General features: G+C 44.5%; 51 protein-coding genes and 1 other annotated feature (1 of these 52 running past the window's edge). Of the genes, 20 read left to right on the top strand and 31 right to left on the bottom strand.

Annotated elements, in window-relative coordinates; translation table 11 throughout:
- Nucleotides 1-549 precede the first annotated feature (549 nt).
- The 3 genes from clpB to rluD form a co-directional block, all read right to left on the bottom strand.
- Nucleotides 550-3,123: an ATP-dependent chaperone ClpB gene (clpB, locus tag R7Q09_RS18610; protein WP_262664953.1), complete on the bottom strand. Its 2,574-nt coding sequence runs from the start codon at nucleotides 3,121-3,123 to the stop codon at nucleotides 550-552.
- Between the two features lie 144 nt (nucleotides 3,124-3,267).
- Nucleotides 3,268-3,996 carry a peptidoglycan editing factor PgeF gene (pgeF, locus tag R7Q09_RS18615; protein ID WP_005381874.1) on the bottom strand — a complete coding sequence of 243 codons (729 nt, stop codon included), beginning with the start codon at nucleotides 3,994-3,996 and terminating at the stop codon, nucleotides 3,268-3,270.
- Between the two features lies 1 nt (nucleotide 3,997).
- Complete coding sequence (gene rluD, locus R7Q09_RS18620) at nucleotides 3,998-4,975, bottom strand: 23S rRNA pseudouridine(1911/1915/1917) synthase RluD (RefSeq protein WP_005381875.1); 978 nt, start codon at nucleotides 4,973-4,975, stop codon at nucleotides 3,998-4,000.
- Nucleotides 4,976-5,111: 136 nt separating this feature from the next.
- Between rluD and bamD the strand changes: the two genes are divergently transcribed.
- The 5 genes from bamD (at nucleotide 5,112) to yjjX (ending at nucleotide 10,101) form a co-directional block, all read left to right on the top strand.
- Nucleotides 5,112-5,840 (top strand): outer membrane protein assembly factor BamD, encoded by a 729-nt coding sequence (bamD, locus tag R7Q09_RS18625; protein ID WP_005381876.1) that lies wholly within the window; start codon nucleotides 5,112-5,114, stop codon nucleotides 5,838-5,840.
- A 148-nt stretch (nucleotides 5,841-5,988) separates the two neighbouring features.
- Nucleotides 5,989-7,470: a lytic transglycosylase F gene (locus R7Q09_RS18630; protein WP_309473959.1), complete on the top strand. Its 1,482-nt coding sequence runs from the start codon at nucleotides 5,989-5,991 to the stop codon at nucleotides 7,468-7,470.
- Nucleotides 7,471-7,795: 325 nt separating this feature from the next.
- Nucleotides 7,796-8,122 carry a ribosome hibernation-promoting factor, HPF/YfiA family gene (gene hpf / locus R7Q09_RS18635; protein ID WP_005381889.1) on the top strand — a complete coding sequence of 109 codons (327 nt, stop codon included), beginning with the start codon at nucleotides 7,796-7,798 and terminating at the stop codon, nucleotides 8,120-8,122.
- A 108-nt stretch (nucleotides 8,123-8,230) separates the two neighbouring features.
- Nucleotides 8,231-8,352: a sequence feature (Phe leader region), on the top strand.
- Between the two features lie 12 nt (nucleotides 8,353-8,364).
- Nucleotides 8,365-9,546 carry a prephenate dehydratase gene (gene pheA / locus R7Q09_RS18640; RefSeq protein WP_318070478.1) on the top strand — a complete coding sequence of 394 codons (1,182 nt, stop codon included), beginning with the start codon at nucleotides 8,365-8,367 and terminating at the stop codon, nucleotides 9,544-9,546.
- A gap of 21 nt (nucleotides 9,547-9,567) precedes the next feature.
- Nucleotides 9,568-10,101, top strand: a complete 534-nt coding sequence (yjjX, locus tag R7Q09_RS18645) for an inosine/xanthosine triphosphatase (RefSeq protein ID WP_213886939.1) — start codon at nucleotides 9,568-9,570, stop codon at nucleotides 10,099-10,101.
- Nucleotides 10,102-10,211: 110 nt separating this feature from the next.
- On the opposite strand, the gene trpR is transcribed toward yjjX, so the two are convergent.
- A complete protein-coding gene (gene trpR / locus R7Q09_RS18650) occupies nucleotides 10,212-10,520 on the bottom strand; it encodes a trp operon repressor (protein ID WP_005381892.1) in 309 nt (102 codons plus the stop codon).
- 13 nt (nucleotides 10,521-10,533) lie between these two features.
- Nucleotides 10,534-12,480: a murein transglycosylase gene (gene sltY, locus R7Q09_RS18655; protein ID WP_411913108.1), complete on the bottom strand. Its 1,947-nt coding sequence runs from the start codon at nucleotides 12,478-12,480 to the stop codon at nucleotides 10,534-10,536.
- Between the two features lie 364 nt (nucleotides 12,481-12,844).
- Here sltY and ettA point away from each other — a divergent pair, with 364 nt between their 5' ends.
- The 3 genes from ettA to R7Q09_RS18670 all read left to right on the top strand — a co-directional run bounded on the left by ettA (nucleotide 12,845) and on the right by R7Q09_RS18670 (nucleotide 16,143).
- Nucleotides 12,845-14,512 (top strand): energy-dependent translational throttle protein EttA, encoded by a 1,668-nt coding sequence (gene ettA, locus R7Q09_RS18660; RefSeq protein WP_005381894.1) that lies wholly within the window; start codon nucleotides 12,845-12,847, stop codon nucleotides 14,510-14,512.
- Between the two features lie 230 nt (nucleotides 14,513-14,742).
- On the top strand, nucleotides 14,743-15,102 hold the full coding sequence (locus tag R7Q09_RS18665; RefSeq protein WP_031781006.1) for a PilZ domain-containing protein: 360 nt from the start codon (nucleotides 14,743-14,745) through the stop codon (nucleotides 15,100-15,102).
- 39 nt (nucleotides 15,103-15,141) lie between these two features.
- Nucleotides 15,142-16,143, top strand: coding sequence for a M23 family metallopeptidase (locus R7Q09_RS18670; RefSeq protein WP_005381900.1), 1,002 nt, complete (start codon nucleotides 15,142-15,144; stop codon nucleotides 16,141-16,143).
- Between the two features lie 77 nt (nucleotides 16,144-16,220).
- On the opposite strand, the gene tyrA is transcribed toward R7Q09_RS18670, so the two are convergent.
- From tyrA to nagZ, 3 genes are all read right to left on the bottom strand, one after another.
- A complete protein-coding gene (gene tyrA, locus R7Q09_RS18675) occupies nucleotides 16,221-17,348 on the bottom strand; it encodes a bifunctional chorismate mutase/prephenate dehydrogenase (RefSeq protein WP_005381901.1) in 1,128 nt (375 codons plus the stop codon).
- 21 nt (nucleotides 17,349-17,369) lie between these two features.
- On the bottom strand, nucleotides 17,370-18,446 hold the full coding sequence (locus tag R7Q09_RS18680) for a 3-deoxy-7-phosphoheptulonate synthase (protein WP_005381904.1): 1,077 nt from the start codon (nucleotides 18,444-18,446) through the stop codon (nucleotides 17,370-17,372).
- A gap of 207 nt (nucleotides 18,447-18,653) precedes the next feature.
- Nucleotides 18,654-19,637 carry a beta-N-acetylhexosaminidase gene (nagZ, locus tag R7Q09_RS18685; protein WP_213901865.1) on the bottom strand — a complete coding sequence of 328 codons (984 nt, stop codon included), beginning with the start codon at nucleotides 19,635-19,637 and terminating at the stop codon, nucleotides 18,654-18,656.
- A 99-nt stretch (nucleotides 19,638-19,736) separates the two neighbouring features.
- Between nagZ and R7Q09_RS18690 the strand changes: the two genes are divergently transcribed.
- Both R7Q09_RS18690 and murQ read left to right on the top strand, forming a co-directional pair.
- Complete coding sequence (locus R7Q09_RS18690; protein ID WP_064377041.1) at nucleotides 19,737-20,849, top strand: anhydro-N-acetylmuramic acid kinase; 1,113 nt, start codon at nucleotides 19,737-19,739, stop codon at nucleotides 20,847-20,849.
- A gap of 36 nt (nucleotides 20,850-20,885) precedes the next feature.
- Nucleotides 20,886-21,815: an N-acetylmuramic acid 6-phosphate etherase gene (murQ, locus tag R7Q09_RS18695; protein WP_213968467.1), complete on the top strand. Its 930-nt coding sequence runs from the start codon at nucleotides 20,886-20,888 to the stop codon at nucleotides 21,813-21,815.
- A 51-nt stretch (nucleotides 21,816-21,866) separates the two neighbouring features.
- Here the strand turns inward: murQ and R7Q09_RS18700 are convergent, their stop codons facing one another.
- Together R7Q09_RS18700 and R7Q09_RS18705 are read right to left on the bottom strand one after the other, a co-directional pair.
- Entirely contained in the window at nucleotides 21,867-22,139 is a 273-nt protein-coding gene (locus R7Q09_RS18700) for a hypothetical protein (RefSeq protein ID WP_005381911.1), read from the bottom strand.
- Between the two features lie 113 nt (nucleotides 22,140-22,252).
- The gene (locus R7Q09_RS18705; RefSeq protein WP_005381912.1) at nucleotides 22,253-22,594 is read right to left on the bottom strand and encodes a DUF2799 domain-containing protein; all 342 of its coding nucleotides are present in this window, start codon (nucleotides 22,592-22,594) and stop codon (nucleotides 22,253-22,255) included.
- Nucleotides 22,595-22,874: 280 nt separating this feature from the next.
- Here R7Q09_RS18705 and R7Q09_RS18710 point away from each other — a divergent pair, with 280 nt between their 5' ends.
- From R7Q09_RS18710 to R7Q09_RS18725, 4 genes are all read left to right on the top strand, one after another.
- The gene (locus R7Q09_RS18710) at nucleotides 22,875-24,359 is read left to right on the top strand and encodes a carbon starvation protein A (RefSeq protein WP_005381914.1); all 1,485 of its coding nucleotides are present in this window, start codon (nucleotides 22,875-22,877) and stop codon (nucleotides 24,357-24,359) included.
- A 193-nt stretch (nucleotides 24,360-24,552) separates the two neighbouring features.
- Nucleotides 24,553-26,223, top strand: a complete 1,671-nt coding sequence (locus R7Q09_RS18715) for a sensor histidine kinase (protein ID WP_005381915.1) — start codon at nucleotides 24,553-24,555, stop codon at nucleotides 26,221-26,223.
- Between the two features lie 31 nt (nucleotides 26,224-26,254).
- Nucleotides 26,255-26,983, top strand: a complete 729-nt coding sequence (btsR, locus tag R7Q09_RS18720) for a two-component system response regulator BtsR (protein WP_005381917.1) — start codon at nucleotides 26,255-26,257, stop codon at nucleotides 26,981-26,983.
- Nucleotides 26,984-27,054: 71 nt separating this feature from the next.
- Entirely contained in the window at nucleotides 27,055-27,528 is a 474-nt protein-coding gene (locus R7Q09_RS18725; protein WP_017636163.1) for a low molecular weight phosphatase family protein, read from the top strand.
- 46 nt (nucleotides 27,529-27,574) lie between these two features.
- Here R7Q09_RS18725 and ispH read toward each other — a convergent pair whose 3' ends face one another.
- The 6 genes from ispH to murJ form a co-directional block, all read right to left on the bottom strand.
- Nucleotides 27,575-28,540, bottom strand: a complete 966-nt coding sequence (ispH, locus tag R7Q09_RS18730; RefSeq protein WP_005381920.1) for a 4-hydroxy-3-methylbut-2-enyl diphosphate reductase — start codon at nucleotides 28,538-28,540, stop codon at nucleotides 27,575-27,577.
- Nucleotides 28,541-28,564: 24 nt separating this feature from the next.
- Entirely contained in the window at nucleotides 28,565-28,996 is a 432-nt protein-coding gene (gene fkpB / locus R7Q09_RS18735; RefSeq protein WP_005381922.1) for an FKBP-type peptidyl-prolyl cis-trans isomerase, read from the bottom strand.
- A 144-nt stretch (nucleotides 28,997-29,140) separates the two neighbouring features.
- Nucleotides 29,141-29,647 carry a signal peptidase II gene (lspA, locus tag R7Q09_RS18740; protein WP_005385948.1) on the bottom strand — a complete coding sequence of 169 codons (507 nt, stop codon included), beginning with the start codon at nucleotides 29,645-29,647 and terminating at the stop codon, nucleotides 29,141-29,143.
- Between the two features lie 73 nt (nucleotides 29,648-29,720).
- Nucleotides 29,721-32,549: an isoleucine--tRNA ligase gene (gene ileS / locus R7Q09_RS18745; protein ID WP_318070476.1), complete on the bottom strand. Its 2,829-nt coding sequence runs from the start codon at nucleotides 32,547-32,549 to the stop codon at nucleotides 29,721-29,723.
- Nucleotides 32,550-32,613: 64 nt separating this feature from the next.
- The gene (ribF, locus tag R7Q09_RS18750) at nucleotides 32,614-33,549 is read right to left on the bottom strand and encodes a bifunctional riboflavin kinase/FAD synthetase (protein ID WP_005381933.1); all 936 of its coding nucleotides are present in this window, start codon (nucleotides 33,547-33,549) and stop codon (nucleotides 32,614-32,616) included.
- A gap of 69 nt (nucleotides 33,550-33,618) precedes the next feature.
- Nucleotides 33,619-35,181 (bottom strand): murein biosynthesis integral membrane protein MurJ, encoded by a 1,563-nt coding sequence (gene murJ / locus R7Q09_RS18755; protein ID WP_213964600.1) that lies wholly within the window; start codon nucleotides 35,179-35,181, stop codon nucleotides 33,619-33,621.
- Nucleotides 35,182-35,486: 305 nt separating this feature from the next.
- Here murJ and rpsT point away from each other — a divergent pair, with 305 nt between their 5' ends.
- Nucleotides 35,487-35,747: a 30S ribosomal protein S20 gene (gene rpsT / locus R7Q09_RS18760; RefSeq protein ID WP_005381938.1), complete on the top strand. Its 261-nt coding sequence runs from the start codon at nucleotides 35,487-35,489 to the stop codon at nucleotides 35,745-35,747.
- Between the two features lie 304 nt (nucleotides 35,748-36,051).
- On the opposite strand, the gene R7Q09_RS18765 is transcribed toward rpsT, so the two are convergent.
- Together R7Q09_RS18765 and nhaR are read right to left on the bottom strand one after the other, a co-directional pair.
- Entirely contained in the window at nucleotides 36,052-36,360 is a 309-nt protein-coding gene (locus R7Q09_RS18765) for an ArsR/SmtB family transcription factor (RefSeq protein WP_005381940.1), read from the bottom strand.
- 288 nt (nucleotides 36,361-36,648) lie between these two features.
- Entirely contained in the window at nucleotides 36,649-37,539 is an 891-nt protein-coding gene (gene nhaR, locus R7Q09_RS18770) for a transcriptional activator NhaR (protein WP_005381942.1), read from the bottom strand.
- A gap of 386 nt (nucleotides 37,540-37,925) precedes the next feature.
- Between nhaR and R7Q09_RS18775 the strand changes: the two genes are divergently transcribed.
- Together R7Q09_RS18775 and R7Q09_RS18780 are read left to right on the top strand one after the other, a co-directional pair.
- Entirely contained in the window at nucleotides 37,926-39,071 is a 1,146-nt protein-coding gene (locus tag R7Q09_RS18775; protein WP_025768431.1) for a Na/Pi symporter, read from the top strand.
- Between the two features lie 147 nt (nucleotides 39,072-39,218).
- A complete protein-coding gene (locus R7Q09_RS18780; protein WP_318070475.1) occupies nucleotides 39,219-40,361 on the top strand; it encodes a flavohemoglobin expression-modulating QEGLA motif protein in 1,143 nt (380 codons plus the stop codon).
- A gap of 70 nt (nucleotides 40,362-40,431) precedes the next feature.
- On the opposite strand, the gene R7Q09_RS18785 is transcribed toward R7Q09_RS18780, so the two are convergent.
- The 5 genes from R7Q09_RS18785 to rppH form a co-directional block, all read right to left on the bottom strand.
- Nucleotides 40,432-41,283, bottom strand: coding sequence for a thymidylate synthase (locus tag R7Q09_RS18785; RefSeq protein ID WP_005381947.1), 852 nt, complete (start codon nucleotides 41,281-41,283; stop codon nucleotides 40,432-40,434).
- A 9-nt stretch (nucleotides 41,284-41,292) separates the two neighbouring features.
- On the bottom strand, nucleotides 41,293-42,114 hold the full coding sequence (gene lgt, locus R7Q09_RS18790) for a prolipoprotein diacylglyceryl transferase (protein ID WP_005381948.1): 822 nt from the start codon (nucleotides 42,112-42,114) through the stop codon (nucleotides 41,293-41,295).
- Between the two features lie 87 nt (nucleotides 42,115-42,201).
- Nucleotides 42,202-42,993 (bottom strand): sulfite exporter TauE/SafE family protein, encoded by a 792-nt coding sequence (locus tag R7Q09_RS18795; protein ID WP_005385965.1) that lies wholly within the window; start codon nucleotides 42,991-42,993, stop codon nucleotides 42,202-42,204.
- Between the two features lie 6 nt (nucleotides 42,994-42,999).
- Nucleotides 43,000-45,246: a phosphoenolpyruvate--protein phosphotransferase gene (gene ptsP / locus R7Q09_RS18800; protein WP_005385966.1), complete on the bottom strand. Its 2,247-nt coding sequence runs from the start codon at nucleotides 45,244-45,246 to the stop codon at nucleotides 43,000-43,002.
- A gap of 2 nt (nucleotides 45,247-45,248) precedes the next feature.
- Entirely contained in the window at nucleotides 45,249-45,770 is a 522-nt protein-coding gene (rppH, locus tag R7Q09_RS18805) for an RNA pyrophosphohydrolase (protein WP_005381953.1), read from the bottom strand.
- A 619-nt stretch (nucleotides 45,771-46,389) separates the two neighbouring features.
- On the opposite strand from rppH, the gene mutH reads away from it, so the two are divergent.
- Nucleotides 46,390-47,070, top strand: coding sequence for a DNA mismatch repair endonuclease MutH (mutH, locus tag R7Q09_RS18810; protein ID WP_017821501.1), 681 nt, complete (start codon nucleotides 46,390-46,392; stop codon nucleotides 47,068-47,070).
- Between the two features lie 15 nt (nucleotides 47,071-47,085).
- On the opposite strand, the gene R7Q09_RS18815 is transcribed toward mutH, so the two are convergent.
- Nucleotides 47,086-47,397 carry a DUF6482 family protein gene (locus R7Q09_RS18815; RefSeq protein ID WP_005381772.1) on the bottom strand — a complete coding sequence of 104 codons (312 nt, stop codon included), beginning with the start codon at nucleotides 47,395-47,397 and terminating at the stop codon, nucleotides 47,086-47,088.
- A 154-nt stretch (nucleotides 47,398-47,551) separates the two neighbouring features.
- Here R7Q09_RS18815 and R7Q09_RS18820 point away from each other — a divergent pair, with 154 nt between their 5' ends.
- Nucleotides 47,552-48,586 carry an NADP(H)-dependent aldo-keto reductase gene (locus R7Q09_RS18820; protein WP_005381774.1) on the top strand — a complete coding sequence of 345 codons (1,035 nt, stop codon included), beginning with the start codon at nucleotides 47,552-47,554 and terminating at the stop codon, nucleotides 48,584-48,586.
- A 152-nt stretch (nucleotides 48,587-48,738) separates the two neighbouring features.
- On the opposite strand, the gene R7Q09_RS18825 is transcribed toward R7Q09_RS18820, so the two are convergent.
- The 7 genes from R7Q09_RS18825 to xerD form a co-directional block, all read right to left on the bottom strand.
- The gene (locus R7Q09_RS18825) at nucleotides 48,739-48,990 is read right to left on the bottom strand and encodes a hypothetical protein (protein ID WP_005381776.1); all 252 of its coding nucleotides are present in this window, start codon (nucleotides 48,988-48,990) and stop codon (nucleotides 48,739-48,741) included.
- A 530-nt stretch (nucleotides 48,991-49,520) separates the two neighbouring features.
- Nucleotides 49,521-50,855, bottom strand: coding sequence for a cyclic-di-GMP-binding transcriptional regulator VpsR (gene vpsR, locus R7Q09_RS18830; RefSeq protein ID WP_017635067.1), 1,335 nt, complete (start codon nucleotides 50,853-50,855; stop codon nucleotides 49,521-49,523).
- A gap of 244 nt (nucleotides 50,856-51,099) precedes the next feature.
- Nucleotides 51,100-52,617 carry a lysine--tRNA ligase gene (lysS, locus tag R7Q09_RS18835; protein ID WP_005382861.1) on the bottom strand — a complete coding sequence of 506 codons (1,518 nt, stop codon included), beginning with the start codon at nucleotides 52,615-52,617 and terminating at the stop codon, nucleotides 51,100-51,102.
- Nucleotides 52,618-52,651: 34 nt separating this feature from the next.
- A protein-coding gene (gene prfB / locus R7Q09_RS18840; protein WP_100068604.1) for a peptide chain release factor 2 occupies nucleotides 52,652-53,750 on the bottom strand; the annotation gives its coding sequence in 2 pieces (ribosomal slippage) (nucleotides 52,652-53,674 and nucleotides 53,676-53,750; 1,098 coding nt in all).
- 173 nt (nucleotides 53,751-53,923) lie between these two features.
- The gene (gene recJ / locus R7Q09_RS18845) at nucleotides 53,924-55,663 is read right to left on the bottom strand and encodes a single-stranded-DNA-specific exonuclease RecJ (protein ID WP_239932249.1); all 1,740 of its coding nucleotides are present in this window, start codon (nucleotides 55,661-55,663) and stop codon (nucleotides 53,924-53,926) included.
- Between the two features lie 43 nt (nucleotides 55,664-55,706).
- Nucleotides 55,707-56,495, bottom strand: coding sequence for a bifunctional protein-disulfide isomerase/oxidoreductase DsbC (gene dsbC / locus R7Q09_RS18850; RefSeq protein WP_005381786.1), 789 nt, complete (start codon nucleotides 56,493-56,495; stop codon nucleotides 55,707-55,709).
- A 59-nt stretch (nucleotides 56,496-56,554) separates the two neighbouring features.
- A complete protein-coding gene (gene xerD, locus R7Q09_RS18855; protein WP_005381788.1) occupies nucleotides 56,555-57,472 on the bottom strand; it encodes a site-specific tyrosine recombinase XerD in 918 nt (305 codons plus the stop codon).
- Between the two features lie 157 nt (nucleotides 57,473-57,629).
- Here xerD and fldB point away from each other — a divergent pair, with 157 nt between their 5' ends.
- Nucleotides 57,630-57,671 carry the 5' portion of a flavodoxin FldB gene (gene fldB / locus R7Q09_RS18860; protein WP_005381790.1) on the top strand. 477 nt of this gene lie beyond the right edge of the window, so the window shows 42 of its 519 coding nt (coding positions 1-42); the start codon lies at nucleotides 57,630-57,632; the stop codon falls past the right edge of the window.

Raw genomic sequence — 57,671 nt, forward strand, 5'->3', positions numbered from 1 at the left:
GCCGCCAGCGTTCAATCTGAGCCATGATCAAACTCTTCAATTTAAGATTTTGTTCGGCTCAATGAATACTGAACATTACATAAAGTAATGTTTGAATTGACTGTGCTGAATCCGAAGATTCAATGGTCACTTCGTATCATTGAAACCTAACTTGAAGCCTAAGCTTCTAATTGGATTATCATCAACGAGTGCCCACACAGATTGATAGGTCTATATTTTTAAAGAGCACACTTCGAAGTTCTCTTCAAAGTGGACGGCTATTTTAGCTAGATAACTTATCGTGTCAAACACTTTTTTAAGTTATTTATCTGCGAGTTAATTTTAACTCACTAACCGTAGTTGTTTAGGTTCCGCTTCACTTGCTTTCCCGTGACAACGGAGGCGCATTATAGGGAGTTCATTAAAGAACACAAGTGCATTTTTTAAAAAAACTCACCTTTTTAGTTTATTCGTATAGAAAACAGACAAAAGACTCTAAAAAACTATAGAAAAGGGGCCAAACGGCCCCTTTAGTGTGATTTTTATCTCAATTTTACTGTATCCATACAATTATTGATGAGCACAAATTTGGTCATTAGTAACAATTAGCTGCACTGTCTTGTCTGGAACGATTTCACCAGAAAGAATTGATTTGGCTAACGGGTTCTCGACATTCTGCTGAATTGCACGTTTTAAAGGACGCGCACCATACACAGGATCGAAACCAACTTGAGCGATCAAATCGAGTGCTTTGTCGGAAACTTCTAGTTGATAGCCTTTTTCCTCTAGTCGTTTCGCCAAACGTTCCAATTGAATAGAAGCAATGGACTTAATGTGCTCTTGACCAAGTGGATGGAACACCACGATTTCGTCAACACGGTTCAAGAACTCTGGGCGGAAGTGTTTGCTGACCACATCCATCACTTCACTCTTGATACCTTGATAGTCTAATGTTGCGAAATTCTCTTGGATACGAGATGAACCCAAGTTCGATGTCATGATCACAACCGTATTACGGAAGTCAACAGTACGACCTTGACCATCCGTTAAACGCCCATCATCGAGAACTTGCAGCAGAATGTTAAATACATCCGGATGCGCTTTCTCTACTTCGTCTAACAAAATTACCGAATACGGCTTGCGACGAACCGCTTCAGTTAAGTAACCACCCTCTTCATATCCGACATAGCCTGGAGGAGCACCAACCAACCTTGCCACTGAGTGTTTCTCCATGAACTCAGACATATCGATACGGACCATCGCATCTTCACTGTCGAACATAAAGCTCGCAAGTGTCTTACAAAGCTCTGTTTTACCCACACCAGTTGGACCTAAGAATAAGAAGGAGCCAATTGGTCGGTTTGGATCAGAAAGCCCAGCTCGACTACGACGAATGGCATTCGATACAACAGAGACCGCTTCGCTTTGCCCTACCACACGATTATGCAGCACGTCTTCCATACGAAGTAGTTTCTCTTTTTCCGCTTCTAGCATCTTGGATACCGGAATGCCGGTTTGCTTAGAAAGTACTTCTGCAATCTCGTTGTCGGTTACTTTATTACGCAATAGCGTCATTTCCTGCATTTCAGCTTGGGTTGCAAGATCTAACTGCTTCTCAAGTTCAGGAATACGACCATATTGAAGCTCCGACATACGGTTTAGATCGCCAGCACGGCGAGCAAACTCCATGTCCATACGAGCTTGTTCAAGCTCAGACTTAATATGTTGAGTGCCAGAAAGAGCTGCTTTTTCTGTATTCCAAACCTCTTCTAGTTCAGCGTACTCACGTTCTTTTTCATTGAGTTCTTCATTAAGCGCTTTCAAACGCTTTTCACTCGCTTCATCGTGCTCGTTACTTAGTGCTTGTTGCTCAATTTTGAGTTGGACAATTTTACGCTCAAGCTTATCCAAGGACTCTGGCTTAGAGTCAATTTGTAAACGAATGCTTGAAGCCGCTTCGTCAATCAAGTCAATCGCTTTATCCGGCAACTGACGGTCGGAGACATAGCGATGTGACAAGCTCGCCGCAGCAACAATCGCTGGGTCAGTAATTTCGACGTGATGATGAAGCTCATAACGCTCCTTCAAGCCACGTAAAATCGCCACGGTATCCTCAACGGTCGGCTCATCCACCAGCACTTTTTGGAAACGACGTTCTAATGCTGCATCTTTTTCGATGTACTGACGATATTCATCCAATGTTGTTGCGCCAACACAGTGCAGCTCACCACGAGCTAATGCCGGTTTTAGCATGTTGCCCGCATCCATTGAGCCTTCACCTTTACCAGCGCCGACCATAGTGTGTAGTTCATCAATGAAGAGGATGACGTTGCCTTCTTCTTTAGCAAGTTCATTCAATACTGATTTTAAACGCTCTTCAAATTCCCCACGGTATTTCGCGCCAGCAACCAGTGCGCCCATATCCAGTGATAGCACACGGCGACCACGCAGACCTTCAGGTACTTCATTGTTAACTATGCGCTGCGCTAAGCCTTCAACAATTGCTGTCTTACCTACGCCTGGTTCACCGATAATCACAGGGTTGTTTTTAGTACGACGCTGCAATACCTGGATAGTACGACGGATTTCATCATCACGGCCGATAACCGGATCCAATTTACCTTGCTCTGCACGTTCGGTAAGGTCTATGGTGAACTTTTCCAATGCTTGGCGAAGCTCTTCTGCGTTCGGATCATTGACCTTTTGACCACCTCTGATCTTTTCGATTGCCTGGCTGACTTTTTGCTCTGTTAAGCCGATCTCTTTGAGTAATTGCCCCAATGGTCCGCGATCTTCTAAAGCGGCAAGCAGGAAGACTTCAGACGAGATATAGGAGTCTTGACGCTTTTGCGCCACTTTGTCACACAGGTTAAACAATGTGCCCATCGAGCTAGAGAGCTGAACATCCCCACCGATGCCACTGACTTTTGGTAATCGATCTAACATTTCACTCAATTTAGAGCGTAAATGCGTTACGTCCACATCCAGCATAGTAAGCAATGGACGAATTGGACTGCCATTTTGATCAAGCAAAGCCACCATGAGGTGAACTGGCTCGATATATTGATGATCGCGCCCTAACGCTAGTGATTGAGCATCAGAGATAGCGATTTGAAACTTACTTGTGAATCGATCAAGACGCATATCTACCTTCCTAACCTCAACTAAAGGAAATTCTTTTGACAGTTAGAAAGATGGATACTCAGGAGGGGAATTTCAAGGGAGTGAATGAATAAAGATAGCTTTGCAAAAATAGTAGTATGCATCTTAGCATTTTGGTGCTTATAGCTAGTCTTCGATCCAAATAAAGGTTGCTTGTCGACCAGTCTTACCATCACGGCGATAAGAGTAAAAAGAGGCTTTATCTTGGTAAGTACAAAGTCCAGAATCAAACACTTGTGTCACACCAGCTCGGTTTAGACGTTGCGTTGCCAGCACCGACATGTCAGCAAACCATTTACCGTCGATATCGCGTGGAGCAAATGCTTGATTCGCCTGTGAATCAAAATCAACAAAAGCTTGCAGAACATCTTCACCCACTTCGAAGGCTTGAGGGCCAATTGCTGGGCCAAGCCACGCTATCACTTCACCAGAAAACAACGCTAACGCATTTTCGACAATGCCATTTGCTAAGCCGCGCCAACCTGCGTGAACAGCGGCTACTTGCGTACCTTGTGTATTAGTCAATAATACAGGTAAACAATCGGCGGTCATCGCTGAACAAACAACATGGCTTGAAGAAGTAAATACACCATCAGCATCAAGCACCTGTGTTGTTGGTTCATTTGCTTGAGCCACAACGGTTGAATGCGTTTGGTTTAACCAGATTGGCGCATTTGGCATGCTTGCCTGTTGCGCCAACCAAGCTCGGTTCTTCTCTACTAAAGACAAATCATCCCCAACGTGAGTACCTAAATTTAGCCCTTGGTAAGGGCCTGTCGAAAATCCGCCTATGCGTGTTGAGGCGAAAGCTTTGACATTTTTAGGCGCTGGCCAATTCGGAATGATCGTCTTCATATTAGAATTCTTCCGGTAAGCCGTGCTCTTCTGTATCTTGACGAAGCGCTTCAGTCATCACAACCATGTCATCAGGCACTGGAGCATGAAACTCAAGAACTTCGCCCGTAATTGGGTGCTCAAAGCGCAGCATTACTGCGTGCAATGCTTGGCGATCGAAGCCCCGGATCATTGCCGTTAGCTCTTCAGACGCACCTGTCGGGATGCGAGCACGTCCACCATATGCAATATCACCGAGCAGCGGATGCTGAAGGTAAGACATGTGCACACGAATCTGGTGCGTACGACCCGTTTCTAGACGCAAGCGAATACGCGTGTGTTCGCGGAAGCGTTCAGCAACACGGTAGTGCGTTACGGCTGGTTTGCCCATTGGTGCCACCGCCATAAGCGTGCGCTTAGTAGAGTGACGACCAATAGGTTGATCCACTTTACCGCCCGCAGTCATACGACCAATAGCGATCGCTTCGTACTCACGAGTAATATTACGTTTTTGCAGTGCGCGAACCAGACGAGTTTGTGCAGGAACGGTTTTCGCCACCACCATCAAACCCGTTGTGTCTTTATCCAAACGGTGCACGATACCTGCACGAGGTACTTCTGCAATATCAGGGTAATGATGCAACAACGCATTAAGTACAGTGCCATCAGGCGTACCAGCGCCCGGATGAACCACAAAGTCACGAGGTTTGTTGATAACGATAATATCTTCATCTTCATAGACGATATCTAGCGGGATATCTTGCGCTTCCCAGCGTTCTTCATCTTCTAACTCGGCTTGCAATGTAATTTCCTCGCCACCCATTACTTTGGTACGAGGTTTAGTGACAACTTCACCATCAACTTGAACTTTCCCATCAAGCAGCCACTCTTTTAGGCGCGAGCGAGAGAAGTCCGCGAATAATTCGGCGATAGCTTGGTCTAAACGTTGACCTAACTGGCTATCTTTTACGGTATTTGTTAATACAATCTGCTGAGCCATATCGAACTTTTTTAAAAACTGTGAGACTAATGCTCACGACTGTGAAAAAATAGACTATTACGTCATTGTATCTGTTACTGGAAAGAAAGTAACGGCAGCTTAAGAAATATTTAGATTCAAGGAACAGACTCCTGATATGAAACGTCAGACTTTAACAGGCCTTTTAGCGGTATCCCTTCTGTTTGGATGTGCAAGCAAAGAAGAAATCGTTCCTGATGTGCCGCCTTCGGAACTGTATGCAGACGCACAGATTTCTCTTCAAAGTGGTAATTGGCTTTCTGCAATTGAGAAACTGGAAGCATTAGACTCACGTTACCCATTCGGTGCCTACTCTGAACAGGTGCAGCTTGACCTAATCTATGCGTACTACAAAAACGACGACCTTGCTTTGGGCTTGGCAACCATTTCTCGCTTTATGCGTTTAAACCCAACCCATGAAAAGATGGATTGGGTGCTGTACATGCGAGGTCTAAGCCACATGGCGCAAGATCGTAACTTTATGCATGATTTATTCAGCGTAGATCGAAGCGATCGCGATCCTGAACCGGTAAAAAAAGCGTTTGATGACTTCAAAAAACTACTTCAACGCTACCCGAATAGCCCATATGCAGAAGATTCACAAAAACGTATGGTTGCGCTGAAAAACCGTCTAGCGAACTATGATTTAGCGACTGCTGACTTCTACCTTCGCCGTGAAGCTTGGGTCGCTGCTATTAATCGCAGCCAAGAGCTACAAAAAGCGTATCCAGACACAGAAGCTGCACGTAAGTCACTGACTATCCAGCTAGAGGCCTATAAGCAACTTGGTTTGGAAGACGCCGTAGCAAGAACTGAAAAGCTTATCGAGCTCAACCCTGTGAAGTAATTGAACTTGCTTTAAACTGAACCGCCACCGTTTTTACCGTGGCGGTTTTTTATTACTCTCAATAGTGTATTCAGCCCTTTCTTGATGATCTTCCTAGCTCCACATATGCTTAAAGTTCTCCTCCCCCCTTTATAAAAAGGATGTGAACGTGACGATATCTAAGCTTTGCGCAGTTATGCTGCTCCTATTGTCTGCTTCCGTTTGCGCACTGCAAATCTCGCCGCTCAAACAGCCTCCTTATACTGGGGACCTCGATGTCATCAAGGAGAAGAATGTACTGCGCGTCTTAGTTTCTGCTGATTTAGGCTTTTACTACATTGAGGGCGGCACACCAAAAGGCATAGGCGCGGAATTGCTGGCGCATTTCGAAAAAGACCTTCGTAAACTCAAACCAAAGCTTAACGTACAAATTATTCCTGTTGCCCGCGACCAGCTACTGCCAGCCTTAGAAAACGGTTCAGGTGACTTAGTTGTCGCCAACCTGACTATTACCGACACGCGCAAACAGAAAGTGGAGTTCAGTTCACCCATTCTCACTGACATTCAAGAGTGGGTAGTGACAAACAAAAGCACACCAACGATGACGAAAATCGAACAACTGAGCGGCAAAGAGATTTGGGTACGCGCCAGCTCTAGCTACTTTGAAAGCATTCAGACACTAAATAAGAAACTAAACAAAAAAGGCTTACCGCCTGTTATCGTGCACTTTATTGAAGAAACACTTCAAGATTATGAGCTGGTCGGAATGCTCAACAATGGTTACGTCAAAGCCATTGTTCTCGATAGCCATAAAGCCAAGCTTTGGCTGAAAGTGATGGATGATATTCGGGTGCACAAAAAAATCCCTATCCGCAAAAATGGCAAAATTGCTTGGGCAATGCGAGAAAATAGTCCCAAATTAAAAGCCGTCGTGAATAAGTTCATCCAGAAGTCTCGCTCTGGGACACTACTCGGTAACGTTATTTACGGTAAATACATCGATAACACGGGATGGTTGAACAGAGCTCTTAACCCTAAGAAAATTGCTCAACTAGAAAAACTCGCAGCGCTATTTTCACGCTATGGTGAGAAATACGATATCGACTATTTACTGATCGCTGCAATCGCTTACAAGGAATCAGGATTTAATAACGACCTAGTTGGAAGCCGAGGTGCCGTTGGCATAATGCAAGTCCTACCCAGCACCGCTCAAGATCCGAATATCAATATCAAAAATGTTCGACAATTAGAAAACAACATTCATGCTGGAGTGAAATACTTAGCTTTTTTGCGTAAGCAGTACTTCAGTGATCCTGATATTACTGCACAAAATAAACTCTACTTTACATTGGCGGCTTACAATGCGGGCCCCGGCAATGTAGAGCGTATTCGTAAGCGTGCAGCCCAACAAGGTTACGATCCTAATGTTTGGTTTAATAACGTGGAAGTCGTTATGCGGAAAAGTTTAAGCTCAACGGTTGGGTACGTCACAAGCATTAATCGCTACTACATAATATACAAACAACTAGAAAGTTTGGACCAAGTCAAAAGTCTAGAAAGGGTTTCACTAGCCCCAAAAGACCCCATTTTCATGATACCGCTACGAAAAGTCAGCCAAATGCCAGACAGTAAAAAGCCGCTTGTACAGTAAGCGGCTTTTTAAATGGATTCATTGGAAAGACTCAGTGATCGTCATCACACCTTACGTGTAGTTAAATTTTAACCACCTCAAATATTAGGCCGTAAAACTTCCCTAAAAACGAGGCCGTTTTCAGCTGAGTACTCTATCCAATCTACGGATTTACTAACCGATAACAAGCAATTTCACGATAAATCTCAGAAGTTCTTGAGTGAGATCACATTCATTTTTCATCATAAAAAACCCGAGCAAAATAATGATCTGAATCACATTTTTTTATGCTTAAAGCGGTAATCTGAACTCAACCCATGAGGGATGCAACAGAGGAAAAACACTTATGACAATGAATATCACTGGCAAAAACATCGAAATCACCTCTGCAATCCGAGCTCATATTGAGAGCAAATTTAAAAAACTGGAGAAATGGCAAGTAGACCTAATTGGTTGCCAAGCAACTTTCAGTGAGGAACCAAACAAACAGAAGAAATTCGAAGCGGTTATCAAAGTTCCTAAAGGCCAGCTCATTGCCTCAGCAACTCACGAAGATCTTTACGCAGCTATCAACGAAGTGGAGCAAAAACTAGAACGACAATTGAACAAGCTGACCCACAAACCTGAAGCTCGACGTGCAAGTAAGCCTGAGCTAGTGGAAGAAGAAGAGTAAACTGAACAGATTGAGGAAATAGCGCCGAAAGGCGCTATTTTTTTGCTTGACGCTCTCCCCAGCCTTGCTTATTGTGTTTAAACACTCATAAATTAAGCACTATTTATGCATTTAACCTCACTGTTTATTTTTGACTTCTTTTTCCTCCCATAGTTGGAGGGGCGAACTCGTTTGTGAAAGAAAAGTCAAAAACAAACAGAAAGCCTCCCAAATCGGGAGGCTTTTTTATAAGGAAAGAATTGATGACTGACCAACCTATTTCCCTCGAAGAAATTCGTTTACGCTTGAATGAGTTGGATGACCAACTTCTCAGCTTATTGTCTGAGCGCCGTAAACTCAGCATTGAAGTAGCCAAAAGCAAAGTACAAACCTCAAAGCCTGTTCGCGACGCCGTCCGTGAACAGCAATTATTGGTCAAGCTGATTTCTAATGGCCAAGATAAATACGAACTTGACGCGCAGTACATCACCAAACTTTTCCATACCATCATTGAAGACTCAGTTCTGCTTCAACAAAGTTATCTGCAAAATCTCGTTAACCCACAGCAAAGCCGTAAGCCACTTGCTCGCGTCGCTTTTTTAGGAACCAAAGGCTCTTATTCGCACTTGGCAAGTCGCGAATACTTCAGTCGTAAAAATACGGAGCTTATCGAGCTCAACTGCGAGCACTTTAAAGAAGTGACTCAAACGGTTGAATCTGGCCATGCTGATTATGGCGTTCTGCCAATCGAAAACACCAGCTCAGGCTCTATTAATGAAGTGTATGACTTACTACAACACACGACGCTTTACATCGTTGGAGAGCTAACTCAACCAATCGAACACTGCTTGGTTGCGAAAAAAGACATTCGTCTGGAAGATATTAAAACGCTGTATTCTCACCCTCAGCCACACCAACAGTGCAGTGAGTTTTTAAGCCGTATGAAAGGAGTAAAGCTGGAGTCCTGCGCGAGCACAGCAGATGCAATGCAGAAAGTCCAAGAGATGGATCGTGATGATGTAGCTGCAATTGGTAATGCATCAAGCGGTAAGCTATATGGCTTGCAAGCAATTCAAGGCAACATCGCAAACCAAACCGAAAACCATACTCGCTTTATCGTGGTTGCTCGTAAACCGGTTGAAGTTTCTACTCAGATTCCAGCAAAAACCACATTGATCATGTCGACCTCCCAAGAGGCAGGTTCATTGGTTGAAACACTATTAGTGCTGCAACGTTACGGCATCAATATGACCAAGCTAGAATCACGCCCAATTATGGGGAACCCGTGGGAAGAGATGTTCTACGTAGACTTGACATCACATCTTGCTTCGACAGAAATGCAACAGGCACTTGAAGAGCTAACAAAAATCACTAAGCACTTGAAAGTATTAGGCTGTTACCCGAGTGAGAACGTAAAGCCTACGCAAGTAAAATTGAGTCAATAGACACCAGTGAGTAAAAAGATCATGGCACCCCAAAAAGTCGTAATCGCATCGCTAAACCCAGCCAAAATTAATGCAGTTCAAAGTGCATTTCGTAATGCATTTCCGTATCAAGAGTTCAACTTCGTTGGCATCAGTGTACCGAGTGAGGTCGCAGATCAGCCCATGACGAATGAAGAAACTCATCGTGGTGCGCTAAACCGCGTTAAAAACGCAAAAGTAGAGATGCCAAACGCGGATTACTATGTCGGTCTCGAAGCGGGAATTGAAGCAAACGTGACGTTTGCTTGGATGGTGGTTGAGTCAGAGACTCACCGCGGTGAATCTCGTTCTGCAAGCTTAATGTTGCCGCCAAAAGTCTTGGAAAAACTCAAGGATGCGAATGAGTTGGGAGATGTAATGGACGAAGTGTTTGGTACTGATAACATCAAACAGAAAGGTGGCGCTATTAGCCTGCTAACCCAAAACCAGCTAACTCGAAGCTCGGTCTATCACCAAGCCTTGATTCTGGCTTTAATTCCATTCACAAACCCTGAGCACTTTCCTTCAAATTTATAACACTCAGCCTATTCTCTAGATACGCAAAAGGGCGGATATTTCCGCCCTTTGTAATACGTTATCTTAGTCAATTGTAACACCAAGGCCTAAAAGCAAATTGGATATACTGTCTACTTAGATACCGCAACTTGTTCTAACAAGACTTTCAACTTGTCTTTTTCTTCATCAGATTTCGACTTTAGTTCGTTAGAGCCACGAGTAATGGTGGCAATGCCCACACCAAGCATCTGACTGATCTGACGTTGAGATAATTCTCCTTTAAGAAGTTCGTTAATTATATTAACGCGTGATATTAATGACTCTCTCTCATCACGTGACATCAGCATAGTTAACAGCATGTCATCTTGCTGGGTGCCCATACTTGTTCGAATTAGCTCAATAATCTGTTGCCAGTCTTTGTACTCGGGTTCGTGCGACATCAAGTTACCTCACTCAATACTTGGTATTGATCTCATGTTGATTCAAGAACGCGCCATCGATACCCAAAAGATCACGATAGTATGTTTCAAACATCAAGATGTTTTGTACATAACCGCGCGTCTCTTTAAATGGAATTGCCTCAATAAAGGCATAAGCATCCACTTTTCCTTGGGTACGCTCTCGCCACGTTTTTACTCTGTTAGGACCTGCATTATAAGCAGCAAGAGCAAAAATACGATTATTATCGTAATCCTCTAATAAACCTTGCAAATAATGGCTACCAATTTCGATATTTTTTCCTACATTGTAGAGATCCTGCGTACCTTGATAACTCAACTTATATTTACGTGCCGTGTACTTCGCCGTCGCAGGCATAATCTGCATAAGACCACGAGCGCCAACTGGAGAGCGGGCTTCAACATCTAACGCACTTTCCTGTCGAGCGAGAGACATCATCGTGACGGGATCAATGTTGTGCTTTTTCGCATAAAAGTTAAACCACCAGCGGTGTGCTATTGGGAACCTAAGTTCGATATTATCCCACATCTGCGCTTGAATACTCGCGGTCACCGTTAGGTTATGCCAACGTTTAAATGATGCATAAGCCGCCAACATCGCCTTTTCATCTTTTCCTACGCGGCGCAGTAAGTGTGCCCATTCACTCTTCGCTGCTGCGATTTTATCCGTCGCGATCAACTCTTCGATACGAGCTAACGAGTCTTGATAGGGTTGAACAACTTTCTTATCCAACTTAACCGTATGCGTTGGGTATTTGATTGATTGTCCGATTGCATTGGCGGCAGCCACACTGTAGAAGTTTCGTTGCCCAAGCAGAGTTGCTAAACGCTGTTTCCCCGCGATGTCATCACCTAACGCAATTTCACTTCTTCCAAGCCAATATTGCCAGCGTAGCGTGGCTTGTTCTTCTTTATTTAGAACAGCAATCCACTCTTGTACGCCTTTCCAATCTGCATTTTGAATCGCTAAGCGGATGCGCGTTTCAATCAACGGTAAGTACTGACTGGTTTTCGTTTTATCATCGCGCCATTTAGCTAATGACTCAGACTCCGTACGAGTCAATCGAAATGCAATATAGTCGGCAAGTTCTTGCGCTTTTTCTGGAGAAAACTTCTGTCCTTTAATGACGGCATCGTACGCACCTTGTGCTTGGCTAGTGTTCATACGAGCCAACTTTTCTAACGCATATTCACTTTGCGCTCGATTAAAATCATTCGCAGGTTTTTTCTTCGCGAATTCCGCAACACTTGCAGGATTATCAAACAACGCTTTCATTCCTTTGGCTTGTTGCTTTGCCTGCGCTGATTTAGGCAGTTTGAGCAAGTAACTCATCAAACCGCCATTACGAGCATCAAACGCCAGTAACATACGCTGTAGAATCAGTTCATCGGTACGCTCACCCGCCTTGTCCCATGCTGCAAATAATGGGTCACACTCATCAGCAATGCTGATGCCACGTAACCACATATGTTCAGCCCCTTTAAACGCCGCGACTTTCTTGCCTTGCTTTAACTGAGCTACGTAGAAAATACATTGGTAACGCTCACCACTAGGAATGACTTTTTGAAACTCAGTAATGGTTCTCCAATCTTTTTGCTTATAAAGATGATTGAGGTATGGAGCGCGAACTCGACGAGAAAATGGAAAAGACTCGTGCTCAGAAATAAACTCGTTTACCTGTTGTGGTGACTTTTCCGGTAACTGTCTAATAAAAGTGCGGTAATCCACATAAGGCGTTAGTGGATAGTTAGAAATTTTAGGACGAATCGAAAGGTATCCATCGATGTCATTTTTATCTAATAAATCTTGAGCTTGCTCATATACTTCGCGCTGCTTTTCCAAACTCAGCGCGGCATTAGCACTCAAACTCATAGCACACAACGCGGCGGCGCAGCATACGTTTTTAGCCAATTCAGATACGTTGAATCTCATTTGTGTCATTTTCCCCAGACATATACTGCCCTAAAGCCTAGTTTTGTTAGAGTTCATGTGATGTTAAGGCAATTTTCACACATGCATCTATTTACACAGAATGCAGATGTCCATGTAAAGCAACTTAGTGTATTAAAAATTGTACTCGTCAAACTTTTAAGACGATGGAGACAAAGCGTTTCTAACTCGCATAGAAAACACTTCGTCATTCTTAACGAATAACAAAAGTGTATACCCTAACCGTGTAAGTTTCCGGTCAGCTCAAAATAAGAAATCCATTCGTTAGGGAAATTCTTGCAATGCGGTAACAAAAACAAAGCACTTGGTATAAAATGATGGGTTTGAATGACAGTTAATTTAGGAACGATCGGCAATGGCTGAATACGTATATACCATGTCGCGGGTGAGCAAAATTGTGCCACCTAAGCGTCAAATTCTTAAAGACATCTCTCTGAGCTTCTTCCCTGGTGCGAAAATCGGTGTTTTAGGTCTGAACGGTGCAGGTAAATCCACACTGCTACGTATCATGGCAGGTATCGACACGGATATCGACGGTGAAGCGCGTCCACAACCTGGTCTAAACGTAGGTTACCTACCTCAGGAACCAGTATTAGACGAATCAAAAACCGTTCGTGAAGTTGTTGAAGAAGCGGTTGCTGACGTTGCTGACGCTCTGAAACGTTTGGACGCAGTCTACGCAGCATACGCTGAACCAGATGCAGACTTCGACGCACTTGCAAAAGAGCAAGGCGAGCTAGAAGCCCTTATCCAAGCGAAAGATGGCCACAACCTAGAAAATGCGCTTGAGCGTGCAGCAAACGCACTACGTTTACCTGAATGGGACCAAAAAATTGCGCACCTATCAGGTGGTGAACGCCGCCGTGTGGCTATTTGTCGCTTGCTACTTTCTAAGCCAGACATGCTACTGCTTGATGAACCTACCAACCACCTAGATGCAGAATCAGTGGCTTGGCTAGAGCGCTTCTTAGTGGATTACACAGGTACCGTAGTAGCCATCACCCACGACCGTTACTTCCTAGATAACGCTGCGGGCTGGATCTTAGAACTGGACCGTGGTGAAGGTATCCCATGGGAAGGCAACTACACCTCATGGCTGGAGCAAAAAGACGCTCGTCTACAACAAGAAGCCTCCCAAGAGAGTGCTCGCCAAAAGACTATCGAGAAAGAGCTTGAGTGGGTACGTAAAAACCCTAAAGGTCGTCAAGCGAAGTCAAAAGCACGTATGGCTCGCTTTGAAGAACTGCAAAGCTCTGATCATCAAAAACGTAATGAAACCAATGAACTATTTATCCCACCAGGTGAGCGTCTAGGTGATAAGGTTATTGAAGTGAAGAACCTGACCAAGTCATTTGACGGTCGAGTTCTAATTGATGACCTGTCATTCAGCATCCCTAAAGGTGCAATTGTTGGTATCATCGGTGCTAACGGCGCAGGTAAATCGACGCTATTCAAGATGTTAAGTGGTACTGAACAACCAGACTCGGGCACAATTGAGATGGGCGATACAGTAAAACTAGCATCTGTCGATCAGTTCCGTGACAGCATGGACGATTCTAAAACCGTATTCCAAGAGATCTCTGAAGGTGCTGATATCATTAAGATCAACAACTTCGAAATCCCAGCTCGTGCATACTGTTCACGCTTTAACTTTAAAGGCAGTGACCAACAAAAGATTATTGGTGAACTATCGGGTGGTGAGCGTAACCGTGTCCACCTTGCGAAGCTTCTTAAAGCGGGCGGCAACGTGTTGCTACTCGACGAACCAACCAACGACCTTGACGTTGAAACACTGCGTGCTCTAGAAGAAGCATTACTAGAGTTCCCTGGTTGTGCAATGGTTATCTCGCACGACCGTTGGTTCCTTGACCGTATCGCGACCCACATCATTGACTACCGTGACGAAGGCCAAGTTAACTTCTACGAAGGTAACTACACAGAGTACATGGATTGGTTGAAGAAAACATTGGGTCCTGAAGCCGCAGAACCACACCGTATCAAATACAAGCGTATTGCGAAGTAATCGCAACCCACAAAGTTTGATTGTAATTTGTACAAAGGCCGCTATCATAGCGGCCTTTGTTTTCTTTGTTATAAAAAGAGCTCATTAGCCCGTCTCGTTCGTTAAGAACATGACATTGCACTTACGTCACTCTGTAGCGACCTCGACACTTTTCAAACAACAATCGAACACTTTTTGTTCGTATTGATATACTATTCAATTCTGTTTGACGACCTGACGAGAATATTCATATGACAGAGAGACGACGCTTTTCACGTATTCTCCATCAAGCTCCAGCTAAGATAGAACAACGTGACTTGGCAATTGAAGCTAGGATTCAAGATCTTTCCTTGCATGGTTTACTCATGAAAGTGGAAGAGACTGAGGCTTTGGATCCAACCCTTCCAGTCCATGTGACTTTTTCATTTGATCAATCCGAACAAGTGATTACGTTAAAAGCGCAAATTGTGAATGTCTCTAAGTGTGAGATTAGGTTGAAGATCGCTAAGGTAGACATCGAAAGCATTAGCCAACTAAAACGATTTATAGAATTGAATGTAGGCAATAACGACCTTCTGAATCGAGAGTTAGAGCACCTCTCTGGTTTTTAGGAGAAAAATAAATGAACGCCTATTTAAGTAACAATAACTATGTCTAAAAAAATCATCATGCAGATCCCGACGAAAGACGGCGATCAGCAGTTCTATTTGGGCCGCAGTTCGGTCCTAGCAGTATTTGCTTCAGTATTGGCATTACCCGCCGTCGTTGGTGGCGCGTGGTACCTTAATCAGCAGCAGATGCACAATAAAGACGAACTAACACAAATCATCGCCAAACTGGAAAGTGAAAAGGCCGAAGTGACGGCTCTTTACGAAGAACAGCTTGATACCAATCATTCGCTTTCCCAGTCTTTGACGGACAAAAACAATCAAATTCAGCTATTGGGCAAACGGGTATTCGACGTTGAATCGGTTTTAGGTCTCGCAGACGAAGAGTTGATGATCGATGAGAACAGCATGGGGTTAGAGGAGCGAATTGACGCAGCCGCTATCGATTCTGCTGTTCGAGCGACGATGTTCCGTTTGATACCAAATGACAGTCCAGTCACATACCAACGTATTTCTTCTTCTTACGGCAGTCGTATTAATCCGATTTCAGGTAAGAGGCATGTTCATACTGGTATCGATCTGACTTGTAAAAGAGGAGAAGAGATCCTGGCACCGGCTGACGGTGTGGTGGAAACCGTTCGCCCGAGCAATCGTGGTTATGGTAACTATGTCACCATTCGTCACTCATTTGGCTTTATGAGCTCCTTTGCTCATCTACAACGCTTCAAAGTGAAAAGCGGTCAGTTTGTTAGTAAAGGCGACATCATTGCTCAATGCGGTAACTCTGGCAACTCCACAGGGCCACACTTGCACTATGAAGTACGCTTCCTCGGACGAGCACTCAACCCTCAATACTTAATGGAGTGGACGCCAGAAAACTTCAATGACGTCTTTGAAAAAGAGAAAAAAGTGAAATGGGGACCTTTGGTTCAATTGATTGATAACGTTGTACGTCTACAAGTCAATTTAACCAATTCACCCTATCGCGATACCAGTATCAACACAGTATCAAGTGAAGATACGAGTAATACTGCGACGAACTGATTTGTCCATCAACACGAAAAAGAGCAGCTTACGCTGCTCTTTTTGTTTCGGACTCTGCACGGCTAAATGACCCGTGATTAGCCGCGATGAATATTATCATTCGCCTGTTTGAGTAAGTTTTGGCTCTCATTCATAAATTGTTGAGAATAAGTACCAAACCAATCACTCACCTGCTTAAAGCTTTCGATGAATCGCGCTTTGTCTCTGCTATCCAGAATCGCTACTGCATCACCTAAACGCTGATGGAATCGCTTGATCATATCGATATTCTCTTGAGAAGAGAAAATGATATCACCGTACAAGTTCGGATCCTGACCAAACAGTCGTCCCACCATCGCCAATTCAAGGCGGTAGATTGGCGAGCTTAACTTCAACAACTGATCGATGTTCGGATTCTCTTTGCTAAGGTGCATACCGTAAGCAAACGACGTGAAGTGGCGCAGCGCCTGAATCAACGTCATGCCATGATCGTGCTCTTGTGCATCGATTTGGCACAAGCTTGCGCCCCAAATCCCAAACTGTTGCAATAGCCATTGGTAATGCTCGTGACCACGGCCATCACAGTACACAATAACCTGCTTGGCAAGGCTCGGAACATCTGGGCCAAACATTGGGTGCAAACCAACCACAGGACCTTGATGCACATTCAACATTGCTTGCAGAGGCTTCGATTTGATAGAAGTCAGGTCACACAGAATACAGTCTTGCGGCAAGTTCCCCAGTTTTTCGATCACCCCTTCCGTTAGATGAATCGGCACCGTGACCACGACTAAACCCGCGTTGTCTAGAATCTCATCCGCATGATCCCAGTCTTTACTACCGAGAACTTTGACCTGGTAGCCCGACAATTTGAACATACGCCCAAACAGGCCACCCAATTGACCATTACCACCAATAATAACAACTGAGCGTAAATCAGGGTTCAAACACTTAAAACCGGAATCTTTCTCGCTGGCATAAGACTCACGCATTGTTCGACGCAGAATATCTTCAATAAGCTGTGGAGGAATTCCCATTTTTTCAGCTTCAGCGCGACGAGAAGCTAACATCGCCGCTTCGCGGTCTGGAGCATAAATTGGCAAACCATGTTCGCTTTTTACTTCCCCAACTTTCTCTACGAGCGCTAAACGCTGAGCCAATAGCTCCAACATTTGCTTGTCGACTGCATCAATCTGATCGCGTAATGCGTTAAGTTCAACTGCCATTGATGTTCCTTAAATCCTGTATTAATTAGCCTTTAGACGATTTTCTAAGAAAGGCACTAGCTCTTCATGTGCATGACGTAATAGTGCCTCAGTTGAATCCCAATTGATACATGCGTCAGTGATAGATACACCGTATTTCATCTCTTCAAGAGCTAAGTCAGAAGATTGATTTCCTTCATTGATATGGCTTTCAATCATAAGACCGATAATAGATTTATTGCCTTCACGGATTTGATGAATCACATCCTCCGCGACTAATGGCTGGCGACGGTAATCTTTACGTGAGTTGGCGTGACTGCAATCCACCATTAATGAAGCATCAAGACCAGATTTCGCCATCTCTTGCTCACACTCAGTGACTGATACCGAATCGTAGTTAGTTTGCTTGCCGCCACGTAAGATCACATGTCCATTAGCATTGCCCTGGGTGGTCAACAGTGCGACTTGTCCCTCACGGTTAATTCCCATAAAACGGTGGCTAGAGGACGCAGCTTGCATCGCGTTAATTGCGGTTGCCAAACTGCCATCGGTGCCATTCTTAAAACCGATTGGCATAGACAGGCCGCTTGCCATTTCACGGTGAGTTTGTGACTCCGTCGTACGAGCACCGATGGCTGCCCAGCTAAAAGTATCCGCCAAGTATTGTGGGCTAATTGGGTCTAGAGCCTCAGTCGCGAGCGGGATTTCCATCTCTGCCAACTCCACCAGAAGTTCGCGTCCAACATGCAGACCGTGTTCAATATCGAAACTGCCGTCTAGGTGTGGGTCATTGATCAGGCCTTTCCAGCCGACCGTGGTGCGCGGCTTCTCAAAGTAAACACGCATAACAATATACAGTTGGTCACTTAGTTGTTCAGAGAGTGCTTTAAGTCGCTTTGCGTAATCCTTCGCCGCTTCTACGTCGTGGATAGAACATGGACCGCATACAACAAGCAGGCGGTGATCCTTCTTGTGAATAATATTAGCGATAGTTTGACGAGACTCTTGAATAAAGCGACGTGCTTTTTCACTCAAAGGAAGCTTGGTTTTTAGTTCCTCCGGAGTAATAAGAACCTGTTCTTCGATAATATTAATATTGCTCAACTCACTTTTCTGCATAACTCTAACCTGTATATTTATTTTTACACCCAACCAAACCTTTGGTGAGACAACTAAGCTTTAACGACAAGATAACAGGCTAAAAAAGAAAAACAAGTGTACAGAATAAAAAACATTTAGTGTAAGCTTTGGTTTACAGTCAAATAAAAAGCCAAAGCATAATTAACTTTGGCTTCTCATCGCTGTTTTGAATCTTTTACAAGAGGTTTAGCTAGTCAAGCGTTTCATCGCTTCACTCGCCGCTTTCCACTCTTGAGATAGCTTAAGTTCGCTTGGAGAAAATGACTGTTTTTTCAGTAATCCATCCGCGAGTGGCACGGTTGAAACCGGTAAGTTGTCTAATACCTCAACGTGCGCTTCTCGTTTATTACACATTAACAACATATCGCAACCAGCTCTCAATGCTTGAGCACCTCGCTCGGCTGGGCTGCCCATAATCGCAGCGCCTTCCATGGTCAAGTCATCCGAAAAAACCAAACCTTTAAAACCCAATTGCTGACGCAGGACCTGTTTTAACCAGTATTCAGAACCGCTGGCTGGTTGAGCATCATAATGTGGGAAAATCACGTGAGCAGGCATCATGGCATCTAAAATACCGGCATCAATTTGCGCTTTGAAGATCGCCATATCTTGTTCAAAAATATCACTGCGCTCATCGTATGGTGTTTCTAGATGTGAGTCTGCAATCACGCCACCATGTCCAGGGAAGTGCTTGCCTGTCGTTGCCATGCCAACACTCTTCATTCCCTGCATATATGCAGTGCTATAGCGAAGAATGGTATCGGCATCTTCACCGAATGCGCGGTTACCGATCGCTTTACATTGATGGCCTTGGTCAAGTACCGGGGCAAAGCTTAAATCAATATCATGGGCAATCAGCTCTGCGGCCATTAACCAACCGCCCATACGAGCAAGCTCTTCACCATTTTGATGTTTAGCGTACTCATCAGCAGCAGGAATTAATGAGAAACCTTCACGAAAGCGCTGCACTCGGCCGCCTTCTTGATCCACACCGATCAAAAACGGGCGCTTAGACGCCTTTCGGATGGATTGAGTAAGTGCTTGAAGCTGTTCGCTATCATGATAGTTGCGAGCAAATAGAATTAAGCCACCAACCGTAGGATGCTCCAAGATTTCTTTGTCTTCAGCGGTCAGTTCATACCCCGCAACGTCAACCCATAACGGTCCCATGTTTTCTCCTCAAAATCGGCTGAATATCTCGTATTCGATGAGGTTATTCGCTTCAGATTTGCTTTACAATAAGTGAATGAAGAATTGACGAGATCGGCTATGAAATTTAACGAACTGTACATTGGTGTGATGTCTGGGACGAGTATGGATGGTGTTGATACCGCTCTAGTTGAAATAAGCGATGAGCATGTTCGCCTGATTGCGCACGACGACTACCCAATGCCCGCAGCACTAAAAGACATGCTGTTATCTGTTTGTACCGGTCAAGCAACAAATTTAAAAGCCATAGGTGAACTTGACCATCAGCTCGGCCACCTATTTGCAGATGCTGTGTTACAGCTGCTCAATAAGTCTGGTTACGTCGCAGAGCAAATTCGTGCGATTGGTAATCACGGTCAAACAGTGTTCCATCAGCCTACCGGAAACTTGCCGTTTACCACTCAATTGGGCGATGCCAACATTATCGCGGTCAAGACAGGCATTGATACGGTAGCGGATTTTCGTCGTAAAGACATGGCGCTAGGTGGACAAGGTGCCCCACTCGTCCCTGCTTTCCATAAAAGCATTTTTGCGATGCAGGATTCCACAACTGTGGTGCTTAACATTGGAGGCATTGCCAATATCTCTGTACTGCATCCAGAACAACCAGTCATTGGCTATGACACAGGCCCGGGCAATATGTTGATGGACGCATGGTGTGCGCTGCATAAAGGGCAAAGCTTCGACGAAGATGCACAATTTGCACTTAAAGGAACGGTAAACGCTACTTTGTTGACTCAATTACTCAAAGAAGCTTACCTCACCATGCCAGCCCCTAAAAGTACCGGACGAGAACTGTTCAATATTGACTGGCTGCATCAACAAATGGTCCATCACAAGTTACCAATCGAAGACGTACAACGTACACTTTGCGAGTATTCTGCAATTACCATTGCCAACGAAGTCGACAAGTTTTCTCATGGCATCACACCTCAACTATTGGTCTGTGGCGGTGGAGCAAGAAACCCGCTTTTGATGCAACGACTGGCCAAGTTATTGCCACAATGGAGCGTTGCGACAACGGCAGAAAAAGGTGTTGATGGCGATTACATGGAAGCAATGGCGTTTGCTTGGCTTGCGCAGCGCCATATTCACGGCCTCCCTAGCAACTTACCGGAAGTTACGGGGGCAAGTCGTCTCGCTTCACTGGGTGTACTCTATTCAAAAAATTAAGGGCAATAGATCCTAAACAAAAAGGCTTAATTCATTATGACGAACGATGCACTTATCGCAGCTTTATCCCATCTGGTATCTGAAGGGCGAAATCCAGACACCATGGACATCGACTTGCTGCCTTCTCTCGATATTGTTCAACGCATCAACCAACAGGACAAACTCGTTCCTCTTGCCGTTGAAAAAGTGTTGCCTGAGATCGCTGAAGCCGTTGATAAGATCACGGAAGCATTTAAGGTCGGAGGTCGGTTGTTTTACATCGGTGCGGGTACCAGTGGTCGACTTGGCGTTTTGGACGCTTCAGAATGCCCACCAACTTTTGGCACAGATCCAGAGATGGTCGTTGGTATTATTGCCGGTGGAAAAGAGGCAATGTTCCGTGCAAAAGAAGGGGCGGAGGACGACCCTACATTAGGCGAGCAAGATCTTAAAGAGAATACGCTAACACAACGCGATGTCGTCGTTGGTATTGCGGCAAGTGGACGAACACCTTACGTGATTGGTGGCTTAGAGTATGCGAACGAGCTTGGTGCCACCACTGTAGCACTATCTTGTAACCCTGACTCTCCGATTGCAGATATTGCCGATATTGCGATTAGCCCCGTTGTTGGACCTGAAGCGTTAACGGGGTCCACTCGCTTAAAATCAGGGACGGCACAAAAACTCGTACTAAACATGCTCACTACCGCAAGCATGATTCGCCTGGGCAAAAGTTATCAGAACTTAATGGTAGATGTGAAAGCGACGAATGCAAAGCTAGTTGCAAGAGCGGCTCGTATTGTTATGCAAGCAACAGATTGTACTAACCAAGAGGCTAAAACGGCGCTCAAAGAAACGGACTACGACGCCAAGTTAGCTATTTTGATGATTTTAACCGGGCTGGATAAAGAAAGCGCGACTGAGCAACTGAACGCCAAGCAAGGATATTTAAGAAAAGTCGTGATCGATCAAGCGAATCAATCTTAATCAATAAAGCGCCTCACTTATTTAAAAGTCAGGCGCCTTTTATGGCTTAATTTAGTAGTTCAATCGTTCAATGTGAGTAATACCGACTTTACCTTCAAGGTCGCTGAACATATGAACCATTGCTGGGTATGGTTGTGCTCCAGGGTAGACAACTTCTGCATTACAGAAAAACGCATAGTTTTGTCCGGCTACGACTTGAGTAGCCACAACCAAAGGGGAGTATTTGACACCGACAAACCCCTCGATACCTTTAGCAAATACTTCTTTATTCTCTGCTGTGAGTTCATGAAATGGACTCCAGCCACCAGCCATTTGCGTTGACATAATGTGATTCCTTTTTTCTGTGCTCACTATCAAGCAATATGAACATAGTTTAACAAGGAAGACTTTGCCACATTTATGTGATGCAGACAGTGTAACAACGGCTTTATTGACTATTAATTTGAGTATTCATTCCAACCACGTTGCCATTCCATGCGGAATTTTTGCGCTTGCTCAGTACCTTCACAAACCCCTTCGTAATACTGACCAGATAACCCCATTTGATACGCAAAAGCAGGATTACAGTACTCACGTAAACCTTCTAAATAACCTTGGTCGTAGTCACTTTGCTTAACACTACCCAATTCACGAAGCTCGCTCATCGTGCGCGATGTGTGTCCGGTTATGCCATCTTGATATCCGATCTGATGCCAATCTCCCGACTTGGCAAGATCTGCTGTCGTTGCTGTGCATCCTGCAAGTAAAGCCAGTGCCAGACCTACCGTTACCTTTTTCATGGTTCTTCCTTAAGTAATTGTTTTCAAAAATAAGCTTACCACTAATTATTGGCGCTTGCCGCTGAGCTTGCAGATTTAACCACTGATGACTCAAATCAGCCGCTCAAGACTGTCATCAACCTTTCGCCATTTTTAAAAACCGCTCAAGCAGCATATCGACCACTCAGTGCTCTATTCGACCACTCATCTACTAACCGAATGCATTTAACACAAGTGACGCATAACATGCATCCTGAGATTAAAAAATTACCCTACCCAACTAAGACCAAGGACAATTGCTATGATGTGGTTTCTAACCTGTGTCGCAGCCCTAATCGGCGGATACTTCATCTACGGCGCTTTCGTCGAGAAGATTTTCGGTATCAATGAAAAACGCCAAACGCCAGCTCACACCAAATCGGACGGTGTTGACTTCGTTCCAATGTCAACAAAGAAAGTTTACCTAGTTCAACTACTTAACATCGCAGGTGTTGGTCCAATTTTTGGCCCGATCATGGGGGCACTATACGGTCCTGCGGCGATGCTTTGGATTGTAGTCGGTTGTATTTTTGCTGGTGCAGTACACGATTACTTCTCAGGCATGCTTTCAGTGCGTAACGGCGGTGCATCTGTACCTACCATTACAGGTCGCTACCTAGGTAATGGCGCAAAACACTTTATGAATATTTTTGCCATTGTCCTATTGCTTCTAGTTGGCGTAGTGTTCGTTTCAGCCCCTGCTGGCATGATTACTAACCTCATCAATGATCAAACAAGCTTGAGCGTAAGCATGACGACGATGGTTATTGCTATCTTTGCTTACTACATCATTGCTACGATTGTTCCTGTCGATAAAATCATTGGTCGTTTCTACCCACTGTTTGGCGCCCTACTTATCTTTATGTCTGTTGGCCTAATGACAGCCGTTGCTTTCTCTAGCGAACACACAGTAATGGGTGACTTCCAAGTTTCGGACATGTTCTCTAACCTCAACCCAAATGACATGCCGTTATGGCCTGCATTGTTCATCACTATCGCATGTGGCGCTATCTCTGGCTTCCACGCAACTCAGTCTCCACTGATGGCGCGTTGTATGGAAAATGAGAAAAACGGTCGCTTCGTATTCTACGGTGCAATGATTGGTGAAGGTGTTATCGCGCTAATTTGGTGTGCTATCGCTCTGTCTTTCTTCGGCTCTCTAGACGCTCTATCAGAAGCTGTGAAAAACGGTGGCCCTGGTAACGTGGTATACAGCGCATCATTTGGTCTGCTAGGTGTGTTCGGTGGTATCCTTGCGTTCCTGGGGGTGGTTATCCTACCAATTACGTCTGGCGATACAGCGTTCCGTTCAAGCCGCTTGATCCTTGCTGAATACTTCAACATGGAACAAAAAACGCTACGTAACCGTCTACTGATGGCACTTCCACTGTTCGTTATCGGCGGTATCTTAACTCAAGTAGACTTCGGCATTATCTGGCGCTACTTCGGTTTTGCAAACCAAACAACAGCGGTAATGATGCTTTGGACTGCGTCCGCTTACCTACTGCGTCACAACAAGCTGCACTGGATTACCACTATCCCAGCTATCTTCATGACCACGGTATGTGTCACGTTCATCTTAAACAACAGCTCGCTAGGTTTTGGTCTGCCAATGCAACTATCAACTATCGTAGGTATTGTGTTTGCCCTAGCTGTGACAGGTTACGTTATCAAAACCTCTAAGGGTAAAGGTGAAACTGAACTGGCTGACGAAGAGAAACCACAAGCCGTATCAGAAACAGCGTAATACTCGTCACATCTGAGTGACTAAGATAGGAGCCTGCCAATTGCAGGCTCTTTTTGTTTTATACCCAAGTCACTTTAAGACTCAGAAAGCACAGCGCAGCATCATTTACTTAGCTGTTCTTATCTATCTGAGTCAAGCATCTTGAGGTTACTTAGGTATACAATAACAACATTGATTCTAGGTTAGGTTCACTATGGAACTGGTCATCTCCCTTTTACAACAGATGTGTGTGTACTTAGTTTTGGCTTACATGCTAAGTAAAACGCCAATCATCTTACCTTTGCTGAGTATTTCTTCGCGCTTAAGCCACCGCCTAATTTGTTACGTACTCTTCTCTGGCTTTTGTATTCTCGGCACCTATTTCGGTCTGCACATCAACGATGCTATTGCCAATACTCGTGCGATCGGCGCAGTTATGGGCGGGCTGTTTGGTGGACCTGTTGTAGGTTTCGCCGTCGGATTTACTGGTGGCATCCATCGATACTCTCTTGGTGGCTTTACTGACCTAGCCTGCGCAATTTCAACCACCGCCGAGGGCGTAATTGGTGGCTTGCTCCACGTTTACCTTATCAAGCGAAATAAAGGCGCATTGCTGTTTAATCCAAGCGTCGTATTCAGCGTCACGTTTGTTGCAGAAGTGGTGCAAATGATTTTGCTGCTCGCCGTCGCGAAACCTTTTGATCAAGCCTATGAACTGGTGTCCGCTATTGCAGCGCCTATGATCATCGCGAACTCATTTGGTGCGGCGTTGTTCATGAGTATCCTGCAAGACAGAAAAGCAATCTTTGAAAAGTTTTCTGCGACGTTTTCGCGTCGAGCGCTCACCATTGCTGATCGCTCAGTGGGAATTCTAAGCAACGGCTTCAACACCGAAAACGCAGAGAAAATCGCGCGTATTATTTACGAAGAAACCAAAGTGGGCGCTGTCGCGATCACTGACCAAGAAAAAATCTTAGCGTTTGTGGGCATTGGCGATGATCACCATAAACCAAACACGCCGATTTCATCGCAAAGCACATTAGACTCCATGGAGAAAAACGACATCATTTATCTTGATGGTGCGGAGCGTCCATACCAATGCTCCATTGCAAAAGATTGCAAGCTCGGATCTGCGCTGATCATCCCACTGCGTGCAGGGAAAGAGGTCATTGGTACCATAAAGCTGTATGAACCGAAGCGTAAATTGTTCTCGACGGCCAACATGTCGATGGCGGAAGGAATAGCCCAGCTTCTATCTAGCCAAATCCTTTATGGCGATTACCAACAACAACAAGCCTTACTCGCCCAAGCAGAAATAAAATTGCTTCACGCTCAGGTGAATCCACACTTTTTGTTTAATGCACTCAATACTATTAGTGCGATTACTCGTCGTGACCCTGACAAAGCGCGCGAGCTAATCCAAAATCTATCGCACTTCTTCCGCAGCAATTTAAAGCAGAACATTAATACCGTGACGTTAAAGGAAGAGCTTGCACATGTGAACTCGTACTTGAGCATCGAAAAAGCGCGTTTTACGGACCGCTTAGAGGTTGAAATCGATATTCAACCTGAATTGCTGGACATCAAATTACCAAGCTTTACACTCCAGCCTTTGGTTGAGAATGCCATTAAGCATGGCATTTCAAACATGCTTGAAGGTGGTAAAGTTCATATATACAGCGAAGCACACCCACAAGGTCACTTGATTACCGTCGAAGACAACGCAGGCAGTTTTGAGCCGCCAAAAGAAAACCACTCAGGGCTAGGTTTAGAAATTGTCGACAAGCGTCTCACTAATCAATTTGGACGTGATGCAGCGCTAAAAATTACGTGCGAGCCACATCAATTTACTAAAATGAGCTTTATCATTCCCCCAAAATCATAAAAGCACGCTGAAGCAATAAAGGTAATGTTGGATGTTAACCGCACTCGTCATTGATGATGAACAGTTTGCTCGTGAAGAGCTAGCAGAGTTACTGGATGAAACAGGCCAAGTTGAGGTCGTGGGCGATGCCTCAAACGCAATCCTCGGCCTAAAAAAAATCAATGAACTCAAGCCTGATGTGGTGTTTCTCGATATCCAAATGCCTCAAGTCACGGGGATTGAATTACTAGGGATGCTTGATCCAGAAACCATGCCTTATGTGGTTTTTGTCACGGCTTATGATCAGTATGCGATTCAAGCATTTGAAGACAATGCCTTTGATTACTTGCTCAAACCTGTCGACCCATGCCGGCTAACTAAAACGGTCAAACGGCTAAATAAAGTCATTAGCCAATCCGCCCTAACGCAACAACTGTCTGCTATTACACCTGACACGTTGGATCAAATACCGTGCATCGGACACAACCGCATCGTTATCATGGCCACCGACACGGTGGAATGTGCTTACAGTGATATCAGCGGCGTGCATGTACGCTCCACCAGCCAAACCGCGAGCACCCAACTGACATTAAAAACGTTGGAAGAGAAAACCCCTCTAGTCCGCTGCCATCGTCAATACTTAGTCAGTATTAAAGCGATTAGCGAAATCAAGTTACTGGAAAATGGGTTAGCGGAAATCATCACCAAAACAGGCTTTGAGATACCAGTAAGCCGCCGCTACTTAAAGGTGCTCAAAGAGATGCTCGGCATTAGCCACTAACACAAAAACTTCACACATCATCGCTGAGTTTCCGCTAGCGTATAAATAGGACGCTCTGAAAAGACGAGGCGATGATGTATAAAGTTTTATTCATATGTAAGCACAACGCTGGACGAAGCGTCCTCGCGGAGTCAATCGCAACCAATATCCTGCCAGCAGATTTTAGTGTCACCAGTGGAGGCTCACATCCCACAGGCAAGGTGCACCCAGTGGTGCAAAAATATTTAGATGACCACCAACTCCCCATTCCGCATATCCACACGCATTCATGGGAGGAGCGAACTCAGTTTCTTCCCGACATCGTTATTATTCTCTGTGATTCTTTACATCAAGAAACTGCTCCTCAGTGGCTTGCAGGTGGTGTTCGAGTAAACTGGCAAGTTGATGCTTTTCCGACCGATGGTTCTGATGAAGACATGTACGCACATTGCGAAAAGGTTGCTCAATCGCTTGAGCGAAGAATCACGAAGATGTCTGATATGATTATCGATGGTTTAGGAAAAGACCAAATTCGTGATTACCTAAATGAGTTAAGAGAGATGTAAAAAAGGCGACCCACAGGTCGCCTTTTGAATATTCGATAAATGGAGATTAATCCACTTGCTTGATTTGCAGTTCTTTAGGTACTTCAAAGAACATATTCTCTTCGCGACCAAGTACTTCATCAACCGCTTCGGCACCAACGAGTTCTTTGATTCGCTCTAGAATCTGATTAACGAGCTCTTCCGGAGCAGATGCTCCCGCAGTCACGCCGACCTTTGTTTTGCCTTCGAACCACTCAGGTTTGATATCTTCCGGACAGTCGGTTAAGTAGCCAGGTGTCCCTAGCTTTTCAGCTAGCTCTTTAAGACGTGTAGAGTTTGATGAGTTTTTAGAACCCACCACAACCATCACATCTACGTCACCAGCTAATTCACGTACGGCATCTTGGCGGTTTTGTGTCGCGTAACAGATATCGTCTTTACGTGGACCTTGGATATCTGGGAACACGCGGCGTAGCTCTTCGATAACATCGGCAGTTTCATCGACAGAAAGCGTCGTTTGGCTTACGTAATGAAGATCGGATGGATCTTTCACAATCGCCTTCAGTTTCTCAACATCGGCTGGAGTTTCAACCAAGTACATACCACCGGTTTCACTGGCGTATTGCCCCATCGTACCTTCGACTTCAGGGTGACCTGCGTGACCAATCAGAACCACTTCCATATTACGACGGCTCGCACGCGCCACTTCCATATGCACTTTGGTTACTAAAGGACACGTTGCGTCAAATACGGTCAAATCACGCTGCTTGGCTTCCTGACGAACTGCCTGCGATACACCATGAGCGGAGAAAATCACAATGTTGTTGTCTGGCACTTCGTGCAGTTCTTCAACGAAGATAGCACCACGCTGTTTTAGACCTTCAACCACAAAACGGTTATGCACCACTTCATGACGCACATAAATCGGTGGCTGATACATCTCTAGCGCACGCTCTACGATGCTAATCGCGCGGTCAACACCAGCACAGAAACCACGTGGGTTAGCTAACAGGATTTTCATTTCATTGCTCATGGAAGTTATCTTTTATTTGGTTCGCTATTCTACTGACAAAATTTCAACTTCGAAAGTCACGTCTTGTCCCGCTAGAGGATGGTTGAAGTCCACAGTGACTGAATCGCCTGCAATCTCTGTAATAATGCCCGGGATTTCCATGCCATCAGGGCCACTGAAGGCCATGATTGTACCAACTTCCACTTCTGCATCACCTACAAATTTAGTGCGATCCATATAGTGAATATGATCAGGGTTTGGCATACCAAACGCGTCTTCTGCCTTTAGCTCAATCGCTTTTTGTGCGCCTGTTTCGAGGCCTATCAAGCACTGCTCAAAGTTTTCACTCAAGCTGCCATCACCCATAACAAATTTCGCAGGTTTACCCATGTTATGAGTACTATCTGCAACCGATCCGTCTTTCATTTTAATCGTAAAGTGAAGGGTTACTACCGATTCATTGGTTATTGTTGTCACGTTAATGCTTCCTTGTTCTTGGGTTATTACGCTGTCAGCTTGGTCTTTTTATACATTGATATGCTGATTGGCGCTCCAACATAATAAAAAGCGTCGCTCGAATCAACGGACGACGCTTAGGGTTATTCGATATACCGCAAAAGATTACTTGTCAGCGTCTTTTTTACGGAAGCCATCCAGAATAATCATTGCCGCACCAATACAGATCGCCATGTCAGCAAGGTTGAATGCTGGCCAGTGGTAGTTACCCCAGAAGAAGTCTAGGTAATCAACAACAAAGCCATGAACGACGCGGTCAAACACGTTGCCCACTGCACCACCAATAATCAGTGCATAAGCAATGTTGTTCCATTTTTCTTTTGCTGGAAGCTTACTCATCCAGTAGGTCAAAAGACCCGTAACAACAAACGCGATACCTGTAAATAACCAGCGCTGCCAACCAGCTTGATCGCTCAAGAAGCTGAAAGCGGCACCGTAGTTATGAACGTAAAGTAGGTTGAAGAATGGCAACACCTCAATTCGGTTTGCCCATCCGTAGCCCATGTTGTCCATCACCACCAATTTGATGCCAATATCTGCAATAAATACCAGAATTGCTAACCACAGCCAGCGAACTCCAGATTGCTTTAACGTCAGTGCTTTTTCACTCATTACTTTACCTACAAACAGCCCCAGTAAATACTGGGGCTGTTAATTTTAAAAAAAGTTCAGTCGTTCTAGGCAATTACGCGAATTTACGTACTTCACCTTCGCCTTCTACGTTAGATACACAACGACCACAAATCTTCTCGTGACCTTCGATTGTGCCTACGTCTGGCGTGTGGTGCCAACAACGATCACACTTCTCGCCTTCAGCTGCTGCTACTTCAACAAACAAGCCTTCGATATCCGTCGCTTGTGCTGCATCAGTCTTCTCACCTAGAGGCTTAACTTTCGCCGCAGAGGTTAGTAGAACAAAGCGCAGTTCATCTTCAAGTTTGTTGATCTTCGCCGCTAGTGCGTCATCAGCAAATAGAGTCACTTCAGCTTGTAGTGCACCACCAATGGTTTTCTCTTTACGCGCATCTTCTAGAAGTTTGTTAACCGCACCACGAACCGCTTGGATCTCAGACCAGAATTCGTTGTTCAGCTCTTCACCTTCAGCAAGACCGAATAGACCGTCGAACCACTCACCAGTGAATACGAACTTGTCGCGCTCTCCTGGCATTTCGTTCCAGATTTCATCTGCAGTGAACGACATGATTGGCGCCATCCAACGAACTAGCGCTTCTACGATGTAGTAAAGTGCAGTCTGACAGCTACGTTGAGCGTTGCCGCCACGTTTTGCTGTGTACTGACGGTCTTTAATTACGTCTAAGTAGAAAGAGCCCATTTCGATTGAACAGAATTGCATTAGACGCTGAGTTACACCGTGTGTGTTGTACTCTTCGTATGCTTTAACAATCTCTTCTTGTGCTGCTAGTGCACGACCAACCGCCCAGCGATCTAGCGCAACCATCTCTTCAACAGGAACGATGTCTGTTTCAGGGTTGAAGCCGCTTAGGTTAGCTAGGAAGAAACGCGCTGTGTTACGGATACGACGGTACGCATCTGCGCTGCGTTTTAGGATTTCATCAGAAACCGCAACTTCACCAGTGTAGTCTGTAGAAGCAACCCATAGACGAAGAATGTCAGCACCTAGCTTGTTGGTTACGTCTTTTGGCGCAACCACGTTACCGATAGATTTAGACATCTTACGACCCTGACCATCAACCACGAAACCGTGTGTCAGTACTTGTTTGTAAGGCGCTTCGTCTTTCATCGCGATAGATGAAATTAGAGAAGACTGGAACCAACCACGGTGTTGGTCAGAACCTTCTAGGTATAGGTCTGCACTATTGCCGTTGTACTCTTCACGAGCATCAACAACAGAGAAGTGAGTAACACCTGAATCGAACCATACGTCTAGCGTATCTAGCACTTTTTCGTATTGGTCAGCGTCAGCACCTAGTAGTTCAGCAGCATCTACATCCCACCATGCTTGAATGCCTTTCTCTTCAACCAGCTTAGCGACTTTCTCGATCAGCTCTAGCGTGTTTGGATGAAGTTCTGCTGTTTCTTTATGAACAAACAGAGCAATTGGCACACCCCAAGTACGTTGACGAGAGATACACCACTCAGGGCGACCTTCGATCATACCTTCGATGCGGCTTTGACCCCACTCAGGCATCCACTCTACATTCTTGATTGACTCTAATGCTTTAGCACGTAGGCCAGCTTGATCCATAGAAACGAACCATTGAGGTGTAGCACGGAAGATGATTGGAGTCTTATGACGCCAACAGTGTGGGTAGCTGTGCTCGTAAGCGTGGTGGTGTAGTAGTGCACCTTTTTCTTTTAGTACTTCTACTACTGCATCGTTCGCTTTAAATACGTGCTGACCAGCAAATAGCTCTGTATCTGGTAGGTAAACACCGTTTGAGCCAACTGGGTTTGCTACTTCTAGGTTGTACTTGTTACCAACCGCGAAGTCTTCTTGACCGTGACCAGGAGCAGTGTGAACAACACCAGTACCTGAATCAGTCGTAACGTGATCGCCAAGGATCGCCGGTACAGTGAAATCGTAGAATGGGTGTTGGAATTGAGAAAGCTCTAGGTCCGCACCTTTAGCAAAGCCAAGGTTGTGGAAGTGCTCGATACCCGCACGGTCCATTACGTCTTTCGCTAGCTCAGCAGCAACGATGATACGCTCAGCGTTGTCGCCTTCTGTTTGGATAAGCACGTACTCTAGATCATCACGTAGACATACTGCGCGGTTTGCAGGCAGTGTCCAAGGTGTTGTTGTCCAGATAACGATAGATACGTCACCGTGACCTTCATGACCTTCTGTCAGTTCAAATTTAGATAGCAGTGCTGTTTCGTCAGCCGCTTTAAAACGAACGTCGATAGATGGTGATACTTTATCTTTGTATTCTACTTCCGCTTCAGCAAGAGCAGAACCACAGTCTGTACACCAGTGAACAGGTTTGAAACCTTTTAGCAGGTGACCATTGCTTGCGATCTTACCAAGAGCACGAATAATGTTCGCTTCAGTTGCGAAATCCATAGTGCGGTATGGCTTGTCCCACTCACCCATGATACCAAGGCGTTTGAAGCTCTCTTTCTGACCTTCAACCTGACCTGCTGCGTATTCACGACATTTCTCGCGGAATTCCGCTGCTGTCACTTTTTGGCCTGGCTTACCTACTTTCTTCTCTACCATTAATTCGATTGGTAGACCGTGGCAGTCCCAGCCTGGGATGTAAGGTGCGTCAAAACCTGAAAGTGTTTTGGATTTAATAATAATGTCTTTAAGAATCTTGTTTAGTGCGTGACCAATATGAATGTCACCATTTGCGTAAGGAGGGCCATCGTGCAATACGAATGACTTTTTGCCTTTCTTAGCTTTACGGATTTCACCGTAAAGATCTTCTTTGTACCAACGCTTAAGCATTTCTGGCTCACGATTGGCCAGGTTGCCGCGCATTGGAAACCCTGTTTCAGGTAAGTTCAGGGTATCTTTATACTCACTCATCGATTCTTAATTCCGTTATATTGGGCGAAAATTAGACATTATGTTGAACGGTGGAATAAACCGCTCAACGCTTAAGCTGACGCAGCCACACCCTTGCTGCTTCAGCATCCAATTCGATTTGTTGTTTAAGTGCTTCAAACGACTCAAACTTTTGCTCATCTCGAAGTTTATGCAAAAGTTCCACTTCTAGTTGCTTGCCATATAAATTGGCATGAAAGTCGAATAAGTGCACTTCTAACTGTTGGCGAACACCATTGACGGTTGGTCTTTGACCAATATTAGCAACACCACCAACTGGCTTATTTCCTAAGCCAAGCGCTTGAACAACATAGACTCCGGAAACCGGAGAAACACAGCGTTTCAAAGGAATATTTGCAGTAGGGAACCCAATGGTTCGACCTAGCTTTCTTCCGTGAGAAACACGACCGCTGATGCTGTAGTTTCTTCCCAGCATCTGTTGCGCGGAATGCAAATCGTCACGCGCCAGCGCTTGACGGATAGCCGTACTGCTGACACGTAATTGTTGTAAACAAAAGCTCTGGGTACTTACGACATCAAAGCCGTATTTTTCCCCTGCTTCCTGCAGCATTGCAAAGTTACCTGTACGGCCTTTGCCAAAGCAGAAATCATCACCAACGACAAGAAACTTAACACCCAAACGCTCGACCAACAAGTCACGGATAAACTCTTCCGCGGTTAAACTTGCAAAATGGCGATTGAAATTGACACACAGTAAGCGGTCAATATCGAGCTTACTCAATTGCACGAACTTATCGCGTAATCGCGTCAACCTTGCAGGTGCCTTGTCTTTGGCAAACAGCTCCATCGGCTGAGGTTCAAAGGTCATCACAACAGAAGGCAAGGATAGCCTGTCCGCTTGCTCAGACACTTGCTGCAATACTTGTTGATGGCCTTTATGGACACCATCGAAATTGCCAATAGTCAGCACACAACCATGATGTCGCGGGTTGATATTGTGAATGCCTCTAATCAGTTCCATTGGATACTGCTTTCTGCCTCTGTTTTACTTTACACTGTGTGAAACTGACGGATTATATACTAATCACCCTCAGTCTGTCCCAGCTTTTAGGTCTTTTAAACGCGCACCAGTTAAAAATAGAACCACTAGGTAAACCACGGCTCCTAAACCGATCAACATCCCTAGCACCGCGCTTCGGTGAGCAAAGCTCCAGCCCAGCCATACTGACATATCTTCCAGTTGCCATAAGATTGCCGCCACCATCGCCGCGCCAGCAATAGATAAACGTATAATAAAGAAGACGGTTCGCTTAGTGATTTGGTATACCTCTGCGATGTGCAGGCCACGATACAGCAGTGCCATATTCACAAATGCCGATAGTGCTGTCGCGATAGCCAAGCCAACGTAGCCATAGAAGTACGCAAAAATTGCATTAAATACCATGTTGGTCACCATCGCAATGATGCCATATTTCACTGGCGTTTTGGTGTCTTGACGCGAGTAATAACCCGGAGCAAGCACTTTAATCAGCATAAAGTTCAACAAGCCTGAAGCGTAAGCAAAGAGTGACAATGATGCTTGATGTACGTCTTGTGGCGAAAACTCACCTCGCATGAATAACACCATCAACATAGGTTTTGCCAGTACCATCAAACCAAGCATTGCAGGAAGGCCAAGTAAGATCACCATGCGCACCCCCCAGTCCATGGTTTGTGCGAATCCTTCATTTTGTGCGTCAACATGTTTGCGTGATAATGCTGGTAAAATCACCGTTGCAATAGCAATACCAAACAGACCTAACGGGAATTCCAACAAGCGATCTGAATAGTACAACCAACTGATCGAACCGGTTTGCAGAAAGCTGGCAATAAAAGTATCAAACAACAAGTTGATTTGGCTTACCGACACACCGAACAAAGCAGGAATCATTAAGGTTCGGATCTTCACCACGCCCGGATCGCGCCAGCCCCATTTCGGCTTAACCATAACCCCCGCTTTAATAAGGAAAGGGATTTGAAATAAGAACTGAACCAAACCACCAAGGAAAACACCGATGGCAAGACCTATCTCTGGCTGTGACATCTGCGGCGAGATAAACCATGCTGCCAAAATGATCATCACATTGAGGAAGACAGGAGTAAACGAAGAAACCGCAAACTTACCTAGTGTATTAAGAATGGCTCCCGATAGGGCAACAAAAGTGATGAACCATAAATAAGGAAAGGTAATCTTGAGCATCACGCTAGCAAGTTCGAACTTCTCAGCCGCGGGACCACCATGCATCCAGTCTAGGAACCAACCAAAACCAAACAGTGCAGTCACCACACCGGAACCTAGAACACCTAAGATGGTAACAATTGAGACTATCACCCCCAACGTGCCCGCTGCACGAGCAATGAGCTCCCGAGTTTTATCCATGTCGCCTTGAGCATGGCTTTCCGTTAAAACGGGTACAAACGCTTGGGAAAAAGCACCTTCAGCAAACAAACGTCGTAAAAAATTAGGAATTTTATTGGCGAAGAAAAAGACGTCTGCGCTTGCTCCTGCCCCCATTAAATTTGCCACTACAACATCACGAACTAGGCCAAGAACGCGGGAAATAAATGTCATAGCACTGACGATCATGCCAGACTTGAGTAGTCGTTTACTCACTGTAACCTCGGAATATCACCATAAGACAGCTAACCCTATACTGTTTCTCTGACAGGTGCTGCAAATAGACGTCAAAAATCTATCCGCGGGCTGTAAGGAATAAGTGTGCCTTTCGCGGATAATTATTAGCATTGGTATAAAAATGCTGTTAGAATCCCCGCCATCTTAACCGCGATAACCTCTCTTACCAAAATTTGTTTTGGCTTAGATCGGTTTTTGCACAAATCATTTGACATTTAAGCGCAAATGAGGGATATTCCTCGCCCTTAAATTGTCACAGAACTAAGTTTTTGGGAGTTAGACCCTTGGCAAATAGTAAATCTGCTAAGAAGCGCGCTATCCAAGCTGAGAAACGTCGTCAGCACAATGCTAGCCGTCGCTCAATGATGCGTACTTACATGAAGAAAACTGTTGCTGCTATCGAAGCAGGCGACAAAGAAGCTGCAACTGCTGCATTCGCTGTAGTTACACCTATCCTAGACCGCATGGCAACTAAAGGCCTTATTCACAAGAATAAAGCAGCTCGCCATAAGTCTCGTTTCGCTGCACAAATCAAAGCTCTTTAATAGAGTCCTGATTTTACAGTGAAGAAAAAACCGACCTTGTGTCGGTTTTTTTATATCTACAAAATTTTCTTAATAAAAAAAGCTGGCAATGCCAGCTTTTCTTTTTCTGAATGTCCCATTTAAAGACATCAGCTTATTCATTACCCATATAACGCTCAAACTAGAAAGCACTAATAAAACACTTGAGAACAAAGCAAATTGGTCGATGAGTAGTACCCTATCATCAAAAGTTTAACGCCACTCTCAAATATTCCAACAAGTTAGATTCACACTCTAAGATGAGCAGTATATTAGGACTATTTAATTAATGTTGAGCACTCTCAGCACAATAAAGACTATGCAGTGTTTTTATTAACGCTTTCACTTCATCACTCTTTAATGTGTAGTACACCGTTTGTGCTTCTTTCCTTGTCGTGACTAACTCATCACGGCGAAGCCAAGCAAGATGCTGAGATAATGCCGACTGGCTTAGCTCTAACTTTGCACACAGCTCTCCCACGGACAGCTCTTGGTTATGCAGCATACAAAGGATTTGTAGGCGTCTCTCGTTTGCCATCGCTTTGAGCAACACGACGGCTTTTGCGGAGTTCTGCTCCATTTCTTGTAGATTCATGTGTTGGACCTCTAGCTACAACTTACTTATTCCAACCCTGGCCAGCTTGTTGTGTTGCACTGATTTATATATCTAAGAAAATCAAGATACACTTCCAGAGTCTTCATTATTAGAACCTCTAATTTAGTTGTTAGTGATACACCAATATTATCCACCAAGGACTTTAATTGGTGCGCCATCAATAATTAATAGTTTTGCTCACTAAAACAAGTATCTTGCTTACTTAGATATTATTTAGAATTATATTTTTATTGATAGTAATCTATTTATTTACGCAACGATACGGGTTTACTCAAACATTTGACTGAAATCAGCATCACAAACATTTTTTACCGCGGGGTGTTGGATCATTCGTTCCGCAAAAATCACGTAGTACTCTTCTTTTAGCCCATCGACATGGCCAATTAGCTGTAAATTTCGGTCGTCTTCAATCTCCGACATGTATACGGTCGGTGCCAAGAAAATCACATCATCGTGGTACCGAGCAAAAGCTTTCATCAACGCAACATCATCAAACTCCCCCAGCACATTGGGTTGAAGGCCTTGACGATCAAACCATTGAATAACTTTACGCCCCATAGCCGTTCGGCTCGCGGGAATCAGAAGTTTTTTTTGTTCCAAGATCTCAGGGAATCGCACATTTTCAATTTCAGAAGAAGCAAAAAAGCTCATGCTACTTTCACCTAACTTTTTGCTATAAAGGCCAGGACTTTGAGTAGAATCAACGGGACAATCTGAAAGGATCATATCTAGCTTGTGCTGAGAAAGGCGTTCAAGTAGCAGTTCGTGGGTTGATTCATAACAGCGTAAATGAATACTGTTATCTTCCGGGACGGTCGTCATCAGTACTTTACTGACCAAGCGTTTAGATAACGCATCGGCTACACCAACTTCAAATAGAATGTTCGAGTGCTGGCTGTAATTGACGATATCTAACATCTCATAACTCAAACCGAACATCCGGTCGGCGTACTTAAACACAAGCTGACCTAACTCAGTGGGCTCAACTGTACGACCATTGCGCTTGGTTAACTTTCCTTTCATGCGCTCTTCAAGCGCTTTAATCTGTCCTGTCACGGTTTGCGGTGTCAGGAAGAGCGCGTCAGCCGCCTTAGTTACAGAGCCCTGTTTGCACACCATCCAGAAATAATAGAGATGGTTGTAGTTTAGATGTGACATGATCGAGTCCCGAAAAGAAAGTGATACTTTTTATACCAAATGTGACAGAGACAAACAATAAACTCGACAAAACCATACAATACCTTACAAAAGCATAAGTTTTACCGAAAGTATAAAGTCAACACTGTCATAAAAGTTGAACTGAGGCGCATTTTCTCTACAAAAAAAACGCAAAAACCAAACAAAACGAAATCAAAATTTAACCATTAAAATCAACAAGTTAAAAATTAATTTTCTTCCTCTTTTACGCCATTATCAAAAAGAACAATAAAAATCTCTCACAGCAAGAAATCTGTAATATTACTGAAATATTTGTTCTCTAACATCGCCCGCAGATTCAACTACAGACCGAAAAATGAACTGAAAGGTCAACGGAGAAAATTATGATGAACCAAGCTACTTCAACAGTGGCACCAATTTCGAGCACAGCTCGTTGGTTACGCTGGGCTAACTTGGCATTCATGTTATATCTGCTTCTTCTAGCAGTATCTATGGTTGGTAGTGGCTTTAAATGGGCAACTGGCGATCAAGCTAAGGTGCTATTTGAATTTGCCGCACACCCAGTTGCAGGTCTAATGATCGGCTTGGTGGCAACAGCCTTAATTCAGTCTTCAAGTACTGTAACGTCTATTATTGTAGGCTTGGTTGCAGGTGGCTTACCTGTAGAAACCGCTATCCCTATGGTGATGGGTGCTAACATTGGTACCACAGTGACCAATACGCTTGTATCTCTTGGCCACGTGCGCTGTAAAGAAGAGTTCAAACGTGCATTTGCAAGTGCAACCATTCACGACTTCTTCAACTTGCTTGCTGTCGCTATTTTCCTTCCGTTGGAAATGATGTTCGGCATTTTAGAGAAAGTTTCTCACTGGCTTGTTTCTCCACTGCTTGCTACTGGTGATATGAGCATTAAAGGCTTCAACTTTATTAAACCAATTACAAAGCCAGTCGTAGGCGCAATTAAAGAGCCACTTTCTACCTTCGGTGATACTGTTGGCGGCGTCATGCTTATTGCTTTGGGTATTGCGACTATCTTCGTTGCAATCACAGTGATGGGTAAATTAATGAAGAGCCTAATGGTTGGTCGCGCACGTGAAATTTTGAAAAACGCCATCGGTCGTGGTCCTATTCACGGCATCGTATCAGGCTCAATCGTGACCGTTCTAGTACAATCTTCCTCAACCACGACAAGTTTAATGGTTCCGTTGGTTGGTACTGGCGTGTTGAAAGTACGAGATATCTACCCTTTCACTCTGGGTGCTAACATTGGTACTTGTATTACGGCACTACTAGCAGCGACAGCGGTATCTGGAGAGTTCGCAGTATTCGCACTTCAAATCGCTCTAGTCCACTTAGTATTTAACATCATGGCGACGCTGTTTATCTTTGGAATTCCATTCCTACGTGAGATTCCGGTTAAAGGCGCTGAGATGATTTCTGAAATGGCTATTAAGAATAAAGCTGTTGTTGGTGGCTACCTAATGTCAGTATTCGTTATTCTACCAGGTGCGATTCTAGCCCTAACAACGTAACAACAACGACATACCATCGCTTATTGTTTAGGCTCCACATCGTGGAGCCTTTTTTATGATAATTAAACTGTTCAAATCGATTGTCCGGTGATAATTTGAGCCACATCAGCATGCTTATGCTGAGCTATCTCATTTGGAGTCGACAACATGACGCAGCTTAATGGCGCTATTTCTGATCAGCTACTCGCAATAGACGAAAACCTAACCCAACTGGTTGCTGATATTGATATCCTCAGTAGCGTGAATCCTCTTAATTATGCTCAAGAAAGAGAACGTTTCATTAAAAACAAATATTCTCAAGAGCCTAATTTTCAATATTCAATTACTAATGTAGATACTCACAGCGCAAAGCGACGTCTATATGAGCTACCTCTAGAAAACATTCAAGACACCCAATTGCAAAGGCTGTACGCGGATGTAATTCAGTCTTATGCAGATAAACTGGATCAAGTGAATACCATCGGCACGCAAGAGTTTCTTTATAACTCCTTACGCTATTATGGGGAACCGAGCGCCAAAGATATTGCCAACGCCCATTTCATATTGCACCTTCCTACAGAAGAAGAAAAAGAACCTCAGCACGATAGCCGTGCAATAGCACGTTTCATGCAAAATTTTGCTCAACGCAATGGGTATGAATGTGAAATACAGGTGTTGGACGGGATGTTAGCAAACGCACTAGTTTCAGGGTCTCGAGTCAAAATTAACCACGCGGCGTACATCACCACTGATGAGCTGGAGGCTCTTGCACATCATGAAATGGGAGTACATCTCCTGACTACGCTTAACGGTCGTCAACAACCGCTAAAAGTCCTGAGCTTAGGTTGTCCTGCCAATACCAACACTCAAGAAGGGCTGGCTATATTATGTGAGTATCTGTCAGGACATTTCAGTATCAAGCGCCTAAGAACCTTATCCTTACGAGTTCTGGCAGTAGAGTCGATGATCAAGGATCGCGATTTCCGCCATACGTTCATGCTATTAAAAGAACAGTATAAAGCTTCTGATCTTCAAGCATTTACAACGACTGCCCGAGTCTATCGAGGTGGAGGTTTAACGAAGGATTACTTGTATCTTAGAGGATTCCGAGAGGTGCTCAATGCCTATGATAAATTGGGCGATGACTTTTCACTATTGTTGTGCGGGAAAACAGAGCTGAAGTACTTTGAGCTTATCCGTTCATTAGTGAGTAAAGAAATATTCACTCAACCTAAGTTTATTAGCCCGGCACTGTCCACACCGATGCAGACCAACCCAATTCACCGTTATATTGTCAGTGCACTAAAATAATACCTTCTAAGTACAAAAAAGAAAAAAGCTCCATTCGGAGCTTTTTCTATATCTTGAAGAACGATACTCGTTACACTGAGAATGGGTAACGAATAGGATCGTGATGCTCGTAGCCTTCAACCCAAAAGTCATCCAGTGTGACCCATGTTTCCAAATCTTCTAGAGATTTAATCTCTGGGTTGATATGGAACGTCGGCGCTTTTAATGGCTCACGCTTCAACTGAACATCGCGCATCAGTTCAAGCTGGTCTTCATAAATGTGAGCATTCACAATCTTATGAAATGCCTGACCAGGTTTCTTGCCCGTAATTTGCGCCATAATCGCCAAGAATACGTAAACTTGAACCATATTGAAGTTTAAGCCAAGCGGTACATCACACGAACGCTGAGTACTATTCAGGTAAAGCGTATCATCCAGCAATGAAAAATGGTGACTGTACATACAAGGACGCAAGCACCCCATGTGGAACTCACCCGGGTTGTAGAAGTTCAAGATTTCACCGCGATCATCAACACCACGCGTTAAGTCATCCACTATCTTACGTAGTTGGTCAACATGACCACCATCAGGTTTCGCCCAGGCGCGCCCTTGAACCCCATAGACACGGCCCATGTCGTCTTCACCTTTACGGTATGGGTTATTCAACCAGGCATCATTTAGGTTGGCATTGGCATCCCAGGTTTTCGTGCCCAGCTTACGAAAATCTTCCGCATTATCGTAACCACGAATATACCCTAATAGCTCTGCAACGGCCGCTTTCCAAAAACTTTTACGTGTGGTGACCAACGGAAATTGATTGTTCGCAACATCGTAGGTTAAATCCGCGTTGATTACGGTCAGGCAGCGCTTGCCTGTACGCTCATTTTCAACCCAAACACCTTGGTCAACGATGCGTTGACACAAATCTAAATACTGTTTCACACCAATACCTTACTTCGTCTTTTGTGGTAATTCGTCTTTGTAATGACCACGTTTGTATGCCCAAACCATCATGAGGACACCGATAACCACCATTGGCAGGGATAAAATCTGTCCCATGGAAATAAAGCCACCGAATAACCCCAAATGAGCGTCTGGTTCGCGCACGTATTCTACTAGGAAACGGAAGGTTCCGTAACCCGCAAGAAAGAGTCCTGAAACAGAACCTAGAGGACGAGGTTTCTTGATGAACCAATTCAAAATGAAGAAAAGGACGATACCTTCAAGCGCCATTTCATAAAGCTGTGATGGATGACGTGGCAGTGGACCGCCATTTGGGAAAACGATCGCCCAAGGCACATCCGTTACTCGGCCCCACAACTCGCTGTTCATGAAGTTACCTAAACGCCCCATACCCAAACCAAATGGCACAAGCGGCGCGATAAAGTCAGCAACACCGAAGAAAGTTCGCCCGTTTTTGTGTGCATACCAGAACATCGCAGTAATCACACCCAGTAAGCCCCCGTGGAAAGACATACCACCGGTCCACACTTTAAATAGATACAAAGGGTCAGCCAGGAAGAGCTCAAAATTGTAGAAAAGCACGTAGCCTACACGGCCACCAATCACCACGCCAAGGAAGCCTGCGAACAACAAATCAGAAACCTGCTCTCGTGTCCAACCACTTCCAGGCTTATCCGCACGTCGGTTCGCTAACCATAGAGCAAACATAAAGCCAACAAGGTACATCAAACCGTACCAACGAACCGAAACAGGACCAATAGAGATTAAAACCGGATCAATATTGGGAAATTCAATATATCCCTGAGACATAAATCATTCTCTTCTTATCACAACAAAATAAATATACCCAAGTAACCTCTAGATGCTTGGTTCAGCGAGAATGACTTGGGTACAAACTTAGAGCAGCATGGTCGCTGCAACAAACATTAAGAACACCGCGAATATCTTTTTTAATACCGCAGTTGGAAGGTTAGTTGCGAGCTTCGCACCCACTTTTGTTGTGAGCATCGAGGCCATAGCAATCGCTAATAAAGCGGGAAGATAAACATAGCCAATACTGTATGAAGGTAAGCCTTCCACTTTATAGCCATGTAAGATGAAGCCGATCATACCAGAAATAGCAATCACGCAACCACAAACGGAGGATGAGCCCACCGCTTTACGCATCTCTATCCCATGTTTATTTAAAAATGGTACCGACAGTGAGCCACCACCAATACCAGCAAGGCTTGATACGACACCAATTCCCGTGCCGTAAACTACAGTCACAGGGCTGCTCGGCATAGGTTTACTGCTCGTAACTTTAATGGAACGAAACATTTGTACTGACAGGCAAAGAACAATGACACCAAACACTTTCGGCAAATAGTGTGTAGGGATCCACTCAGCAATATTGGCACCAACAAAGCCACCAATGACCACACCAGGCATCAACCATTTTACGACAAACATATCGACATTGCCGAGCTTAAGGTGATTCATCGCCGATGAGCCAGACGTGACAATAATACTCGCTAACGAAGTGGCTAAGGCCATGTGCATACTCATTTCTGGAGAGATCCCAGCAAGAGGAAGCAAATACAACAAGGCAGGAACAACAATCAAACCACCACCGATACCGAGTAACCCCGCCATCACACCCACAAAAGCGCCTAGCGCCAACAATAACAAAAATAAAGAGACGGTCACGATTTCCTACTTTTTACCTGCACGGATAAAGCCCGCAAAGCCCTGTTGAATGAAGAAGTCATGCATCATTTGATGAATGTCCTCCCCATAGGATTTTGTCATTGCTTGCTCCGCTAATTTTTCTAATTCTTCTTGTTGACTATGACGAATCAAATATTTCACCTTAGCCACGTTGGAGGTGTTCATACTCAAACTGGTATACCCTAACCCAAGTAAGAGAAGAGCGCCAAATGGATCACCCGCTAGCTCACCACAAATACACACGGGCACCTGATATTTATCACACACCTCATGGATTTGCTTAAGCGCTAACAGTACCGCAGGATGCATAGATTCATAGACATCCGCTACGCGCGAATTGTTCCTATCTACCGCTAATAAATACTGAGTTAAATCGTTTGTCCCGACAGAAACAAAATCAACACGGTGAGCAATCGTTGGCAACAGATACACCATCGATGGTACTTCAATCATGACCCCAATTTGTGGGAATTGAATTCTATCATCAAGCAAAACGGCTTCGCTGTGAGCTTGATTAATCAAGCTAATGGCATCGTCTAGCTCTTTTACCCCTGACACCATTGGCAATAAGATACTTAAGTTTCCGCTTTCTGCACTCGCTCTTAACATTGCACGCAGCTGGATCAAGAAAATGTCTGGATGATCCAATGTAAAACGAATGCCACGCCAGCCTAGAAACGGATTATCTTCTTCGATGGGCAAATACGGCAAAGGTTTGTCACCACCAATATCCAAAGTACGCATCACTACTCGTTGATTCGGATAGCTGTTAAGTATTGCTTGGTATTGATGATACTGCTCATCTTCCGACGGAAAGTGATGCTGAAGTAAAAATGCAATCTCAGTTCGGTACAACCCAACACCATCAACACCTGTGTTGATGGCAATATTACTGTCTGCACTGAGTCCCGCATTCAGCATAATTTCGATATGGTGATTATCTTGCGTAACCGCAGGGAGTGCGAGGTCCTTATTTACCATGGCAAACAATTCAGACTCTTCGCTTACTAAGCTGCGATACTCTCGCAACAACTGACGGTTTGGCTCTAAGAAGATCTCACCCGTATAGCCGTCGACTATCCCGAGTTTGCCATTCACCACATCCGGATTAATGTTGGCGCCCATGACTGCAGGGACCCCAAGAGCTCGAGATAAAATGGCAGCGTGAGAGTTTGCGCCTCCCTCTAATGATACGACGGCTAACAAAAACTCTTTAGGTACAGAAGCGAGCAAGGTGGCAGTGAGTTCGTTCGCCACCAAAATAATGGGACGATCAATTGCAGAATTTTCTTGCTCACTGTTGTGCAGAAAATAGAGCAGCCTTTGCCCTAACTCTCGGATATCTTGCGCTCTTTCACGCATGTATACATCCGACATTCTGGCAAATCGATTCGAGTATGACTCTACAACTTGGCGTAACGCCCAGTCTGCCCTATCTCCTTTTTCAATCTGCTTCTTCAAATCACCGCGAAGCATCGGATCATTCAGTAAGTGAGTAAACAGATCGAAGATCGCCAGCGCATCTTTGTTGATTTCACTGTCCAGTTTTTTCCGCATGCGGCGAAAGTCATTTAACGCTCGCTCTATGGCCACCAGTAGTGTCTCGTGCTCGCGTTCCTTATCTAACGTGGACGAAGGGAAAACATCCGATAAACTCGGCTGGGTATTGTCGAACCAAAACTCTCCAATCGCGACACCAGTAGACGCAGGCAAACCTTTTAATACCGTGGGTTTAGATGCTAACTGCCAATGCCCAAGATTCTGCGCATGTGCAATGAGCACCGCTAACTGAGCGGATAAGGTAACAAGAAACGATTCTTCCATTTCACTAAACAAGCGCGGCGTTTTTTGTTGGATCACCAACACACCTAAAACTTGTTTACGATGAATGATTGGAGTAGCTAAAAAAGAGTGGTAAATCTGTTCGCCGAGTTGAGGAAAGAATTTGAACTCGGGGTGTTTTGAGGCTTCGGCAAGGTTAAGGGGTTCAGCGCTTCGTTTTACCAACCCAACCAAGCCTTCATTGAAGTTGATATGAATACTATCACCTTCAAAAATAAGGCCTTGAGTTGCCATTAACTCAAGGCGCTGCATTTCTTCATTAGCAAGATAGATAGTACAGCACTCAGTACTAAGGGCAGCACAAGTCTCTTTCACCAATATATCGAGTGCCAGATGCACATCATCGACCCTGGAGACTTTCTCAACTATTTCCCTTAGCTGACTGAGCATGATTATCCTCTACGTTGCTTTTTTCTTTTCCCTTTCGCTTTTCTCTCTCGAAAAGGCATGGCTAAGGATGCAAATTCTTTCATCGCTCGTCGATAAACATCTCGCTTGAAAGAAACAACTTGCCTAACTGGATACCAGTAACTTACCCAGCGCCAACCATCAAATTCAGGGGATTTTCCGCGTTGCATATTAATGCGAGACTCATCGCATTCTAATCTCAGCAGAAACCATTTCTGTTTTTGGCCGATACAAACAGGCTTGGAGTCCCAACGCACCAATCGCTTTGGTAGCTTATATCTTAACCAATGACGACTTGTTGCAATGATCTTAACGTCTTTTTTCGTTAAACCGACTTCTTCGTATAACTCCCTGAACATGGCTTGTTCAGGGGTTTCACCTTCGTCAATCCCACCTTGTGGAAATTGCCATGAGTGTTGCCCGTATCGTTTAGCCCAGAAGACCTGACCATGGTTATTACATATCACAATACCAACATTAAGTCGGTAACCATCGCCATCTATCACTGGCTAACCTCTATGAATAAATTTTTTATTACCGTGATTTTTCCACATATCCCCATTACTAGCAAACTTACTGATGTGATATGAGCAAGATTTATTACCTTTTCAGCATTTTTGGATATCTTTTAATCAAACCATACCTTATCAACACAAGAGTGAGACATTGCCCACATTTATTCACCTTTTCTGTGAATAACTTTGTGAAGAATTCAATTCAAATGAGTAATTCAGTTCAATCCCATCAAATGAAAAACAAATGAATAAACAAAAAAACAAACATAAAACATTGATAAAAAAGTATTTATTTTTAAAAATAACGATAATTCGATCTTCAATTTCTTGATGATCTTTTCACCAAACTCAGATCGGTCAAAGATCCACCAACAGGCTATTTATCCACACTTACCTGCTATTCGTTTAGATGATTACAACAAAATCAACCCCAAAAATGCATTTTAACCCCTGTTTATTCATACAGACTCCGTCAGGATCTTATCAATACCTCCTCCACCTGTGGATAAGTTATGAATTGATCGTTCTTACACCGCCTCGATGAAATCTTAAACAGTAGATTTGGTCGGAGTTTGATAAACTATATTTTTTGTAATACCACCTTGTAACTATGAAACCAGAACCACAAACAGAAGCAGAGCTATTGGAACGAGCGCATGATATGGCAGGACTCAGTTTTGCTGAGTTGGCCGCCGAAGCGAATATGATTGTTCCTGAAAACTTAAAACGTGATAAAGGTTGGGTGGGTCAATTACTCGAATGGCACTTGGGCGCTCCAGCTGGCAGTAAACCTCAACAAGATTTCGCAAAACTAGGGATCGAGTTGAAAAGTATTCCGATCAGTTACTCTGGCAAACCTTTAGAAACAACCTTTGTTTCTGTGGCTCCCCTCACTGGTGTTCATGGTCTTACATGGGAAACAAGTCATGTTCGAAACAAGCTATCTCGCGTGCTTTGGGTACCCGTAGAAGGAGAACGAGAAATCCCACTCGCTGAAAGACGTGTGGGCAGTCCACTCATTTGGTCACCAGATGAAGAAGAAGAACGGATTTTGCGAAATGACTGGGAAGAGTTAATGGAGATGATCGTCTTGGGAAGATTTGATCAAATTTCCGCCAGACACGGAGAAGCGCTGCATCTTCGCCCTAAAGCCGCAAATGCAAAAGCGCTCACCGAAGCATACAACTCAAATGGTAAGCCGATGAAAACTCTGCCCCGAGGCTTTTACCTTAGAACACAGTTTACTGAACAGATCTTACTCAAGCACTACATTAACACTCAACCAGAATAAAACCATATCAGCTATTTAGTGCGTCACGAGCGATAACTCAATATCGCAGTATGAGGCTGCCTCTTCAGTGCCACATTCGTCATACGCATTGCGCAGCCTTAAATACGCTTTATCGACCCCTAGCCTCAATAGTTCTTCTTTTACTAAGTCTAGAGAGCCAAAATGTATCGGGTCTTCACCGTCTTTAATCGGCTCAAGTTGATGCTTGTACTCCACAGCTAAAAGATAGTCAGAGACATCAGAACACCCAATCACAAATACTTTGGGAGTTTTATAAGTATCTTTATGTGGACCATGTAGCCACATGTCCAATTGATGCTTCTGCATAACATACCTCCTTCACACGATCATTTAAGTGTAGTTAGGCTAACTGTAGCTTTCGAGTTTGCTCTTCCTTTATACGTAAATCATTTGCGATTGCGGCTAAAAATCCCCTATATTGGAATCACTTATTTAGTCGGTAACTCTTCAAGGACGTGATATGCAATACACAAAACTACCGCACTCATCACTTGAGATCAGTAAAATCTGCCTCGGCACTATGACGTTTGGCGAGCAAAACACAGAAAAGGACGCCTTTGAACAGCTCGACTTTGCCCTCGATCATGGGGTGAACTTCATCGATACCGCAGAGATGTACCCTGTACCGCCAAACTCGGAAACACAAGGGCTCACCGAGCAATACATCGGTAATTGGTTAGCAAAAAGCGGCAAAAGAGAGAAAGTAGTACTGGCAACAAAAGTGGCTGGCCCTCGCAATGTTCCTCACATTAGAGACAACATGAGCCTTAATCGTCGCCACATCCATACAGCAATTGATGACAGCCTTAATCGTCTACAAACCGATTATGTCGATTTGTACCAACTACATTGGCCGCAGCGTCAAACCAACTGCTTTGGTCAACTCAACTACCCATACCCTGACAAACAAGAAGAAGTCACGTTAATTGAAACGTTGGAAGCGCTTACTGAATTAGTGAATGCAGGTAAAGTGCGCTATATCGGCGTATCCAACGAGACGCCGTGGGGTGTGATGTCGCTACTGCGTTTGGCAGAAAAACACGATTTGCCAAGAATTGTCTCCATTCAAAACCCATATAACTTATTGAACCGCAGCTTCGAAGTTGGCTTGTCTGAAATCAGCCATTACGAAGGCGTTCAGTTACTTGCCTACTCTCCTTTGGCATTTGGCTGCCTGAGTGGTAAATACCTAAACGGGGCAAAACCTGAAGGCGCTCGATGCACTAAGTGGGAGCGTTTTGCGCGCTACTTCACTCCGCAAGGTGTTAAAGCGACCGAAGCTTACGTCAATTTAGCTCAAGAGCATGGTCTAAACCCTGCACAAATGGCGCTCGCGTTTGTCAATCAGCGTCCATTTGTTGCTTCTAACATTATCGGAGCAACAAACCTAGACCAATTAAAAGCCAATATCGACAGTATTGATTTGCAACTTAGCGACGAGCTACTTACTGAAATTCAAGCAATAGGTACAACTTACTCGAATCCTTGCCCTTAACAGTACCACCTTCAAACGAAAACAGCTGATCTTCAAACGAAAACAGCTGATCTTCAAGATCAGCTGTTTATCCAATGAAGTCATACTTCATATAAAAAGTTAAGCGTGTTGAATGACTCGTTAGCAACTCAGTCAGCCCAACACGCTAACGATTACGTCATTATTCGCGACGTTAAGACTCGACGAAGGTGACGAACTCGACGTTCAACTTTTACTGCATCCGGAACATTGGCACGTGTAGAACGACCATCGCGATCTAAACCAATATCTCTCAATAGATGAACATTCGTCCATGGAATATCATGAGCAGTTCGGCGTATGGTACGCTGCCATTGCTTTTCTTCGCGTTTAAGGTCTGCTTTCAATAGCAAAGTGGCCAATTGTAGGTAAATAGAGTGACGCATAATATTTTCTCCGATTATCGATGTATTCGACTGGGAAAAAATAGTGCGTAAAATGAACAGAAATATTCTGTTGATACTAAGCCGCTACTTTCCCGCAGCCTAGTAATAAATATGATAGGTTACGGATTAATTTTTATCTTGTGAGCCAGTGGTATTGGTATCATCCGATTTAAGGGTTATCGGAGCGATAGGCATACGATCAGCGCAAGCAGTGGTGTTAACAACGTAATGTTTCATCTTGCGCCTCCTAGCTAAAAATTAATCCGTTTATGAAAGGTATAACTCACTGAGTTACGGTTAAATTGTAAGCTTTGATGAATATATATCAAACATTTTTTGCCTTTTTGATTAAAAACAAATCAATACACCGCAATTTAGTTTCATATACTTTTATGTATAACATATTCACCTGAGGAATATATATATTTGCGAATTTTATAAATCGAACCAAACAAAAAATAAAAAGAGCGGCTCTGTGGCCACTCTCTTTTATTGTATTTATTCGCCTATTTGACACAGGGAAAGGCCAACTACATGGCTTGTTCGGAAATCAAGTTATGTTTATTAAGTAGTCGATACATGGTTGCACGCGAAACTCCGAGCTCTTTCGCCGCATTTGAAACTTGACCAGAATGAGATTCCAAAACAACTAGCAACGCATCACGTTCACTCTTCTCACGGATTGATTTCAAGCTGCGCTTTGAGTCATTACGTTGAGGTAAATCTAAGTGATGCTCTTCAATCATTACGCTGTCGGACATTAATACCGCTCGCTTCACTTGGTTCATCAGCTCACGCACATTTCCAGGCCAGAAATAACGTGTCAGTGCCTTGAATGCATCCTCAGAAAAGCTTTTTGCTTGCGAGTTGTACTCTTTTGAGAACTCTTGTAAGTAGAAACGAGCCAGCAATGCGATGTCACTCGCACGTTCTTTCAAGCTAGGGACATTGATGCGCAGAACGTTGATGTAATGGTAAAGCTCTTCATTGAAGTCACCGTCAATCAAAGCTTTTTCAACATCTGACGAGTTAGCAGCAAGAATACGCACGTTAACCGCTTTTACACCATCTTTGGTATCAATGGTGCCTTCTTGCAAGAATCTCAGCAGATTCATTTGCTGCTCTTTTGAAATGGTAAGAATGTCGTTAAACAACACGGTGCCGCCATCTGCTTGTTCAAGCAGGCATGCTTCCATATCTTCATCGGCGTTAATACCAAATACTTCAGCTTGGAAACGTTGTTCATTGAGTGCGCGACAGTTAATTGCCATAAACGGTTTATGAGAGCGTGAAGAGACTTTATGGATGGCCCTAGCAACCGCCTCTTTACCAGTCCCACTTTCCCCAGAAATCAGAATACTGACGTCCGTTGGACCAATGCGCTTCACTTGATCGCGTAAACGTTTCATCGGGATAGATTCACCGATCAAACCCATATCTAAACTGCTACCAAAACTAGGCCAAACTTTTTTCTCCAACTTAAGCATGCCAAGCTGGTGACCTATTGTGCTTAATAACTGTGCATCTGGGATCGGCGCTGTGAAAAAGTCGATACAAAAGTTAACAATGAACTGGCATATGGTGTCAGTGCCAAGCTGAGATTCACGAATAAACGCTAACCAACGTACGTGTTTGTGAGAGCTGACTAAGTTCGCCAAACCATTCAAGCTGAACTCGTCATGGCTGAGATCAACAATACCGATACATGGACCAATATCTTCTAACAGCGTATTAGCTTTGCGTAAGTCACCTACTTGATGACACTTCCAGCCCACTTGCTCCAGTACCGATAACCAAGGCTCATAAGTACCGCCAACTACCACAAGCGATCCCGGGATGGAATCCATCTTAAACTGCCCAGCCATTCTCTAACCCTTTTTCATTGTTAATAGAAATTTTGTGCCACAAACTTATCTTTGCGAGCGGGTAACATTATCGAGACTCCGCCCCCTCACGTCTGTCTCAGTATTAAGACTATGCAATAGATTGAGATTTGGCGAATGTTTATTTGCATATCCCATTAAAAGGCAAGTGCAACAACTTGAATTACCTTAACTAAAAGGCAAAAAAAAACCACCCGAAGGTGGTTTTTTTACTCATCCTATCGAATTACGCTTGCGGGCGCATTGCAGGGAATAAGATCACGTCACGGATAGTGTGCGTGTTAGTCAGTAGCATAACCAAACGGTCGATACCGATACCTTGGCCTGCTGTTGGCGGTAGGCCGTGCTCTAGAGCAGTGATGTAGTCTGCATCGTAGAACATTGCTTCGTCGTCACCAGACTCTTTCGCTTCAACCTGTGCTTTAAAGCGTGCATCTTGGTCTTCAGCATCGTTAAGCTCTGAGAAACCGTTCGCTACTTCACGGCCACCGATAAAGAACTCAAAGCGGTCTGTAAAGAACGGGTTATCGTCGCTACGACGAGCCAACGGAGAAATATCTGCTGGGTAACCAGTGATGAACGTAGGCTGCATTAGCTTAGGTTCTGCTGTTTCACCAAAGATCTCTTCAAGAAGCTGACCACATGTCCAGAAAGGTTCTACTTCAACGTGAACAGATTTCGCGATAGAAACCATTAGATCACGGTTTTGTAGGTCTTCTTCTGTTAGCGCTTGGATTTGCGCGTGGTCTGGGTTGTAGTGCTTGATTGCTTCGAACATGCTCATACGAGTGTAAGTACCACCAAACTCAACCGTTTCATCACCGTAAGGCATTGACGTTGAACCTAGAACTTCTTGCGCCACTGAGCTTAGTAGTTCTTCAGTTAGGTCCATCAGATCTTTGTAGTCTGCGTACGCCATGTAGAATTCCATCATTGTGAATTCTGGGTTGTGGCGTGGAGAAAGGCCTTCGTTACGGAAGTTACGGTTGATTTCGAATACGCGATCAAAACCACCAACAACTAGACGCTTCAGGTATAGCTCTGGCGCGATACGTAGGTACATTGGCATGTCTAGTGCGTTGTGGTGCGTGATAAATGGACGCGCACTCGCACCGCCAGGGATAACGTGCATCATTGGCGTTTCAACTTCCATGAACTGCTTAGAGATCATGAAGTTGCGGATTGCAGACATTACTTTAGAACGTACTACAAACGCTTGACGAGAGTCTTCGTTAACGATCAGGTCAACGTAACGTTGGCGGTAACGCATCTCTTGGTCAGTTAGACCGTGGAACTTCTCTGGAAGTGGACGTAGTGCTTTGGTTAGCAACTCGTACTCTTCCATGTTCACGTATAGGTCACCTTTACCAGACTTATGAAGTGCACCTTTAACACCGATGATGTCACCGATATCTAGACCTTGGTATTTTTCTTTAAGTACTTTTTGAACCGCTTTGTCAGCATAAGCTTGGATACGGCCAGAAGTTTCTTGAATTACCAAGAATGGACCACGTTTAGCCATGATACGGCCTGCGATTGCTACTACGTGGTTAAGCTCTTCTAGCTCTTCCTTCGTCTTTTCACCGAACTCTTTCTGAAGGTCGCCCGCTAGTGCGTCACGACGGAAGTCGTTTGGATGGCCGTTCGCTTTGCAGCTCTTTCGGATTGCATCCAGTTTAGCGCGGCGTTCAGCAATCAGCTTATTTTCTTCTAGTACAGTTTCGTTTTGAACAGCATCAGTCATTTTCGATGTATCCTGTTTTTGTCGGTGAAAAGCTTTATAGACCTGATTTCAGGCTAGCTTCAATAAATTTGTCCAGATCGCCATCAAGAACCGCTTGAGTATTACGGTTTTCAATGCCCGTACGGAGGTCCTTAATACGTGAGTCATCCAATACGTAAGAACGGATCTGGCTACCCCAGCCAATGTCAGACTTAGCGTCTTCATTAGCTTGTTTTTCCGCATTTTGCTTTTGCAATTCAAGCTCAAATAGCTTCGCTCGAAGCTGTTTCATTGCCTGATCTTTGTTCTTATGTTGAGAACGGTCATTCTGACACTGAACCACTGTGTTCGTAGGTACGTGCGTAATACGTACCGCAGATTCTGTGGTGTTTACGTGCTGACCACCTGCGCCTGACGCACGGTAAACGTCAATACGTAGGTCGGAAGGATTAATGTCGATGTCGATGTTTTCATCAATCTCTGGATAGATGAACGCAGAAGCAAATGACGTATGGCGACGACCGCCTGAATCGAACGGAGATTTACGAACAAGACGATGAACGCCCGTTTCAGTACGTAACCAACCGTACGCATATTCACCAGAGATGCGAACTGTTGCCGACTTAAGACCCGCGACTTCACCTTCAGAGACTTCAATCACTTCAGCTTTGAAGCCCTTCGCTTCTGCCCAACGTAGGTACATACGCAGCAGCATGTTAGTCCAGTCTTGTGCTTCTGTACCACCAGAGCCAGCTTGCAAATCGATGTAACAATCAGAGCTATCGTGGTCGCCAGAGAACATACGACGGAATTCAAGCTTTTCTAGCTTCTCTTCCAACTCAGCAAGTTCTGGTTCAATTTCGTCAAATGTTTCTTGATCTTCTTCTTCTACAGCCAGCTCAAGAAGACCTTCTACATCTTCCACACCTTGCTCTAGTTGATCAATGGTTTCAACAACCGCTTCTAGTGATGCACGCTCTTTACCCAGTGCTTGCGCACGCTCAGGTTCGTTCCATACATCTGGTTGTTCAAGTTCTGCGTTGACTTCTTCTAGACGCTCTTTCTTCGCGTCATAGTCAAAGATACCCCCTCAGGACATTTGTGCGCTGAGACACGTCCTGCAGACGGTTTTTAATTGGATTGATTTCAAACATGTTTACTCAACATTTTAGAATAGAATTTAACCGAGAAATTCTACTGAAAAATGTGACCGAGATACAGGAAAATTTCGGATGAGAAATCAGATTGCGGTGAGAGAGAGCACGGTCATAAAATTTTACACCCACTTAGGGGCAACCGTACTCTATAAGAAAGGTTAATCTAGGTATTACTTAGCTTCGATATGATCGATCATCAATTGCAATGATTGATTACCACGAAATTCATTCACATCCAGCTTATACGCGAGACGTACTGTTTTAACCGATGCATCTGGCCATCGGCGTAGATCAACATTGAATGCAATGCCGTCGATCATCACATTGGTAGGGTGACCTTTATAAAGCGGCTCTAACATCAATTTAAGATGCTTCTCACCCACCAGCTTTTGATGCAGTACTTTAAACTCACCATCAAAGATTGGCTCTGGGAAAGCTTGTCCAAAAGGGCCACCCGATCGCAGCTGTTCAGCAACATGCATAGAGAACTCTTCCGGCTTAAGTTCACCATCTGACATGATCACGCCTTTTAGCGCCGCTTCATCGAGTTCCTTTTTTACCACTTCATCAAACAAACGACTGAAACGCTCAAAATCCTGCTCTTTAATCGTTAAGCCTGCTGCCATGGCGTGTCCACCAAACTTGATGATCAAACCCGGGTTTTGTGTGTCGATGAAATCCAACGCATCGCGCATGTGTAGCCCCGGAATAGAACGACACGAGCCTTTAATCGTCCCTTCTCCGCCATCAGCAAATGCAATGACTGGACGGTGAAACTTCTCTTTAATGCGCGAAGCCAAAATACCAATCACACCTTGGTGCCAATCACGTTGGAATAAGGCTAAGCCATAAGGAAGCTCATTGCCTTCACCAAACTGAAGGCGCTCACAGAAAGCCATCGCTTCTTGCTTCATGCCTTCTTCAATCTCTTTACGAGTTTGGTTCAAGCCATCCAATTCACTTGCCATGCGACGAGCAGCGTGGATGTTGTTACACATCAGCAGTTCAACACCGAAAGACATGTCATCAAGACGGCCTGCTGCGTTAATACGTGGACCTAAAGCAAAGCCAAAGTCAGACGCAACTAAACGACGCGCATCGCGCTTCGCGACCTCAATTAACGCTTGGATACCGGGACGCGCTTTGCCCGCACGAATACGTTGCAAGCCTTGGTGTACAAGAATGCGGTTGTTTTCATCCAATGGAACGACGTCGGCGACGGTACCCAGTGCAACAAGGTCAATCAGTTCCATCAACTTGGGCTCTTGCATCTCCTGTTCTGCAAACCAATTGTGTTTTCGCATATGAACGCATAGTGCCATCATGAGATAAAACGCGACCCCCACCCCCGCAAGCGCTTTAGATGGAAAGCTACAGCTCTCAAGGTTTGGGTTCACCATTGCATCCACATCAGGCAACACTTGTCCTGGCAAGTGGTGATCGGTAACGAGCACGGTAATGCCATTTTCTTTTGCGTAACGCACACCTTCGATTGATGAGACGCCGTTATCCACCGTCATGATCATCTCAGCGCCAAGCTCTAAGGCTTGGTCAACGACTTCTGGACTTAACCCATAACCGTCTTCAAAACGATTTGGCACTAAGTAATCCACATTGTGACTACCAAGCATACGCAGCGCGAGTACTGATAATGCTGAGCTTGTCGCACCATCAGCGTCAAAATCACCGACAACGATGATGCGTTTTTGTTCTTTTATCGCCTGAAACAAAAGATCGACAGCTTGCTCAATCCCCCCGAGTTTTTGATATGAATGCAACCCACGGGCCGACGTTTCTAATTGTGAAAGATCCGTTATCCCACGGTTGATGTAGATACGTTTAAGAATCGGAGGAATGGAATCAGGAAGAAGGGAAAGATCTGGTTCAGGACGTCGTTGAATTTCTATCATGCTTGAAAGAGCCGACAACTTTGCCGGCTCTGCTCCTAAAGGATTATAGTTGCTTTAAACGTTTCAATAGCTCTGCAGGTGGTAGGTAGCCACCAACCATTTCGCCATTCGGTAAGAAGATTGCTGGCGTACCAGAAATACCCAATTGACGACCTAGATTGTAATGCGCCTGGATGGTTTCTTTACACTGTTTTAAGTCTTTCGCAGGGTTATCAAATGTACGATTCACTTTCGCGTTGTGCATTGCCGACGCCGGATCTTCAGCACACCAAATCGTTGCCATTTGCTCTGCCACAGGGCCAGTTGCACCTTGGCGAGGGTAAGCCATGTAACGCACTGTGATACCTAGATCATTATAGCCTTGCATTTGGCTATGCAGACGCACACAGTAACCACAGGTGATATCAGTGAATACGGTCACAACGTACTTTTCATCGTCGGCTTTGTATTCGATCATGCTATCGGAGAACTGCGCAATTTTCTCGGCGTTAAGCGGCGCTTGACGCTCTGCTATGACATCTTTGTAACTGCCATCATCATTAATGGCATAAAGCGTACCGGCGATAAAGTGGCTACCATCATTTGAAGCAAACAGGATCCCGCCATTGGTTTGAATTTCCAATAAGCCAGCGACGTCTGATGGTTGAATATCAACGATAGATAAACCAAGCTTTGAGAACTTAGTTTTTAATGCTGCTTCATCAAAGCCGCTTTGTGCAGCTGGCGCTACTTGTTGCGCAGGAGTCTCCGTTTGAGCCTGACTTTCTTCTGCACCACAAGCGGTAACAAAAAATGGTAAAGTCAGCAGAGTTAGTCGGCGTAATACGCTCATGAAATTCACCTTAATGTAAAATCGTTTTTCCAAGAAGACATGGATGAATCTAACCATTGTTACGCTCTTGGGTGGTGTTGACTGTGGATCTGCTTCAATCGTTCAGTCGCCACGTGAGTATAAATTTGCGTGGTCGATAAGTCACTATGTCCTAAAAGCATCTGTACGACCCTGAGATCTGCGCCATAGTTCAATAAATGCGTGGCAAAGGCATGACGCAGTACGTGCGGCGACAGCTGATCAGTATCAATCCCTGCTATCAAAGCATAGTACTTAATACGGTGCCAAAACGTCTGACGAGTCATTTGCCTTGCGCGTTTACTAGGAAAAACAATATCAGATGATGTATCACCAAGTAACGCAGGGCGCCCTTGTTGAATGAACGTCTCGATCCAATCGACCGCATTTTCCCCCATAGGAACCAGGCGTTCTTTACCACCTTTACCAGTCACGCGCACCACCCCTTGGCGCAAGCTAACATTTTCCATGGTCAAACTGACGAGCTCTGTCACACGCAATCCTGTTGCGTAGAGTAGCTCTAGCATCGCTTTATCGCGCAATTCTATAGGGTCATTCGGGTCTGGCGCTTCGAGCAACGCGTCCACTTGTTCTTCACTAATATCTTTGGGTAAACGTTGTGGCAGTTTAGGACTAACCAAGAGCGCACTCGGGTCATCAGCGCGCACCTTCTCACGATGCAGGTATTGGAATAAACGGCGAATCGCCGACAACATACGCGCACGAGACGTCTGTTTGTAATCTAAATCTACAAGGTGGCTTTGATATTCTTGCAAGCCAGACAAACTGATAAAATCAAGACGGTATCGATGTTTCTCCATCCACACGAGCAGCTTCATTAAATCGTTTCGGTAGGAAGCCAACGTGTTCTCTGATAGGCCACGCTCCATCCACATCGCATCTAAGAATTGCTCAACAAGCGAAAAGTCTTGTTGATTGACAGGCTGTTGTGCCGTCATGAATGCTTCCTTATCTGTTTATATTTACAGTATTTAGATTAAAGCACCTGTCAATCCAATACCATAAAAAATCATCCCACATAGGATATTCGCTGCAATCTTCCTCAATTTATGGTTAGAATCTTCCACAACAGCAACACAAATAACGACGAATATAATGAAAATCGGACTCTTTTACGGCTCAACGACCTGCTACACC

The organism is Vibrio sp. 2130-1 (genome assembly GCF_033339515.1).

Coding starts and splice junctions, on each gene's coding strand:
- clpB (WP_262664953.1), bottom strand. CDS start 3,123: ATGCGTCTTGATCGATTCACAAGTAAGTTTCAAATCGCTATCTCTGAT.
- pgeF (WP_005381874.1), bottom strand. CDS start 3,996: ATGAAGACGATCATTCCGAATTGGCCAGCGCCTAAAAATGTCAAAGCT.
- rluD (WP_005381875.1), bottom strand. CDS start 4,975: ATGGCTCAGCAGATTGTATTAACAAATACCGTAAAAGATAGCCAGTTA.
- bamD (WP_005381876.1), top strand. CDS start 5,112: ATGAAACGTCAGACTTTAACAGGCCTTTTAGCGGTATCCCTTCTGTTT.
- hpf (WP_005381889.1), top strand. CDS start 7,796: ATGACAATGAATATCACTGGCAAAAACATCGAAATCACCTCTGCAATC.
- pheA (WP_318070478.1), top strand. CDS start 8,365: ATGACTGACCAACCTATTTCCCTCGAAGAAATTCGTTTACGCTTGAAT.
- yjjX (WP_213886939.1), top strand. CDS start 9,568: ATGGCACCCCAAAAAGTCGTAATCGCATCGCTAAACCCAGCCAAAATT.
- trpR (WP_005381892.1), bottom strand. CDS start 10,520: ATGTCGCACGAACCCGAGTACAAAGACTGGCAACAGATTATTGAGCTA.
- sltY (WP_411913108.1), bottom strand. CDS start 12,480: ATGACACAAATGAGATTCAACGTATCTGAATTGGCTAAAAACGTATGC.
- ettA (WP_005381894.1), top strand. CDS start 12,845: ATGGCTGAATACGTATATACCATGTCGCGGGTGAGCAAAATTGTGCCA.
- R7Q09_RS18665 (WP_031781006.1), top strand. CDS start 14,743: ATGACAGAGAGACGACGCTTTTCACGTATTCTCCATCAAGCTCCAGCT.
- R7Q09_RS18670 (WP_005381900.1), top strand. CDS start 15,142: ATGTCTAAAAAAATCATCATGCAGATCCCGACGAAAGACGGCGATCAG.
- tyrA (WP_005381901.1), bottom strand. CDS start 17,348: ATGGCAGTTGAACTTAACGCATTACGCGATCAGATTGATGCAGTCGAC.
- R7Q09_RS18680 (WP_005381904.1), bottom strand. CDS start 18,446: ATGCAGAAAAGTGAGTTGAGCAATATTAATATTATCGAAGAACAGGTT.
- nagZ (WP_213901865.1), bottom strand. CDS start 19,637: ATGGGACCGTTATGGGTTGACGTTGCGGGGTATGAACTGACCGCTGAA.
- R7Q09_RS18690 (WP_064377041.1), top strand. CDS start 19,737: ATGAAATTTAACGAACTGTACATTGGTGTGATGTCTGGGACGAGTATG.
- murQ (WP_213968467.1), top strand. CDS start 20,886: ATGACGAACGATGCACTTATCGCAGCTTTATCCCATCTGGTATCTGAA.
- R7Q09_RS18700 (WP_005381911.1), bottom strand. CDS start 22,139: ATGTCAACGCAAATGGCTGGTGGCTGGAGTCCATTTCATGAACTCACA.
- R7Q09_RS18705 (WP_005381912.1), bottom strand. CDS start 22,594: ATGAAAAAGGTAACGGTAGGTCTGGCACTGGCTTTACTTGCAGGATGC.
- R7Q09_RS18710 (WP_005381914.1), top strand. CDS start 22,875: ATGATGTGGTTTCTAACCTGTGTCGCAGCCCTAATCGGCGGATACTTC.
- R7Q09_RS18715 (WP_005381915.1), top strand. CDS start 24,553: ATGGAACTGGTCATCTCCCTTTTACAACAGATGTGTGTGTACTTAGTT.
- btsR (WP_005381917.1), top strand. CDS start 26,255: ATGTTAACCGCACTCGTCATTGATGATGAACAGTTTGCTCGTGAAGAG.
- R7Q09_RS18725 (WP_017636163.1), top strand. CDS start 27,055: ATGATGTATAAAGTTTTATTCATATGTAAGCACAACGCTGGACGAAGC.
- ispH (WP_005381920.1), bottom strand. CDS start 28,540: ATGAGCAATGAAATGAAAATCCTGTTAGCTAACCCACGTGGTTTCTGT.
- lspA (WP_005385948.1), bottom strand. CDS start 29,647: ATGAGTGAAAAAGCACTGACGTTAAAGCAATCTGGAGTTCGCTGGCTG.
- ileS (WP_318070476.1), bottom strand. CDS start 32,549: ATGAGTGAGTATAAAGATACCCTGAACTTACCTGAAACAGGGTTTCCA.
- ribF (WP_005381933.1), bottom strand. CDS start 33,549: ATGGAACTGATTAGAGGCATTCACAATATCAACCCGCGACATCATGGT.
- R7Q09_RS18765 (WP_005381940.1), bottom strand. CDS start 36,360: ATGAATCTACAAGAAATGGAGCAGAACTCCGCAAAAGCCGTCGTGTTG.
- nhaR (WP_005381942.1), bottom strand. CDS start 37,539: ATGTCACATCTAAACTACAACCATCTCTATTATTTCTGGATGGTGTGC.
- R7Q09_RS18775 (WP_025768431.1), top strand. CDS start 37,926: ATGAACCAAGCTACTTCAACAGTGGCACCAATTTCGAGCACAGCTCGT.
- R7Q09_RS18780 (WP_318070475.1), top strand. CDS start 39,219: ATGACGCAGCTTAATGGCGCTATTTCTGATCAGCTACTCGCAATAGAC.
- lgt (WP_005381948.1), bottom strand. CDS start 42,114: ATGTCTCAGGGATATATTGAATTTCCCAATATTGATCCGGTTTTAATC.
- ptsP (WP_005385966.1), bottom strand. CDS start 45,246: ATGCTCAGTCAGCTAAGGGAAATAGTTGAGAAAGTCTCCAGGGTCGAT.
- mutH (WP_017821501.1), top strand. CDS start 46,390: ATGAAACCAGAACCACAAACAGAAGCAGAGCTATTGGAACGAGCGCAT.
- R7Q09_RS18815 (WP_005381772.1), bottom strand. CDS start 47,397: ATGCAGAAGCATCAATTGGACATGTGGCTACATGGTCCACATAAAGAT.
- R7Q09_RS18820 (WP_005381774.1), top strand. CDS start 47,552: ATGCAATACACAAAACTACCGCACTCATCACTTGAGATCAGTAAAATC.
- R7Q09_RS18825 (WP_005381776.1), bottom strand. CDS start 48,990: ATGCGTCACTCTATTTACCTACAATTGGCCACTTTGCTATTGAAAGCA.
- vpsR (WP_017635067.1), bottom strand. CDS start 50,855: ATGGCTGGGCAGTTTAAGATGGATTCCATCCCGGGATCGCTTGTGGTA.
- lysS (WP_005382861.1), bottom strand. CDS start 52,617: ATGACTGATGCTGTTCAAAACGAAACTGTACTAGAAGAAAATAAGCTG.
- recJ (WP_239932249.1), bottom strand. CDS start 55,663: ATGATAGAAATTCAACGACGTCCTGAACCAGATCTTTCCCTTCTTCCT.
- dsbC (WP_005381786.1), bottom strand. CDS start 56,495: ATGAGCGTATTACGCCGACTAACTCTGCTGACTTTACCATTTTTTGTT.
- xerD (WP_005381788.1), bottom strand. CDS start 57,472: ATGACGGCACAACAGCCTGTCAATCAACAAGACTTTTCGCTTGTTGAG.